The following is a 57,272-nucleotide window of genomic DNA, read 5'->3' on the forward strand; positions in this document are numbered from 1 at the left end:
GCGAGCGAGTTCAACACCCTGCGCGCGATGGTCGGCAGGCCGCTGCCCGCCGAGCCCGGCGCGATCCTCGCCCCCGCCGGTGGCGGGGCGGCGGTCGGTGTCGACGCGCTGCCCGACGCCGCGCAGATCTGTTCCTGCAACGCGGTTTCCAAGGGCGCGATCACGCACGCGATCACCGAAGAGGGCTGCGATTCGGTCGCCAAGATCAAGGGCTGCACCCGCGCCGGGACGGCCTGTGGATCGTGTGTCCCGCTGCTGGGCAAGCTGCTGACGGCTTGCGGTGTCGAGCAGTCGAAGGCGCTGTGCGAGCACTTCCCGCAGTCGCGCGCGGAGCTGTTCCAGATCCTCCAGGCCACGCGGATCACCACGTTCAGCGAGATGATCGACCGCTACGGCACCGGAACCGGCTGCGCCATCTGCAAACCGGCGATCGCGTCCATCCTGGCCACGCTGGGCAACGGGCACATCCTCGCCGGCGAGCAGGCGACGTTGCAGGACACCAACGACAAGTTCCTCGCGAACCTGCAGCGCAACGGGACCTACTCGGTCGTCCCGCGGATCCCCGGCGGCGAGGTCACGCCGGAGAAGCTCATGGTGATCGCGCAGGTGGCGATGGATTTCGGGCTGTACACCAAGATCACCGGCGGACAGCGGATCGACCTGTTCGGTGCCACCGTCGACCAGTTGCCGCTGATCTGGCGGCGGCTCGTCGACGCCGGATTCGAGTCGGGACACGCGTACGGGAAGTCGTTGCGCACGGTGAAGTCGTGCGTCGGTTCGACGTGGTGCCGCTACGGCGTGCAGGACAGTGTGGGGCTGGCGATCGAGCTGGAGCTGCGCTACCGCGGCTTGCGGTCACCGCACAAGCTGAAGTCCGCGGTTTCGGGCTGCGCGCGGGAATGCGCCGAGGCGCGGAGCAAGGACTTCGGCGTCATCGCGACCGACAAGGGCTGGAACCTCTACGTCGGCGGCAACGGCGGCGCGACCCCGCGGCACGCGGATCTGCTCGTGTCCGAAGTGGACACCGAGACACTGATCCGCACGATCGACCGGTTCCTGATGTTCTACGTCCGCACGGCCGACCGCCTGCAGCGCACCGCGCCGTGGGTCGAGGAGATGGAAGGCGGGCTCGACCACCTGCGCGCGGTGATCGTCGACGACAAGCTCGGCATCTGCGAGGACCTCGACGCGGCGATGGCCAAACACGTCGGCGACTACGCCGACGAGTGGCGCGGTGTGCTCGAAGACCCGGAGAAGCTGGCGAAGTTCAGCTCGTTCGTCAACGCGCCGGGCACGCCGGATCCGACGATCTCGTTCCGCACCGAACGCGACCAGAAGGTGCCCGTGCTGCTGGGCATCCCGGAGGTGAAGCAGTGACGACCTCGATCGAGCGCACCTGGACCGCCGTCTGCGCGGCGGGCGCGGTCCCCGAATGGTCCGGTGTCGCCGCCCTGCTCGACGGCGGCGTGCAGGTGGCGATCTTCCGGCTGCCCGGCGACCGGTGGTACGCACTGTCCAATATGGACCCGATCAGCGGCGCGGCGGTGCTTTCGCGGGGGATCGTCGGCGACGCGGGCGGAGTCCCCGTGGTGGCGTCGCCGGTGTACAAGGAACGCTTCGACCTGCGGACCGGCGCATGCCTCGACGCCGAGGGTGTCTCGGTCGAGGCGTACCGGGTGCGGGTCTCCGGGGGAGTGGTGGAGGTGGAATTCTCACCGTGACAGAAGTCCTTCCCCTGGCGGGATTCGTCATCGGGATCACGGCGGCGCGACGGGCTGACGAGCTCGGCGCGCTGTTCGTGCGTAAGGGTGCGACCGTGCGCTACGGTCCGGCCATCCGGATCGTGCCGCTCGCCGACGACACCGAACTGCGGTCGGCGACCATGCGGTTGCTGGAAGACCGCGTCGACGTCGTCGTCGCGACGACCGGGATCGGCTTCCGCGGCTGGGTCGAGGCGGCCGAAGGCTGGGGGCTGGGGGAGGAGTTGCTGGACAGCCTGGGGAATTCGGCGCTGCTCGCACGCGGTCCGAAGGCCAAAGGAGCGATCCGCGCGGCCGGGCTTTCGGAGGACTACTCGCCCAGTTCGGAGAGCAACGCCGAGGTGCTGCGGCACCTGCTCGATTCCGGTGTGGACGGTCAGCGGATCGCGGTGCAGCTGCACGGCGAGCCGCTTCCGTACTTTGTGGACAGTCTACGCGCGGCGGGTGCCGAGGTGATCGAGGTCCCGGTGTATCGCTGGGTCGGCCCGGCCGACCGCGGGCCGCTGGACCGGTTGCTGGACGCCGTCCTCGACGGCTCAGTGGACGCGTTGCCGTTCACCAGCGCGCCCGCCGCCGCGTCACTGCTGGCGGTGGCGAAGCGGACCGGGAAACTGCCGGGAGTCGTGCGGGCACTGGAAAAACGCGTCGTGGTCGCCTGTGTCGGACCGATCACCGCGGCGCCGCTGGCCGCCCTCGGGATCCCGACGGTCCAGCCCGCGCGGTCGCGGATCGGGGCGTTGGCGCGGACGGTGTCCGACGCGCTCGAAGCCCGTTCACCGCGGTTGCGTGCGGGCGGGCGGAGTATCGAACTGCGCGGTCAGGCGGCACTCGTCGACGGGCAGTGGTGCGACATCGCGCCCGCGCCGATGGCGATGCTGCGGGCGCTGGCGGAGTCACCGGGGCGGGTGTTCTCCCGGCGGGAGCTGGTCGCCGCGTTGCCCGACGGCGGCGAGGAGCACGCCGTCGAGACCGCCATCGGCCGCCTGCGGAGCTCTCTGGGGTCACCGAAACTCGTCCAGACGGTGGTGAAACGGGGCTACCGCCTGGCCGTCGACACGTGAGACCCGCGTTTCGTCCTCTGAATGCGGTCCTTGCGCGCGCAACTACCGCATTCAGAGGACGAAACGCGGGAGGTCGGTCAGGCGAAGGTGACGCGGAAGTCGGGGAACTCCCGGGCGGCGGCGACGCGGGCCGCCTCCTCCTCGGCGGCCTTCCGCACGGCCGGACGGAGGGCGTCGAACGGGGTGACGGTGAAGTCGAGCCGTTTCTTGCCGCTCGCCTTGGCCCGCCATACGCCGGCGATCTCGCCGTCGGCCAGCAGCGCGCCGGGACTGCCGAGGATCTTCCAGACTTCTTTCTGCCGCGCCTTGTCCGGCACCAGCACGGCACGGTCGCGCGCCTGGACGAACGGGTCCAGCGGCGGCAGCAGGCGCACCACGTCCGGCTCCGGCGGCTTTTCCAGCAGCGGCACACAGTCTTCCGGCAGGAACGCTTTCTTGCCGCCGACTCGGACCTCGACGAGACCGTCCGGCCACATCGCGTCGACGCCGGTGCGGGTCGTTCCGACGTAGGCGGCGGCGTCACCGGGGGCGGCGGGACCGTTGATCCGCAGATAGCCCTCGACCACGCGTTTGGCCGCCTCGACGTCCGGCGACGTCTTGAGCCGACCCCGCTTTTCCAGTGGTGCCAACGTCGCCGGGGTCGCGCCCGCCTCCAGCCGGACTCCGGCGTGGATCGACGCGACCCGCATCAACTGCTCGTAGATGTGCACGACACCGCAGCCGCGGCAGGCGTACGAAAGGCCTTCGGGGATCAGTTTCGTGACAGCGCCGCTCACCGTGCCCTTGGTCTGCGTACCGGTGACGACCTCGCGGATCGCTTTCGCGGCGGTGAACAGCGCGTCCGTCGCGGACATGGCCGCGTCCTCGACCTGCTTGCGCTGCCAGAGGATCCGCGCCATCGCGTCCTTCTCGTCGAGTGGCACGAGCGCGGCCCGGATCGCGTCGAGCTCCGCGCGACGGTGGAAATGCGGCGCGCCGCGATGCGTCCACGCGAGCACGAAGCGCTCGTCGTCCCAGACCGCGGGCGTGATGTCGCCGTCGATCCGGGCGGCAAGGCCCAGCAGAGCGGTGTCCCGCACGGAATCCTGCAGCCCGAGGTCGAACACGGCCGCCGCGGCCGGATCCCTCTCGTCACGGTGCAGTCCGTGCGCCGCGATCCGGTACGCCAGCACCTGCTCGCGATCGACCTCGAGCACTGGTCCTCCCTAGAGCGCGTATTCGAACGTGTACGACATCGTCGGCTCACCGAGTGCGCCGGTCGTGGTGCCGGTGCCGGTGATCCCGGCGAGTTCACCCGTTCCGGAGCCTTCGACGACCGTGAACGCCGACGAGATGCCCTTCGCGTCGAACCCGGTGTCGTGCTTGATCACGAAGCTTCCCTTGCGCCCGTCCACACTGCCTTCGATCCTTTCGAGACCGGGGGACGTCGTTCCGCCGCCGTCGAAGCCCTCGCCCGCGTAGTACAGCAGGTAGTCGATGACCGCCTCGCCTTCGATCAGCCCGCTGTAGGCGAAGGTGGCGTGCGCGTGTGCCACGCGCGGCCCGCCCTCCGTGCCGCTGACGAGGGCTTCTTCCCAGTTCTTCATGGCGAACGTGTTCATGGGTTCACCCTGTCAGCCATACCTGTCAGATCATGTCAGGTTTTCGGGGATACTGGGGTCATGCGCGCGAGCAGACTCCTGTCGGTCCTCCTCCTGCTGCAGAACCGCGGCCGGATGACGGCCGAGGAGCTGGCGACCGAGCTGGAGGTCTCGGTCCGGACGGTCTACCGCGATGTCGAGGCGCTGTCCGCGGCCGGCGTGCCGGTGTACGCCGATCGCGGGCGCACCGGCGGATATCAGCTCATCGACGGCTATCGCACGCGGCTGACCGGACTGACCGAAGAGGAGGCGCAATCGCTTTCGCTGGCGGGCCTGCCGGGCGCGGCCGCCGAACTGGGGCTGGGCACGGTCCTCGCCGCCGCGCAGCTCAAACTGCACGCGGCCATGCCCGCGGAACTGCGCGCCGGGGCGAGCAAGGTCTCCGACCGGTTCTACCTGGACGTTCCCGGCTGGCATCGCGGGATCGAGAGCCTGCCGCGACTGTCCGAACTGGCCGACGCGGTCTGGCACGCGCGGCGGATCAAGGTCCGGTACGAACGCTGGGGGCAGCGGAAGGTCGATCGCGTCCTCGACCCGCTCGGCCTGATCCTCAAGGCGGGCAACTGGTATCTCGCGGCGCGATGCGACGGGACCGACCGGACCTATCGGGTCTCCCGCATCGAAGAGCTCGACGATCTCGGTGAGACCTTCGAGCGGCCGTCCGACTTCGACCTCGCGCGCTACTGGCAGGAGTGGTCGGAGCAGTTCGAAAAGCGGATGTACTCGCGAGTGGCGGTGGTCCGGCTGAACGAGTTCGCCCGCATACTGGTGCCGTTCTATCTCGGAGCCGTCGGCGCGCGGGCGTTGCGGGAAGCGGACGCCGAGCCGGACGAAAACGGCTGGCTCACGATGGAACTGCCCGTGGAGCCGGGAGAACCGGCCGTCGGTGAACTGCTGCGGTTCGGCGGGAACCTCGAAGTGCTCGAACCGCCGGAGCTGCGCGAGCGGCTGGCGGAGGAGATCAGGAAGATGGGCGCGCGTTATGGCTGACCTGGACGGAATCACGATCGGGATCACCGCCGAGCGGCGGGCCGACGACTTCATCGGCGCGTTGGTGCGGCACGGCGCGACCGTCCTGCACGCGCCCACCATCCGCATCGTCCCGCTGCCCGACGACACCGAACTCCGGGCGGCGACGGACGCCGTGCTGGCCGGACCGGTCGGGTTCACCGCGGTCACCACCGGCGCCGGGTTCCGCGGCTGGCTTTCGGCGGCCGAAGGCTGGGGGCTGCGCGAACCGTTGCTGGAGCGGCTGGCGGCGTCACGGATCTTCGTGCGCGGACCGAAAGCGGCAGGCGCCGTGCGCGGCGAGGGGCTGCGCGAGGAATTCTCCGCGCCAGAGGAGAGCAACGCGGAACTGTTCGAAGGCTTGCGCGACGCCGGGGTCGGCGGCGCACGGGTCGCCGTCCAGCTGCACGGAACCCTGCTGCCCGAACTCACCGGTTCACTGCGGGACGCGGGCGCGGACGTCGTCCAGGCGCAGCCGTACCGCTGGCTTTCGCCCGCCGACGTCGGACCTGTGCACGAACTCGTCGAAAGTGTGCTGTCCGGACGCGTGCACGCGTTGGCCTTCACCTCCGCTCCGGCGGCCACGAACCTGCTCACGCTGGCGGGTTCGCGTCGCGAGGAACTCCTTGCTGCACTGCGAGGTCCGGTGTTGTGCGCATGCGTCGGACCGGTGACCGCGGCGCCGCTGGAAGCCGCCGGGGTGCCGACCGTCCAGCCCGAACGTCAGCGACTCGGCGCGCTCGTCAAACTTCTCGTCGCGGAACTGCGCATTCGGCCGTCTTGACGCGGCTAGCCCGCTTTGCCAGGCTCGACACATCGGACGCGGGGAGGGCGGCGGATGTCCGAGTCTCAATCGGTCACGTTCGTGCGCGCGATGTTGCGAAAGGGCTCCTCGGTCTTGGGCGCGAGCCCCGCCGACGAAGCACCCGACCCCGATTCCGTTCCCGACTGGCGCTACCGGGAAGACTCCGCGGACTCGCTGCTGATGCGCGCCATGCGCTACTCCGCCCTCGGCCCGATCTTCTACCGTGTGGCCGCGTTTCCCAAGGTATACATCGGTTTCCTGGTCGCGAACGGTTCGGCGGGGATCGTCCCGGTGTTGAGCACGACGCTACTGGCGGTGCTGCTCAACGTCTTCGCGGTCTGGTGGGTCGTGAAGGGCCGCGGGATCCGGGCGAAGACGTCCGGACGGCTGATGTACGCGGATCTCGCCGTGGGCGTGGTGCTCACGACGATCGTGGCCGTGGCCGCGCCCACCGAGATCCAGCCGTTCGCCATCGACGTCGCGTGGACGTGGATGGTCGGGACGGTGGCGTTGTGGACGCTGTCGTTCGGGCTGCCCGCCGCTTGCCTGCTGCTGATCGGGGCCCTGCCGTTCCGCGCGTTCCTGACCTGGATCGGCGGACTCCCGATCGACCATCCGCTCGCGGTGAGCCGATCGGTCGGCTGCATGGTCGCGCTCGTCGTGGCGATGGTGACCACGGCCGGGATCCTGATCCTGCTCGGCGTCGGCACCCGGTTCGCGCTGGGCATCGGGATGCGCCGCGGGCAGCGCGCCGAACGCCTGCGGACCCAGCGGGTCATGCACGACTCCGTGCTCCAAACGCTGGAAGCGATGGGCATGGAGGCGCCCGACGACGACTCCGCCGCCGCGCAACGGCTCGCCGAGATGCGTGCCGCGGCCCGGGCGCAGGCCGCCGAACTGCGCCGCGAACTGGCCGGTCCCGACGCGCCGTCGGCACGCGGCCTCGCCGCGGACCTCGCCGAGGTCGCCACCGAAATGGCGCGCGACGGCCTCCGCACCCAACTCGTCGCCGCCGAGACCGAAGAGAACTACCGCCTCTCGCACGCCCGCCGGACCGCCATCCGCGACGCCGTCCGCGAAGCGCTTCGAAACACCGTGAAGCACGCCGGAACGAACCAGGTCGTGCTTCGCGTCGAGGAGTCCGAAGGCGGCGTCGCGGTCATCGCGCGGGATCAGGGGACCGGCTTCAGCATGCTGGACCGGCCGCCGGGGTTCGGGATCAGCCAGTCGATCATGGCGCGGCTGGCGGAGGTCGGCGGGCGGGGGACGATCGATTCGCATCCGGGGCGGGGGACGCGGGTGACACTCTGGGTGCCGCACTGAGCTGTGGCTTGGGCGTGGGGTGCCTGGGGTGACCGGGCCGGTCCGTGAAGGACTCCTTGAGGGACCCAGAGTCCGTGAGGGCCTCCTTCACTACCTTCAGGGTAGGCAAGGAGGCCCTCGCGGCACGTTTCCAGCGACACTGAGGTGGGCCAAAGTGATAGCAAGGGACCCTTGCTATCACTTACGTAGGCAGGCTAAGCAAGCGGTAGCAAAGGTCCCTTGCTCTCTTTCCGCAGGTCAGCGGGTGCGCCCAAGGTGGCATTGGGGACATCCAACGTCCCCAATGCCACATTGGGCGCACCCCCGCCCCGCACTCGAGAGCGCTTAGTCCTCTTCGGTGGCTGGAGTCTCCCCGGCTTCCGCCTGCCGCATCGCTTCCCGCCCGGCGGCCTCTTCGCTCACGCCCTGCCGCCAGTATCCCGTGAAGCAGATCGCCCGCTTGTCCATTCCGCGCTCCCGCACGAGGTGCCGCCGCGTCAGCTTCACCATGTTCGCTTCGCCCGAGATCCACGCGTAAGGCGTCCCGCCCGGCAGTTCGGCCTTCCGCACGGCTTCGAGCACCGCGTCGCCGACAGGGCCGGAGCCCCGCACCACCCAGTGCAGCTCCACCGCCCCCTGCGTTTCGAAGACCTGCCGATCCTCGCGATCACCGATCTCGACGTAGACCACTGCTCGCGTCCCGGCGGGCAGCGCTTCGACGATCGCGCCGATCGCCGGGATCGCGGTCTCGTCGCCGATCAGTAGCTGCCAGGTCGTGTCCGGGGGCACGTCGTAGAGCCCGTGCGGCCCCAGGAAGGCGACTCGGTCACCCTCTGAAGCACGCGACGCCCAAGCCGAGGCGGGGCCTTCGTCGCCGTGCAGCACGAAGTCGATGTCGACCTCCTGCACCGACGGTCGCAGCGCGCGCACGGTGTAGGTGCGCATCGACGGCCGGACGTCGTCGGGCATCGCGAGGTAGGTCCGGTACCAGGACAGCACTTCGTCGCCGCTCAGCGGAGCGGGCAGCACGGGTTCCGCCTGGCCGGGCTGCGGGAAGAACACCTTCAGGTACTGGTCGGGAGCGTGGTCCACCAGCGACGCCCCCGAAAAGGTCACCCTGCTCATATGCGGGGTCAGCCTCCGGACTCCGGTCACCTTCGCCTCGATGTAACTCACTAGGCGAGGCTAACCTAAAAGAGAGCGCCGGGACCAGCGTCGTCGCCGGGATCACGCTGCCACCGGTATTTTCGCAGGTCGACGCGCTGTCCGTCGGCCAGCACGCCCTCCGCGCGCAGCTTCTCCAGCTGCTCGTGGACCAGATGCGGGGCAGGCGTCCCGTCGGCGCGCAGAATGCGGTGCCAAGGCAGGTCCTGGCCGTCCTCGCCGAGGATCCGCCCGACCAGCCGTGGGGACGGGGCCCCCGAAACCGACGCTATATCCCCATAAGTCGCAACCGAGCCGGCGGGCACGCTCGCGATGACCTCGCGCACCCGCTCGTGCAGTTCGTCATCCATGGGACCACTTTGCCGTGCCGCTGCGAGGTTGTGTCGGCGGGGCGTGGTTCCATCGTGGGCGTGAACGGGCGGCGAACAGCGGTAGGAACCGACGCGCGGCTGGTCCGCACGCCGGTCACCGGCACGCCCTCGTTCCAGTGGGATTCCGGCGCCCGGCGCCTGCTGGCCGCCCCGGACGGCTTCCGCCGGGTCCTCGGCGGCCCTGGCACGGGCAAGACGGCCCTGCTGGCGTCGGCGGCTTCGCGGCGTATCGCGGAGGGCGCGGACCCGGAGAGCGTGCTCATCCTGACCACTTCTCGCAAGGCGGCCGAGGTCCTGCGCGCCGACATCACCCATCGGCTCACCACCGATCCGGAAGAGGATCCGCTGCCGCGCACGATCCGTGAGCCGCTCGTGCGCACGGTGCACTCGTACGCGTACGCGCTGTTGCGGATGGAGGCGCAGGCCGACGAACTCCCGCCGCCTCGCCTGCTGGCCGGAGCGGAGCAGGACGTCGTCGTCCGCGATCTGCTCGCCGGCGACATCGAGGCGGGCGCGCTCGACTGGCCAGAGCAGCTGCGGCCCGCGCTGAACGTGCCCGGTTTCGCCGAGGAACTGCGAGACCTCCTGCTCCGCGCCGCCGAACGCGGGCTCGGCCCGGAGGACCTGGTCGAACTCGGCAGGCGGCGCGGCCGCGACGAGTGGATCGCGGCCGGGCGCTTCTGGAGCCAATACGAAGAGGTCACGCTGCTGCAGGGCGCGGGCGGCAACGCACTCGGCGTCGCGAGCGCGCCCGCGCTGGACGCGGCGGAGCTCGTCACTTCCGCGCTGCTCGCGCTGGAGGACGACCCCGAACTGCGCGAACGCGAGCAGCGCCGCGTCCGGCACCTGTTCGTCGACGACGCCCAGCATCTCGACCCGTTGCAGACCCAGCTCATCCGGCTCATCGGGCACGCGGCCGACGAATTCGTCGTCGCGGGTGACCCCGATCAGTCCGTGTTCTCCTTCCGCGGCGCGGATCCCCGGCTGTTCGCCGACGCGGATGAGGACGGCGAACGCACCGTCCTGCTGACCACGGCGCACCGGCTCGCCCCGGTGATCCGCACGGCCGTCACGAAACTCGGTTCCGTGCTGCCCGGCTCGTCGCCGCAGCGCAAACTCGTCGACGCGCCGGACGCCGAGGGTGGCGCGGTCCGCGTCCGGCTGATGCCGACCCCGGCCGCCGAGGCGAGCTGGATCGCCGATCAGCTCCGCCGCGCGCATCTCGTGGACGGCGTGCCGTGGTCGGAGATGGCGGTGCTCGTCCGGTCGCCCGCCCGTACTTTCCTTGTCCTGCAACGCGCTTTGCGGGCGGCCGGGGTGCCGATCGGTTCGGCCACCGAGGAACTGCCGCTCGCGAAACAGCCCGCGGTCCGTCCTCTGCTGGCGATGCTGCGGCTCGCCGCGGATCCGGACCTGCTCGACGTCGACCTCGCCGAGATGCTGTTGTCGTCGCCGCTGGGCGGCGCGGATCCGCTCGCCCTGCGGCGGCTGCGTCGAGGCTTGCGCAGGCTGGAACTCGCCGGCGGCGGGCAACGATCGAGCGACGAGCTGCTGGTGGAAGCCTTACGTACCAACGATGTCCTCACCGGTCTCGCCGATGCCGAGTCGCTGCCGATGCGCCGGGTCGGCGGTTTGCTGCACGCCGCACACCAGGCCGTGGTGCGCGGCGACGGTGTCGAGCAGGTGCTGTGGGATCTGTGGCAGGCCGCCGGTTTGGAGCAGCGCTTACTGCGCTTGGTCGATCGCGGTGGTTCTCTCGGCTCGCAGGCGGATCGGGATCTCGACGCGATCGTCGCCCTCTTCGACGCGGCCGGTCGCTATGTCGACAGATTGCCGAAGGCGAGTGTCGCTTCGTTCGCGGATTATCTGTCCTCGCAGAACATCGCGGGTGACACGCTGGCGCCCGCGGCCATGAAGAGCGACGGCGTCTCGCTGCTGACGGCGCACGCGGCCGCCGGTCGCGAGTGGACGGTCGTGTCCGTCGCCGGTGTGCAGGAGGGCAGCTGGCCGGATCTGCGGCTGCGCGGTTCCGTGCTCGGCGTGGAACGGCTGGTCGACCTCATGTCCGGCGTCGACGACGAAAAGGTGTCCGCCACCGCGCCGATCCTCGCCGAAGAGCGGCGGCTGTTCTACCTCGCCGCGAGCCGCGCGAAGAAGACGTTGCTGGTCAGCGCGGTCGCGGGGGAGGACGAGCAGCCCTCGCGGTTCATCGACGACCTCGAAGAGAACGGCGCGGACGACGGCGGCCTCGATTCGCGGATGAAGCCTGCCGGACGTTCGCTGGTGCTCGCCGAACTCGTCGGTGATCTGCGCGAGGTGGTCTGCGACGAATCGAGCGAGCCCGAAAGGCGGCAGCGGGCGGCGCGTCAGCTCGCCAAATTGGCCGCCGCCGGGGTGCCGGGCGCACATCCGGGCACCTGGTACGGCCTGCTGGAACCCTCCACCGGCGAACCCGTGCACGGGCCGGGCGACCTCATCCGCATCTCACCGTCCACTGTGGAGGTTCTGGTCAAATGCCCGCTGCGGTGGCTGATCGAACGCCACGGCGGTAGCGACCCGGCGCAACTCGCGGCCGTCACGGGAACCCTGGTGCACGGCCTCGCGCAGGCGGTCGCGGGCGGCAGCAGCGACGAGCAGATCCGCGCCGCCCTCGACGAAGCGTGGGTGCGGGTCGACGCGGGAGCGCCGTGGTTCTCGCGCCGCGAGCGGTCGCGGGTCGAGCAGATGCTGCGGAACTTCATCTCCTGGCTGGAATCCAGCCGCAGGGAGCTGATCGAAGCCGGGGTCGAGCAGGACATCGAGGTCGAGCTTCCGGTCGGAGATGACGATGTCCGCGTGCTCCTGCGCGGCCGCGTCGACCGCGTCGAGATGGACAAGGACGGCCGTCCGGTCGTCATCGACATCAAGACCGGCAAGGTCCCGATCTCCGCCGCCGACGCCGAACAGCATCCGCAGCTCGCCGCGTACCAGCTCGCCGTGCTGCTCGGCGCGGTCGAAGGCGGTTCGAAACCCGGTGGCGCGCGGCTGGTCTATGTCGCGAAGTCCAACAACAAGACCGGCTCCACCCAGCGCGAGCAGGCGCCGCTGGATGAGGACGGCGGCAAGCAGTGGCTTGAACTGGTGCGTTCGGCCGCCGGATCCGCTGCGGGCCCGGAGTACGGGGTCACCGAAAACCCGGACTGTGATCGTTGCCCGGCAAGGGGTTGCTGTCCGCTGCGGCCCGAGGGCAGGCAGGTGACCGGGCCATGATCTCCGCACTCCAGCGCCGTCAGGTCGAACCGGGCGAGATCGCTCGCGCGCTCGGCCTGCACAGTCCGACCGACGAGCAGGCCGAGGTCATCGCCGCGCCCATCGAGCCGTCGCTGGTGGTCGCTGGCGCGGGTGCGGGCAAGACCGAGACGATGGCCGCGCGCGTGGTGTGGCTGGTGGCCAACAGCATCGTGCCGCCGGAACGCGTCCTCGGCCTGACCTTCACCCGCAAGGCCGCCCGCCAGCTCGGCGAACGCGTCCGCACCCGGCTGCGCCGCCTCGTCGGATCGGGGCTGCTCGACCGGATCGACCCGACCGGCGACCTGCGCATGACGGTGACGGCAGGCGAGCCGACGGTGCTCACCTATCACGCGTACGCCGGGCGGCTGCTGTCCGAACACGGCCTGCGGCTGCCCGTCCAGCCCGGGGTCCGGCTGCTTTCGGAGACGTCTTCGTGGCAGTTCTCGCATCGCGTGGTGTCCACTTGGGACAATGACCTCGACACCGATCGCGTGCCCGCCACGGTGACGGCGCAGTTGCTGGCACTGGCCGGGGAACTCGGCGAGCATCTGGTCGAGCCCGAACGGCTGGCGCAGTACACGTCCTGGCTGTGCGAGGTCATCGAGAACGCGCCGCGGGCAAAGGGGCAGCGTGCGGCGCTGCCACAGAAACTGGCCGAAGTCATGACTGCGCAACGGTTCCGGCTCGCGCTGCTGCCGCTGGTCGAGGCGTATCACGCGCGGAAGCGAGCCGAGGGCGCGCTCGACTTCGCCGACCAGATGTCCTTGGCCGCGCAGCTCGCCAGCAGCTATCCGGCGGTGGTCGCGGGGGAGCGGGAGCGCTACGGCGCCGTCCTGCTCGACGAGTACCAGGACACCGGGCACGCCCAGCGGATCCTGCTGCGGTCGTTGTTCGGCGGCGTCGAGCATCCCCCGATGCCGGTGACCGCGGTGGGCGACCCGGCGCAGGCCATCTACGGCTGGCGCGGGGCGAGCGCGGCGAACCTGCCCCGGTTCACCACGGACTTCCCGCGCGACAACGGCGAACGGCTCGTCCCGGCGCTGGATTTCGGGCTGCTGACCAGTTTCCGCAACCCACCCGAGGTGCTCGAACTCGCGAACGCGATCTCGGAACCGTTGCGAGAGCGCGGGCTCGGTGTCGCACGGCTGCGTGCGCTGGAGGGCGCGGGGACGGCCGACATCGCCACCGCGCTGCTGCCGGACGTCCGCGCCGAACGCGAGTGGGTGGCCGACGCGGTGGCGAAACGCTGGTTCGAAACCGTGGAGGAGACCGGAAAGCCGCCGACCGCGGCGGTTCTGGTGCGCCGCCGCGCCGACATGGCGCCGATCGCGGCGGAGATGCGGGCACGCGGGCTTCCGGTGGAGGTCGTCGGCCTCGGCGGCCTCCTCGACGAACCCGAGGTCGCGGACCTGGTCAGCACGTTGCGGGTGCTCGCCGATCCGCTCGCGGGCAGTGCCGCCGCCCGGTTGCTGACCGGGGCGCGCTGGCGGATCGCGGCGGCCGACCTCGCGGCGTTGTGGCGCCGCGCGGGCGAACTGTCGTCTCCGGTGCCGCCTTCGGGAAAGTCCGATGTGGACGAACCGGTACTGGTGACCGAACGGGTCGAGCAGGCGGGCCTCGCCGACGCGATCGACGATCCCGGGACGCCGGACCGGTATTCGTCCGAGGGTTACCGGCGGATCCGGAAGATCGGCGCCGAGCTTTCGGCGTTGCGGCGACGGCTCGACCAGTCGCTGCCGGAACTGGTCGCCGACGTGGAACGCACCATGCTGCTCGACGTCGAATCACTGGCCCGCCCGGGGCCGGCCGGACGCGCGCATCTGGACGCTTTCGCCGACGTCGTCACGGATTTCGCCGAGACGTCGCCGACGGCCACTCTTTTGTCCTTTGTGGACTATCTGAACACGGCCGCGCACGCGGAGGACGGGCTCACCCCCGGTGAGGTGGAGGTCGTTCCGGATCGGGTCCAGGTGCTGACCGTGCATTCGGCCAAGGGGCTGGAATGGCGCATCGTCGCGATCCCGCATCTGGTCAAGGAGGTCTTCCCTGGACGGCGGCGTTCGTCGTCGTGGCTGCGGACGTCGACTTCGCTGCCCGCCGCGCTGCGTGGGGACTCGGAGGACCTGCCGGAGCTGCGGATCCCCGAGGGCTCGGACCGCAAGGAAGTGCAGGAAGCGCTGGAGCTGCACGAAGAAGGCTTCATCGCGCGGGAAGCGGACGAGGAGCGGCGGCTCTGCTACGTCGCGCTGACCCGCTCCGAACACACGATGCTGATCTCCGGCCATTGGTGGAACGAGAGCAGCGCGCGGCCGAAGGGGCCTTCGGAGTTCCTGCTCGAAATCGGCGAGGTGATGCGCGGGAGCTCGGTCGGCCGGATCGAGCACTGGGCCGACGAGCCGGAAGCCGACGGGGAGAACCCGCTGGTCGCCGACTCCCGCCGGTCGCGGTGGCCGGTCGACCCGCTGTGGCCGCGGCGCGAAGGCGTCACCAACGGCGTCGATCTGGTCGTCGGCGCGATGGAAGACGCGGAAGAGGAAGAGGAAGAGGACGATCCGGACGGCTGGATCTCCGACACCAAGGTGCTGCTGGAGGAGCGCGCGCGGGCGCAGAACCGCGTTCAGCAGGTCGTCCTGCCGGCGCATCTCTCGGTGAGTCAGCTGGTCGAGCTGTCGGCCGACCCCGCCGCGCTGGCGAAACGGCTGCGGCGACCGCTTCCCGTGCGCCCCAACACTTACGCGCGCCGAGGGACGGCGTTCCACGGCTGGCTGGAGCAGCGGTTCGGCGGCGAGCAACTGCTGGAGATCGACGACCTGCCGGGCGCGGCGGACGTCGACGAAGCGCCAGACTCCGAGCTGGAGGCGTTGCAGACGGCGTTCGAGAAGAGCGAGTGGTCGCACCGGGTGCCGCACGCCGTCGAGGTCCCGTTTTCGGCGGACGTCGTGGGCGTGACACTGCGCGGGCGGATGGACGCCGTATTCGCCGACGCCGACGGCGGATGGACCGTCGTCGACTGGAAGACCGGCGCCGTGCCGGAGAAAGACCGGCTCGCGCCGCTGGCCGTGCAGCTGGCGGCGTACCGGCTGGCGTGGGCGGCACTCAAGAAGGTGCCGGTCGAGAAGGTGCGAGCGGCGTTCCACTACGTGAAACACGACAAGACCGTCCGTCCGGCGGACCTGCTGGACGCCGAAGGCCTGCGGCAACTACTGCGGAGCGTCCCGACGATCTAGCGATTCGTCACCTACTTGCGGTCCTTGCGCGCGCAACTACCGCAAGTAGGTGACGAATTGCGGGGGTCACACGGTGCCCGCACCACCGGCCCGGTCACGACCGAGAGGTGACCGACGTGAGGGGTGTGGATATAGGGACACTCAACGTCCCTATATCCACACACCTCACCTGCAAGCCGCGCATTCAGAGGACGAAATGCGGGACATCGAGCGTCGGCCCGCCGCCGTGACCGTGACTGTGACTGTGTGGATTTCTGGTCATCTAACGCACCAAAATCCACACGGTGCCCGCATCATCGGCCCGCCGCGCAATTCGTCACCTACTTGCGGTCCTTGCGCGTGCAACTACCGCAAGTAGGTGACGAATTGCGGGAGGGGGTCAGGCGCGGTCGCGCACCTTCAGCGCCCAAGTCACCAGCGGGATCTGGAGCGGGACGCGGGCCCAGAACGCCGCCCGCCAGTGCTTCGGCGCCTTTCGGCGGTCGGCGTCGACGGCCATCTTCACGTTCCCCGGCAGGACCACGACGAACAGCAGCGCGGCCGCGAGCCCGCCGAGCCGCCGGGTCTTCGGCGCGGCGATCGCGGCGGCGACGCCCAGCTCGGCCACGCCGGAGCCGTAGGTCCATGCCCGGGGGGAGCCGGGAAGCTGCTTCGGGATGATGGCGTCGAAGGGCTTCGGCTGGGCGAAGTGCAGCACACCGGCCGCGCCGAGCAGGCCGGCGAGGAAATACGCGGGCCGCTGAGACGGCTTGGAATCCGAAGACATGCCCTGAGCTTCGCATACCGCGCTCAACGTGAGGATCTTCGGCTATCCTCCCGACCGTGAGTGACGCGGACCAGGCCGGAGCCTGTGCATGAAGGTTCTCAAGCGCTTCCCGGTCCGGCTGAGCGACCGTCCGGACCACGAGCTCGTCGGCGTGATCCGCATGCCGGAACTGACGGTCAGCCCGCTGCGGTCGATCCTCAAACGGATCATCGGCGCGATGCTCGCCCTGCTCGCGACCGTCCTGATCGTCTACTTCGACCGGGACGGCTACCGCGACGCCAACGGCGACGGGCTCAGCCTGCTCGACAGCCTCTATTACGCGACAGTGTCGCTGTCGACCACGGGGTACGGTGACATCGCGCCCGCGACGTCGTCCGCGCGGCTGGTGAACGTCCTGGTGATCACCCCGCTGCGGGTGCTCTTCCTCATCGTCCTGGTCGGTACCACTCTCGAAGTGCTCACCGAGCGCTCCCGTCAGGCTTTCAAGATCCAAAAGTGGAGGACGAAGGTGCGTGACCACACGGTCGTCGTCGGATTCGGCACGAAGGGCCGGTCGGCGGTCAACGCGCTGCTCGGGGACGAGAACGTCGAACCCGACCACATCGTCGTCGTCGACACCGACCAGCAAGCCCTCGAAGCGGCCACCGCGCTCGGCCTGGTGGTCGTGCACGGTTCGGCCACCCGCGCCGACGTGCTGCGCGTCGCCGGGGTGCAGCGGGCCAAGGCCGTGGTCGTCGCCCCGAACCGGGACGACACCGCGGTGCTGGTCACGCTGACCGCGCGCGAGCTGGCACCGAAGGCGCACATCGTGGCTTCGGTGCGTGAAACGGAGAACGTCCACCTGCTCAAGCAGTCGGGCGCGAACCAGGTCGTGGTGTCGAGCGAGACCGCCGGGCGACTGCTCGGCATGGCGACGTCGACGCCGCTGGTGGTCGACATGGTCGAGGACCTCCTCACCCCCGAGTCCGGTCTCGCGATCGCCGAACGCCCGGTGGAGCCGTCCGAAGAGGGCGGTTCGCCGCGGCATCTGTCGGACATCGTGCTGGGTCTCGTCCGCGACGGCGTCCTCTACCGCGTGGACGCTCCGCAGGCCGACGCCATCGAGCCGGGCGACAAGCTGCTCTACGTCCGGAAGGTGACCTCCGCGGAGACGATCGAGCGGTAGCGGGGGACCTTTGCTATCACGCTGTCAGGACAAAGAGGGCTCCTCCGTCCTACCGCTGGTATCGCGTCCCCCGGCTCCTGTGTTTTGCCGCCGGGTTCTGGAAGCATGGCGTTCGTGCGCAAGCGATCGGACCCCGCCAGAGGGCTCACCCCGGGGTGGAACTCCCTGGCCGTGGCGGCCGGTGCCGGCCTGCTGGTGATCTTTCTGGCCTGGTTCGCCGGGCCGGGGCTGTTCGGCATCACGAACGAGCCCCGGGGGACGACCGTGCGGGCGGAGGTCGTCGAGCCCGCGCCCTGCACGGGCGGCGGCGCGACCGAGAAGGTCAAGTTCGAATTCGGCGGCAAGCCGATGGAGGGTTCGCTCAACGGCTGCGGGCACGGCAAGGGCGAGCGCCTCGAGGTCGTCGTCCCGGACGGGGCTTCGGGCGACGGCGTCTCGGTGCACGCGGCCGACGCGACAGCGGGAGCCAGCGACGCGCGGCGGCCGCTCGGGATGGCGCTGCTGGTGTTCAGCTGCTTCGCCGGCGGGATGTACGTCTACCTGGTGCTACGCGGGCCGCGGAGGCTCGCGACGGCCTGATCCCGCGATCACGCGTGATTGAAGGGCGATCACGCGTGATTGAAGGCGGAACTCACGTGAAGTCAGGAAACGGCGCTTCCCGGGGCCGAGAAGGTGTTGCAGTCGGCGATCCGGTTGTTGCTCGCGCCCGCCCGCCACCAGGACGCGTAATGCGCGTTCGTCCCGTGGTCCTGGCTGCGCGAGGTGTTGTCGCCCCGGGTCTCCTGGTCGTTCCATGCCTTGTTGTACATGTCCCGGCTGACCGTGCCGCCCTGGTCGACGTGCGCGCCGAGGAACATCCCGGAGAAGCACTGCGCCTGGAGTTCCTTGCGCCGTGACATCTCCAGCCCGGCGGGGCTGTTCTGGCCCGCGTCGTAGATCTTCTGCCAGGCGGCGTCCATCAGCCCGGCGACCTCCTGCACGTGATGCCCGTACTCGTGCGCGAAAAGGGCGAGGTAGACGCCGGGGTTGTTGCCGTACTGGTCGGTCTGGAGACCACGGAACGGCACGTAGAGGTTGTTCTCGCAGTAGTACGCCGCCGTCGCGATGCCCACCTGGATCGTGCCGCATTCGGTTTCGAAGCTGGCCCCGGTCGGGAAGTGCAGCGCGGGCGGGGTGAACGGCAGGTCGTAGGCGTCGAGGAACGGTCCCCACGCGTTGTCGAGGCATTTGCCCGCCGCGGTGAAGAACGCCTCGGCGGCCTGCTGGCTGCTCTGCCACTGCGGCAGCGTGCAGACCCGGTTCTGCAGGCCCGCGTTGGGGTCCTGGAGGATCGGGTGGTCGCCGAGTTTGAGGATCTTCTGCGGCCCGCTCGACGACGACGGCGCCCTGGACGGCGACGACGGGAACGGGTTCGTCGAGGACGACGGCGAGGAAGACCCGCTCGGCGGCAACGCGGCCGGGGAAGTCGGGTTCGGCAGGGTCGAATAGCCCGCGTTCGCTACGTGATCGGTGCCGTCACGATTGAGTGAAATGATCGCGACGAGGCCGAGGACCAGTACGGCGACCGCGCCCAGGCAGATGCCGACGATCGCGCCCACGGACCGCCGTCGTGGTGGCGGCGGTGGAAACTGGTGCGGCGCGCCGTGCCACTGGGCAGGAGGCTGGCCGTGCACCGGCGGTGGCTGGACGGCGCCGCGTGGCGGCCACTGGCCGTGGGGCGGTTGCGTCATCAAGTCGGTCCCGGTGGTTCTAGGGGCGAACCGGGGGTACCCGGCCCGATGTTCAGCATAACGAGCTAACGGTGTCCCTTCCCACAGCTCGGCTGCAGAGGGTATCCAGCATGAGGCGAGTGGTCACCCATCAGTGTCGTCACCCCAGCTCTGGCCGGGTGTCGGACCCTCTGGAAGAGTGGGCGTAAGCAACGTGAACGGGTAAGGGGCTGTCGCATGACGGAGACCGGCGGACCGTCCGGGCCGGAAGGTACCGAAACTCCGGGCGAACCGGCACAGCCGAAGGCGGTCGAACCAGCACAGCCGAAGGCGGGCGAACCGGCACAGTCGCAGGCGGACCTGCCGACACCGCCGCGGGGGGAAGTGCCGCCGTCGGCGCCTGAGCAGCAGCAGTGGCAGTCCCCGTCCGGGGCCACGCCGCCGCCGCTGCCGTCCTACCAGGCGCCGCAGCAACAGCAGCAGTATCCGAACTGGAAGGTCGGTCTCGGCAGGCCAGGGGTCATCCCGCTGCGCCCGCTGAACCTCACCGACATCCTCGACGGCGCGGTCACGACCATGCGCCGGTACTGGCGGATGGTCTTCGGCGCCGCCGCCGTGACCGCCGTGCTGACCGCGGCCATCGATCTGATCGGGTACTTCCTGGTCGACACGACCGAGGACCTCGAGCGGCTCCGCGACCTCGGTCCGGCGGCCACCGATCAGGAACTGCTGAACCAGACGCTGGACATGCTCGGCGGATCGTTGGCGGCGAGCTTCGTCAGCCTGATCGCCACGATGATCGGGACCACGCTGCTCACCGGGTTCCTGACCGTCTTGATGGGCAAGGCCGCACTGGGCAAACCGATCGTCTTCAAGGAGGCGGTGAAGGAGGCGGCGGGACGGCTGCTGCCGCTGCTCGGGCTGACCGTGCTCTACACGCTGGCGATCATGGTCGCGGCGATCTTCTGTTTCGTGCCCGCGATCATCCCCTTCACCTTCTGGGCGCTGGCCAGCCCGGCGCTGCTACTGGAACGCGGCACCGTGCGGGAGGCGTTCCGCCGGTCGGCGAAGCTGGTCTCGGGGATGTTCTGGCGGATCTTCGGGATCTTGCTGCTGGCCGCCGTGATCTCGGCGTTCCTGGCGATGATCATCACGATGCCGTTCAGCTTCGGTGCGTTCATGACCCTGTTCACCGATCCCGAGCAGGTGTACATCCCCTCGACCGGTGACCTGATCCTGCAGTCGGTGGGCACGGTGATCGCGCAGACGATCGTCGGCCCGTTCTCCGCGCTGGTGACCGTGATCCTCTACATCGATCAGCGGATGCGCCGTGAGGGCATGGACATCGAACTGGCCCGCGCGGCCGGGATCGCGACGCCGCCTCCGCCGCAGGCATGGTGACGCGTTTCCTCTCCGAGGTCCCGGTCGACATCGACCGGGACACCGCCCGGCTGCGTGCCGCCGAGGAGCTCGCGGGTCAGCCTTATCAGGCCGCGAAGCCGAGCTGGCTGTCCCAGGCGTTCAGCTGGGTGCTCGAAAAGCTGTTCGGCGTCCTCGAAACCGTCGACAGCGCCGTGCCAGGCGGGATCTTCGCCGTGGTGCTGCTGGTCGTCGTGCTGATCGTGGTGGTCGTGGTGATCCGGCTGAAATCCGGTCCCTTGGCGGCGTCGGCCAAGAGCGGCCGTGCCGTGTTCGCCGGGCAGCGCAAGGCTTCCGGCGAACATCGCAAGGCGGCCGAGGAGGCCGCGTCGCGGGGTGACTTCGACGACGCCGTCCGTGAGCTCTTCCGTGCCGTGGTGCGGTCTTTGGAGGAACGGGCGTTGCTGGACGAGAAGTCCGGCCGGACCGCCGACGAGGCCGCCATCGAAGCCGGACGGCTGCTCCCCGACGTCGCCGTGGCCCTGCGCGCCGGCGCCCGGCTGTTCGACGACGTCCACTACGGCGACATCCCGGCCACCGAGGCCGGCTACCGGTCACTGTCCGAATTGGACGAACGTTGCCGTCGCGCGAGGCCCGTCGCCTTGGCGGCCGGATGACCTCGGTTTCGCCCGACGCCCGCCGGATCTGGCGCGGGGTGCGGTTGCCGCTCGCGGTCGTCCTCATGCTCGTGCTGACCGGGACGCTGCTCGTCCTCGTCCAGGGTGAGCAGACCACCGGCGCGCTCGAACCGGGGTCCTACGAGCCCGGTGGCAGCCGTGCGCTGGCGACCTTGCTGGAACGGGAAGGTGTCAAGATCCCGGTCGTGCGCACCGCCGCCGCGGCCAAGGGTGTCGCGCGGGAAGCGACCGTCTTGATCACCCAGCCCGCGTACCTGCCCAAGAACACCTTCGCCGAAATCCGGCGGAGCGCCAAGCATGTCGTGCTGGTGCAGCCGAGTCCTGCCACGGTCGAGGAAATCCTCCCCGGCGTGCGGTCGACCGGTCGGCTCGAAACCGAGACCCGTTCCCCGGACTGCCAGGCCGCGGATCCCGTCGCGGCGGGCAGCGCGACGATGGGCGGCTTGAAGTACACGGCCACGCAGCCGCGAGCGCAGGAATGCTACGGCGGCTCGTATCTCGAAGTGCCCGGTCCGGAAGGGACGGTCACCGTACTCGGCACCCCCGAGCCGCTGACCAACGAATGGCTCGCGAACGAGGGCAACGCGGCGCTCGCGATGCGGTTGCTCGGGAAGCACGAACGGCTGGTCTGGTACCTGCCGACACCGGCGGATCCGTCGCTCGAAGCGGAGAAGAAGCCGCTGTCCGAACTGATCCCGGCGGGCTGGTCGTACGCGGCGTTGCAGGCTGGCATCGCGGTGGTGCTGCTGGCGTTGTGGCGCTCGCGGCGGCTGGGCCAGGTGGTGACCGAACCGATCCCCGTCGTGGTGCGCGCGGCCGAGGCCACCGAGGGACGGGCGAGGTTGTATCGCAAGGCGAAGGCCGCCGCGCACGCCGGGGAGACCCTGCGTGAGGCGGCCCGCGCGCGGCTCCGGCCGTTGCTGGGGCTCACCCGTGACGCGGAACCCGCGGCGCTGGTGGAGTCCGTCGCCGTGCGGACCGGCCGCGCGCCGGCCGAGATCGGCGCGCTGTTGTACGGGGACCCGCCCGCGGATGACGCCGCCCTGGTGCGGCTGGCGGACGGACTCGATGTCGTGGAACGAGAGGTGGAGCGGTCTTGAGTACCGAACAGTCCGAGCAGGGCACTGTGGATGGTGCGGCCGAAGCACGGGCGGCGCTGATCGCCCTGCGGGCCGAGGTCGGGAAGGCCGTGGTGGGCAACGACGCGGCCGTCACCGGGCTCATCATCGCGTTGCTGTGCCGGGGACATGTGCTGCTCGAAGGCGTTCCCGGCGTGGCCAAGACGTTGCTGGTGCGGGCTTTGGCCGCGGCGCTGGAGCTGGAGATGACCCGGGTGCAGTTCACGCCGGACCTCATGCCGGGCGACATCACCGGCTCGATCGTCTACGACGCGCACAGCGGCGAGTTCTCGTTCCGCGAGGGCCCGGTGTTCACGAACCTGTTGCTGGCCGACGAAATCAACCGCACCCCGCCGAAAACGCAGTCTTCGCTGCTGGAGGCGATGGAGGAACGTCAGGTCTCCAGCGACGGCAAGACGCGGCCGCTGCCCGATCCGTTCATCGTCATCGCGACGCAGAACCCGGTCGAATACGAAGGCACGTACCCGTTGCCCGAGGCGCAACTCGACCGCTTCCTCTTGAAGCTGACCATGCCGATGCCGTCCCGTGAGGACGAATTCGGCATCCTTTCCCGGCACGCGCAGGGTTTCGACCCGCGAAACCTCGGCGCGGCGGGGATCACCCCGGTCGCCGGGGTCGCCCAGCTCGACGCCGCCCGCCGCGCGGTCGCCGGGGTCACCGTGCGCCCCGAGGTGCTCGCCTACATCGTGGACGTCTGCCGGGCGACGCGGTCGCTGCCGTCCGTGCGGCTCGGCGTTTCGCCGCGTGGCGCGACCGCGCTGCTCGCCGCGACCAAGGCGTGGGCGTGGCTCGCCGGCCGCGACTACGCCACCCCGGACGACGTCAAAGCCTTGGCACGGCCGTCTTTGCGGCACCGGCTCGATCTGCGGCCGGAGGCCGAACTCGAAGGTGCGACCGCCGACGGTGTGCTGGACCGCGTCCTCGCGTCCGTGCCCGTTCCGCGCTGATGGCCGTCACCGGGCGGCTCGGGCTGCTGGCGCTCCTCGCGGCGCCGGTGGTCGGTTTCCTGCTGCCCTCCTGGGCTGGGATCGGGCTGGCCGCGGCGGTGCTGTTCCTGGTGGTGGCGCTGGATCTCGTGCTCGCCGGAAGTGTGCGGCGGCTGGAATTCGCGCGGTCCGGGGCGACGTCCGTGCGGCTGGGGGAGGCGTGCGAGGTCACGCTGACCGTGGCCAATCCCGGCGGCCGTCCGGTGCGCGCTTGGCTCCGGGACGCCTGGCCGCCCAGCGCCGGCGCGGAAGACAGGCACCGTTTGACTCTGCCGGCGGGCGAACGCCGCGTCGTGACCACCCAGCTCCTGCCCACCAGGCGCGGCGACCGGACGGCGGCCAGGGTCACCGTCCGATCGACAGGCCCGCTGGGGCTCGCCGCACGGCAGGGTTCGCACGACGTGCCGTGGACCGTGCGGGTGCTGCCGCCGTTCCACAGCCGCAAGCATCTGCCGTCGAGGCTGGCGCGGCTGCAACAGCTCGACGGCCGCAACGCGGTGCTGATCCGGGGCCAGGGCACGGAATTCGACTCCCTGCGCGAGTACGTGATCGGCGACGACGTCCGGTCGATCGACTGGCGGGCTTCGGCGCGCGCGTCCGACGTCATGGTGCGGACCTGGCGCCCCGAACGCGACCGGCACGTGGTGCTGGTGCTCGACACCGGCCGCGTTTCGGCGGGCCGGGTCGGGGACGCGCCGCGGCTGGACGCGGCGATGGACGCGGCCCTGCTGCTGGCCGTGCTCGCCGCGCGGGCGGGTGACCGCGTCGACCTCCTCGCCTACGACCGGCAGGTCCACGCCGCGGTCCAGGGTTCGAGCGACTTGTTGCCCGCCTTGGTGAACGCGATGGCCCCGCTCGAATCGTCGCTCGTCGAGACCGACGCGCGCGGGATGATCGCGGAGGTCCTGCGGCGGACGCGGCGGCGCGCGCTGGTCGTCCTGCTGACCGGGCTCGACGCGGCGCCGCTGGAAGAAGGCCTGTTCCCGGTGCTGTCCAAACTGACCTCGCGACACCAGCTGATGATCGCTTCGGTGGCGGATCCGCGGGTCGCCGAGATGGCGGCGGGCCGCGGCGACGCGGAAGCCGTCTACGACGCGGCCGCGGCCGAGCGGGTGCTGGCCGAACGCCGCCAGGTCACCGCGCGGCTGGCACGGCACGGTGTCGAGGTCGTCGACGCCGTCCCGGAGGACCTGCCGCCGCGGCTGGCCGACCGCTATCTCGCGCTGAAGGCGGCCGGACGGCTCTGATGCCGTCCAGGTGCGGTCCGCGACATGAGCACCCGGGGCCGGCCTGAGAAGAGGGCGTCGGGCTGAACCCGATGGAGTGGTGCCGGTTGGCGACGGGTGTCCCGGGCGGTTAGCTCGGAGGGAGATCCGGATCGACACGATTGGGGCACAGGCTTGCGCAGGTTCGTGCTGTTCTTCGCGGTGGTTTCGGTGCTGCTGTCCGGGGTGCCCGCTTCCGCACAACCCGCCGGGACACCGGTCCACCTCGCCGACGGAGGCGGGAACCTCTCCCTGGCCGCGGCCGACGGCAAGCTCGCCCTCGCCGACGCGAAGGACGCCAACGCGCAATGGGTGTACGACAAGGCGGCGCTCTCGTACAAGCATGTCGCGAGTGGACAGTGCCTGGCGGCGATCAGTCCCGTCGACGGCGTCGGCGTCAAACTCGTGGCGTGCGACGGCAAGGACCGTCACCAGCAGTGGCGCCGCAACGCCGGGCTGCCCGGATTGGTGCTCCTGGCGAACGTGGCGACCGCGCGCTGCCTCACCGCGGAGGCGCCGATCGCCGGATCGCGGCTGTATCAGGAAGTCTGTTCACTGCCAGGACTGTCCAACACTTGGGCGGCCGGGGTGCGGACCCTCGCGATCCTGTCGGGGAACGGGCAACGACTGTCCACGAAGACACCCGGTCAGCCGTTCGTGGTGCGCGTGATCGGGGAGAGCGGGCAGCCCGCGGCCGACGTGCCGGTGAACTTCTTCGTCCGCGCCGCGCGGGCGAAGAACGTGCTGGTCTTCGAAGGCGGCGCCGAGACGGCGACGGCGAAGACCGGCGCCGACGGGTCGGCCGCGAGCCCGAAGATCGTCCTGACCGAACCGGGCGAATTCGAGATCCGGTTCGCGGGCAGCGCGAGCCTGGAGGACGGGAACAGCATCACCTTCGAGGGCAGCTGCACCTGCTGAGCGTGGCGCGACGGCCCCTCTTCGCTACCGAACCCTGCTCCCGACGTTGCGACGGGCAGGAAGGTCGTGAGTGGTAAGTGTCGTTCTAACGGCACTTACCACTCACGACCCGGATCCTTCGGCACCACGCCGAACTGCCCCCTTTGCCTTACTAGGCCACCAGAGCGAAACTCGAGTAGTACTCGCCAGACGGATCCCGCGAACCACTCCGGTCGGGGCTGACCTCGGCACCGACCCAGCCCTGGAACGCCCCCGCGTCGTCGATCACCTGCAGCAGCGGGCGAACGTGACTGTTGCCGAGGTAGCAACCGTTGTAGGACAGGCATTCGCACCAGAACTCGTAACTGTTGCGCCGTCCGCCGAAGGCATCGCTCAGGTAGTAGAACCGCCTGTCGCCGGTGTCGATGATCTTCTGCGCGCATGCCTCGTATCCGGCGCCTGGGAGGCAGCAGGAGGTCGGGGCGCAACCGGAGTCGTACTGCACGAAGCCGAGGCACGAGCCGTCGTCGCATTTGTTCCAGCCAGGACCGACACCGAGGGCGCCACTACCGCCTCTGGTCCAGTTGGTGATCGCACGGCGGTTCACCCCTTGCCCTTCGAGCAGGTACGACCGCTGGGTCGCGCGGACCGAACTCATCGGGGCCTTGCTCGTCTGCGCGAGGGAGGCGTTGCTGCCGTAGGCGATGCCGCTGGTGATGGAGTAGTCGTCACTCACCAGTTGCATGCGGCCGAGACCCGGCCGGGGTTCCGAAACCGACCACGTCTCCGCGAGGTTCACGGTCGTCGTGGTGCCGTTGACGGTGCTCTTCGTCCAGGTGATGGCCACCTGCCCGGAGTTCTCGGCATAGGTGCCGGTGAAGTGGCCGTTCGGTTCACCGGTGAAGCCCGGCGCGGTCTTGATCGGGCAGTTGTTGCGGGGATTGGACCCCGGCGCCCAGTCGCCGCAGTAGTAGACGTCGCCGCTGTTGACCGGGGCGGGGAAATCCGCCTGGTTCCAGGTCCAGAAGTTGTGCGCGACGGTGTTGTCGGCCGGGTTGAACACGAGGTAGCCGAGGCGGATGTAGTTGCGGTCGGCGTCGGTGCGGAATCCGCCGACGCTCACCACCCAGTTCTGTTTGCCCGACGGCGCGGATCCGGTCCGGGCCTGGGACGCGCCGACGAGGAGCGTCGAGGCGAGCACGGACAAAACGACGATCGCCAGAACGCGTAACCGTTTTCTCGCCATGGGAGAAGCTAACCAGTTCAGCCGGCTTCAGGTCGAGAATCTCCAGCGTATCGCCAGTCGACGTCACCCACTTCGCCCGCTTTCGCGGCCCGGCGCCCGACCACGAACACGTACAGTAAGAACGCGACCTCGGCGACCACTCCGATGCCGATGCGGGCCCAGGTCGGCAGGCCCGACGGCGTCACGAAACCCTCGATCACGCCGGAGATCAGCAGGACCACGGTCAGCCCCAGCGCCATCACCACGACCGACCGCCCCTGCTCGCCGAGCGCCGCCGTCCGGGACCGGCGCCCCGGGTCGATGACCGTCCAGCCGAGCTTCAGCCCCGTCCCTGCCGCGACGAACACCGCGGTCAGCTCCAGCAGGCCGTGCGGCAGGATCAGGCCGAAGAACACGTCGAGCCGTCCGGCCGAGGACATCAGCGCCGCGCCGATCGCGAGGTTCAGCGAGTTCGCCCAGAGCGCGTAGATCACCGGGAGCCCCAGCACCACGCCGAGGAACAGGCAGGTCGCGGCCACCCACGCGTTGTTCGTCCAGACGCGCGCGGCGAAGGAACCCGCGGGGTCGGACGAGTAATACGTCTCGTACTTCCCGCCCGGCGCCGTCAGGTCCTTGAACTCCTCGGGCGAGGCCAGCGACGCGAGCACCTGCGGATCGCCCGCGATCCATACCGCCGCGATCGCCATCACCGCGATCGACGCCGCCGCCGACGCCAGCCACCAACGCCTGCTCAGGTACAGCGCCGCCGGGAACCGCTGGGTGAAGAACAGCCCGACCTCACGCCAGGCGGGACTGTGCGAGCCGGTGACGGCCGAACGGGCCTTCGCGACCAGACCGGACAGGTGCGCGACGAGCACCGGATCGGGCGCGACCGAGCGGATGATCGAAAGATGCGTCGCGACGCGCTGGTACAGCGTCACCAGCTCGTCGGCGTCCGGGCCGCTGAGTTTCCCGGCGCGGCCGACGAGGTCACGCAGCCGGTTCCATTCGGCCTCATGCGCGGCGACGAACACGTCCACGTCCAACTCGGAGCCCTCCCGGCGATCGTCCTTGGTCGCCCAGCCTATTCGTCACTACGCTTGCCAGGTGGAACAAGAGTCCGAACTCGTCACCGGCGAGGCCGTCGTCCTGGACGTGCGCGCGGCGAAACTGGCCAGCCGCGGGCTCGCCATGATGCTCGACGTCGCCGTCCAGCTGATCGCGCTGGTCGTCGCGATGCTGGTCCTGAGCCAGGTCGCCGCGTTCGGGGACGAGGCGCTGGCACTGACCCTGTTCCTGGTGACCCTCGTGCTGATCATGGTCGGCTACCCGGTGATCTCCGAGACACTGACCCGCGGCCGCACCCTCGGGAAGATGGCGCTCGGCCTGCGGGTGGTCCGCACCGACGGCGGCCCGGTCCGGTTCCGGCACGCGCTGGTCCGCGGGCTCGCCGGCTTCTTCGTCGACTTCTGGGCGCTGGGCATGCTCGGCGTCGTGGCCGTGGTCACGTCGCTGCTGTCACCCAACGGCCGCCGCGTCGGCGACTACCTCGCCGGCACCCTCGTGATCCGGGAACGCATGCCCGCCTCCCGCACGCCGTACGTCGGGATGCCGCCGCAGCTGGCGCACTGGGCTTCGCAGCTGGACCTGACCCGGCTGCCGAACGACCTCGCGCTGGCCGTCCGGCAGTACTTGAGCCGCACGAGCGAGCTTCGCCCCGAAGCGGTCGAAGCCCTCGGGTACGGGCTCGCGCAGCAGGTCGCTTCGGTGATCGGAGCGCCGGTGCCGCCGGGGGTGCCGTCGTGGGCGTACCTGTCGGCGGTGCTGGCGGAGCGGCGGCAGCGGGATCAGGCGAAGCTGCAACCGGCGGTTCAGTACGGGCCGCCGGTGGCGCAGCCCTTCGCGGCGGGACAGTCCTTCGCGCCTGTTGCGCAGCCGGTCGCCCAACCGCAGCCTCCCTCGGAGCCGGTACCGGAGAACCCCTTCACGCCGCCCAGCTGACCTACGCCGAAGTCCGTGAGGGCCTCCTTCCCTACCCTGAGAGTAGGGAAGGAGGCCCTCACGGACTTGCGCCGACTTACCCTGCCGGGCCCCTGCGCCCCCAAGTACATGAAGGCCCCCTTCCTTGCGCTAGACGCAAGGAAGGGGGCCTTCATGTACTACGAAGCCTTTACACGCTGCCGACGGTGCCACAGCGCCAAAAGGTCGCGTTGCAGAAGTCCGTGAAGGCCTCCTTGAGGGACTCTGGGTCCCTCAAGGAGGCCTTCACGGACCGAGCCGGGCGAAACCCGAGCGGGTCAGGAGACGTCGGCCGGCTTGGCAGACCACGTGTTGCACTGGAACAGCCGGTTCTTCTGCGCGCCGTGCTGCCACCACGAGACGGCGTGCGCGTCGGAGCCGTGATCGCGCGGGCCGCCGTTGTGGTCGCCGCGGTCCTGGGTCTGCCAGGCGTCGCGGTACATCGCCTGGTCGACCGAGCCGCCGCGGCCGACGGTCGAGCCCAGGAACGTCCCGGACAGACACTGCGCCGAAAGCTCGTTGCGCCGCGACATCTCCAGGCCCGCCGCCGAGTCGGTGCCCGCTTCGTACCGCGCGTCCCAATAGGCTTTCGAGATACCGGAGAGCGCCTGGATGTGGTGCGCGTACTCGTGGGCGTAGAGGGCCAGATAGACCCCGGGCCGGTTGCCGTACTGAGGGACCTGAAGGCCTTCGTACGGCATGTAAAGCGTCTCGTTCTGCGAGCAGTAGAACGCCGCCACCGAGCCGTTGCTGGCGTCGCCGCAGGGGCTCGACCAGTTCTTGCCGGACGGGTACTTCACGGTCGGGACGCGGAACGGCAGTTTCGTGTAGTTCATGACCTGCTGCCAGACGCTGTCCAGGCAGGGCCGCGCGCTTTCGAAGAACGCCGCGGCCGCTTCCGGGTTGTTCGCCCAGCGCGAGAGGTTGCACGGCTGGTTCGGGAGACCGACTTGGGAATCGAGCCACAGCGGGTTGTCCGCCAGCTTGTAGTGCGGTTGCGGGCCGGACGGGGCACGGCTGGCCGAGGTCTCCCGGGTCGAGCCCGCCGACGTTTCGCGCGAGGCGGTCGAATCGCGGGAACGGGTGCTCGTCGTCGACGTGTCGCTGGACGTGGTCGTCGTGTAGTCCGAAGAGGACGTCGTCGAATAACTGGAGTATCCGACATCCGCGGTGTGCCGCGAGTCGCCGTTCGCGATGGTGACGACCATCAGCAGCCCGCCCATGACCGCCATCACGGCGACGATCGCGACCGCCGCGATCACCCCGCCGTTGGACTTCTTGGCGTGATATCCGCCGTACGGGGTGAACGCGGGCTGAGCGAAACGCGGGCCGTACGGAAGCTGCGGCGGGCCGGCCGCGCCGGGCCGGAACGGGACCGGTGCGCCGATCCGCGGCGGCGGCAGCGGGGCCGCGCCCGGCGGGGGCAGCGGCATCCCGCCGCTCGGCGGACCTTGCCGGAACGGCGGCGGGACCGGAGTCGGCCGGGAGACCGGCGGTTGCCCGGGGCGGCCGGGCGGGACGGGGCCCGGACCACCGCGCGGCGGCAGTGGCCGCGCTCCGGGTGGCGGGAGCGGGCGACCACCTTGCGGTGGCAGCGGACGCGCGCCCGGCGGCGGGAGCGGGCGGCCACCTTGCGGCGGAAGCGGACGCGCTCCGGGTGGTGGCAGCGGGCGGCCACCGTGCGGTGGCGGAGTCGGCCGGCGCCGCGGATCAGGCGCGCCGGGCGGCTGCTGGTTCATCGAGTGGATCCCCCATGCGGTTCGGCAACGCCGTTCGCCCAGGTGGCGGATTCGGCGTTTCGGCGGTCAGCATAGATCGGCTGCCCTAAGGTGTGTGGCTGTGTTGACGAAATGGGGGACGGCGGTCGTGGCCGTCGCGGCGAGCTCGGCCTTGATGGCCCCGCCGTCGGATACGAACGTTCCGGAGGCGCCCGAAGCGGGCCCTTCGCTGACGAACGCGCCGCAGTTGCCGAAGCCGCCGCCGATCGGCGCACGCGGCCAGCTCGGGCTGCTCCAGCCGCCGAGCGGCACGGCCGCGAACGTCTCGGTGAAGGTGGAACGCGACGGTTCGGTGTCGATCACCGAGCAGGTGACCGTCCCGGGTGGACAGCATCTGGTACGCCGGATTCCGTTGAAGGTTCCCGCCGGTGAGGATCAGGACCGCGTCTACGGCGTCCGTGACGTCTCGGTGGAGGGCGCGGGGAAGGCCGAGTCGAACGGCGAGCAGCTGGTCGCCACCTTCGACGGCGGCGCGGCCACCCTCAAGTACAAAGTGGACGGAGCGGTCGCGGACGTCAACGGTGCGCAGCAGGTGCGCTGGCAGGTGGCGAGCGGCTGGGACGGCGAACTGTCCCGCGTGTCCGCGTCGTTCAGCGCGCCGACGCGCGAAACGCCCACAGTGGACTGTTTCGCCGGGCCGCTCGGTTCGGACAGGCAGTGTTCGCTCGCGGAGATCGACCACAGCGGCGTCGTCCGCGTCGAGCAGGACAAACTCGCGGCAGGCGAACGGGTCGACCTCGCCGTCGGACTCCCGGCGGGCACGGTGCCCGCGAACGCGCGGTTCGAACAGATCGCCTCGGTCGGCGGAGCGTTCGCCCTCACCACCGTCGCCGGTCTCGGTTTCGGGGCCCTGGCGCTGTTGCTGATCCTCGGCGCGCTCGCCGTCTGGTTGCTGCGCCGTCGCGACAAGGGCGCGCACACCGCGGGTACCGGTCCGGTCGACGTCCTCATGCGAGACGGTGATCGGGTCTCCTTCGCCTCGCCCGACGGTGTCCTGCCCGGCCAGGTCGGCACGGTCGTCGACGAGACGGTCGACGTCGTGGACGTCAGCGGAACGGTGGTCGACCTCGCGGTCCGCAACTACCTGTGGATCGCCGAGGTGCGCGGCGCGGGCACGGTCGACTGGCAGCTCACCCGCCGCAACGCGCCCGACGAGCACCTCGTCGCCTTCGAACGCGAGATCTACACCGCGCTCCTTCCCGAGGGCACCGATTCCGTGCTGCTGTCGGAACTCCGCGGCCGCGGCACCGTCGACCTCCGCGTCGCCGGCGAGGCGATGTACGCCGACGTCGTGCGCAAGGGCTGGTTCTCCCGCCGTCCGGACAAGGGCAGGAGCAAGCTCACTTGGGCGGGTATCGGCCTGGTCGCGCTCGGTCTCGTGGGCACCGTCGTCCTGACCTTCACGGCGGGGCACGCGCTGCTCGGCGTGGCGGTCTTGCTCGCCGGGATCGCCGCGTTGCTGGGTGCCTCGTGGGTCCCGCCGCGGACCTCGCGCGGCAGGCGGCTGGTCGGCCAGGTGCGCGGCCTGCTCGAGTACCTGCACACCGTCAAGGTCGCCGATATCCCCGTGGCGGACAGGGAATTGGTGTTCTCCCGGTCGCTGCCGTACGCGATCGTGCTCGGCGACACCGAGCACTGGCTCCGCACGTTCGAGGGGCTCGACCCGTCGGCGGACGGTTCGGCCGGGCTGTACTGGTTCGGTGGCCTCGAAGGCGATCGGGATCTGCGCCGGTTCGCCGCGCACCTTCCGTCGTTCCTGTCCGCTTTGGACGGTCTGCTCGCCGAATCCGGGCACCTGCGCTCGCTTCGCCCGGAACCGGTCCCCGCCTGACGTGAAGACTCGCGATTCGTCCTCTGAATGCGGTCCTTGCGCGCGCAACTACCGCATTCAGAGGACTAAATGCGTGGTGTTGGCGCTCGTTCTGCTGGTGCTGAGCGCGGCACCGGCGGGAGCGCAAGGCGAACCGCAGCTGCCTTCGCTGCCCAACAGCGCGGAGATCTCGCTCAAGGTGGAACGCGACGGCGCCCTCTCGGTCGTGGAGGCGGTGTCCGTGCCGAGCGAGGCGACGATGACCCGCCGGATCCCGCTCCGCACGGCGGCCCCGCACAACCGCGACCGGATCATCGGCATCCGCGACGTCGTCATCGAGGGCGCGGGCAACTCCGAGCTGACCGAGGACGAGTTCACCGTCAAGCTCAGGGGCGGCACCTCGATCGTCCGGTACACAGTGGACGGTGCGGTCACCGAAGCGGACGGTCTGGTGCGCGTCGGCTGGCAGGTCGCGGGCGGCTGGGACGCCCGGCTCGAACTCGTGCGGGCGAGCTTCGCCGCGCCGTCCATCCCGAACGCGGTCACCTGCTACGCCGGGCCCGAGGGTTCGCGCGCGCACTGCGGGACCGCCCAGATCGCGCATTCCGGGCTGACCCGGTTCAACCAGCAGAATCTCGCGGCCGGACAGCGGATGGAGATCTCGGTCGAGTTGCCCGGCGGCACCGTCCCGGCGAACGCGCGGCTGGAGCCGTCGAAGACCTTCGCCGGAGCGTTCGTGCTCACCTCTCCGGTCGGCTGGGCTTGGGGCGGCTTCGCGCTCGCGCTGGTCGTGGCCGCCGTGGCGCTGGGCCTGCTGCGAAGGCGCGACAAGCACCCGGGCGACGCGCTCCCGGTCCGGCTGCTCACCGGGAAGGATGACCAGGCCGCGTTCTCGTCACCCGACGGCGTGCTGCCCGGACAGGTCGGGACCGTGCTCACGGGGCGTGCCGACGCCGTCGACCTGGCCGCGACGGTCGTCGACCTCGCGGTCCGGAACTACCTCTGGGTGACCGAGGAGCCCGGCGAGCTGACCGGCTGGCGACTCGTCCGCCGCAATCCGCCGGACGAGCAGCTGACCGCTTACGAACGCGCGGTGTTCGACGTCCTGCTGCCGGACGGACGGGAGTCGGTGTTGCTGTCGGAGCTCCAGTCCGCGCGGGTCGGGATCGAAACGGTGCGGGACTCGTTGGACGACAGCGTCGTCGAACGCCGCTGGTACTCCCGGCTGCCCGGCAGGCTCACCGGCGTCGGCCTGCGCGTCTGCTTCTACGGGCTGTTCCTCACCGTCCTGCCGGCCTTGACCGTCGGCTACGCCCAGCTCGGACTGATCGTCATCGCCGCGGGCGCGGTCCTCGCCGTCGCCGCCCGGTGGCTCCCGGCTCGCACCGGGGCCGGCGTTACACTGCACCGGCGGCTGCTCGGCGTCCGTGACGCGCTGCTGGAGACCAAGGCGGCCGCCGTCCCGAAGCTCGAACGCGAGGTGCTCCTCTCGCGGGCGCTGCCGTACGCGCTCGCTCTCGGCGAACAAGAAAACTGGGTCGCCGGATTCGCCGCACTGAAGGGTCCGCCCAAGATCTACTGGTGTGGCAGGGAAGGCGACGGCGAGACGGACGTCGCGCGGGTGAGCGACTTCACCGCCGCACTCGTGGGAACCTTCGCCGCGACCCGCCAGGGTCGTCGCCTGGAGGCCTGAGTAGCCCGTAGGGTGGTGCGCATGGCCGATCCCGAGCTTGTCCGATTCACCCTCGACAACGGTCTGCGCGTGGTGCTCGCGCCCGACGAGACCGCTCCGGTGGTGGGTGTCAGCGTCCACTACGACGTGGGCTTCCGTTCCGAGCCCGAAGGGCGCACCGGTTTCGCGCACCTCTTCGAGCATTTGATGTTCCAGGGGAGCGAGAGCCTGGAGAAGCTCGCGCATTTCCGGCACGTCCAGTCGAGTGGTGGCAGCTTCAACGGCTCCACCCATCCGGACTACACGGACTACTTCGAGGTCCTCCCCGCCGCGGCTCTCGAGCGCGCCCTGTTCCTCGAAGCGGACAGGATGCGGGCGCCGAAGCTGACGCAGGAGAACCTGGCCAACCAGATCGACGTGGTCAAGGAGGAGATCCGCCTCAACGTGCTGAACCGGCCGTACGGCGGGTTCCCGTGGATCACCCTCCCGCCGGTGCTGTACTCCACGTTCCCCAACGCGCACAACGGTTACGGCGGTTTCGAGGATCTCGAACAGGCCACCCTGGACGACTGCGCGGCGTTCTTCGACACCTACTACTCGCCCGCGAACGCAGTGCTGACCGTCGCCGGTGACTTCACCGTCGAGCAGGCCCGCGAGCTGATCGAGAAGCACTTCGGCGACGTGCCGCACCGGCCCGCGCCCGAGCGTCCCTCGTTCGCCGAGCCCGCCCCCGAGGGCGAGCTGCGCGGCGAGCAGGTGGACCCGCACGCCCCGCTGCCCGCGGTCGGCGTCGGCTACCGCATGCCGGATCCGATCAACGACCTCGACGGCTACCTGGCGAACCTCGTGCTCGCCGGCGTGCTGACCGACGGCGACGGTTCCCGGCTCCAGCAGCGCCTGGTGCACCGCGAGCCGCTGGTCGTCGACATCGGCGCGGGCGCCGGGCTGTTCGGCCCGTTCGAAGCCCGTGACCCGGACACCTTCACCATCACCGCGATCCACCCGCCGGACGTGAGCACCGACCAGGTCCTCACCGCGCTGGACGAGGAACTGGAGAAGCTGGCGGCCACGCCGCCGGGAGACCAGGAGATCAAGAAGGTCACCGCGCGCTGGGCCGCGAGCCTGCACTCCGAGCACGACAAGCTGGTGTCCCGGACGCTCGCGCTCGGCTCTTTCGAGCTGCTGTACGGCGACGCGTCGCTGGTGTACCGGCTCGCCGAGAAGATCTCGGCGGTCACCGGGGAGGCCGTTTCGGCGGCGGCGAAGGCGCTGCGGCCGGACTCGCGCGCCGTGCTCGTCGTCCGCCCGGGTAGTGGATCTTCAAACCAGGAAGGTACCGAGCAGTGAGCGCACCGCACCGCACCGCCGAGGAGATCGGCCGCACGGCCGCCGGGCCGCGGCCGGTCCCGCCGCTGGGGACGCAGCGCGCCGCCGCCGATCTGTCCCATGTGGACACCACGCTGAGCAACGGGCTGCGGGTGCTCGCCGTCCGCAAGCCCACCGTGCCGCTGGTCGAACTGCGGGTGTGGATCCCGTTCGCCGGTGAGGACAAACTGCACCCGGCCACCGCCGAAGTGCTGGCCGAGACCCTGCTGACCGGCACCGCCCGTCGCGACCGCATCGAGATCGACGCCGATCTGGCGCTGATCGGCGGTGACCTGTCCGCAGGTGTCGACCCGGAGCGCTTGGTCCTCATGGGTACCTCGCTGGCCGACGGCCTGCCGACGATGCTCGACGTCCTCGCCGACGCGCTCACCGGTGCCTCGTACGCCGACGCCGAGGTCGAGCGGGAACGCGAGCGGCTCATCGAGCGGATCGCCGTCTCCCGCACGCAGCCCAGGACGATCGCCCGCGAGGCGCTGCAGAAGCACCGCTACGGCGACCACCCCGCGGTGCGGGAGGTCCCGCAGGCCGAAGATGTCGCTGTCGTGACGCCGGAACAGGTTCGCGCGCTGCACCGGGCTTCGGTGCTGCCGCGGGGATCCGTGCTGGTGATCGTCGGCGACATCGACCCCGAGACCGTCATCGGCGACCTGGAGAAGGCGTTCGGCGGCTGGGCCTCGGACCGCTCCGCCGTCCGCCTGCCGCCGCTGCCCGAGCTCACCGGGGGCAACGTCCTGCTGGTGCCGCGGGCCGGTGCCGTGCAGTCGCAGATCCGGCTGTCGGCGCAGACCGTGTCGCGCACGGACCCGCGGTATCCGGCACTGCAGCTGGCGAACCTCGTGTACGGCGGGTACTTCTCGTCGCGGCTGGTCGAGAACATCCGTGAGGACAAGGGTTACACCTACAGCGCGCATTCCGGATTCGAGTTCACGGACCAGACCGCCGTGGTGAACATCGACGCGGACACCGCGACCGACGCCACCGCGGCCGCGCTCATGGAGACCCGGTACGAGCTGGCCAGGCTCGGTCTCGTGCCGCCGACCGCCGACGAGGTCGAGTCGGTGCGGCAGTACGCGATCGGCTCGCTGGTCACCTCCGCGTCGTCGCAGGGCGGGCTCGCCGCACAGCTGGCCGCGCTCGCCGCGACCGGACTGGGCGTCGAGTGGCTCGGCGAGCACCCGGCACGGCTCGCCGCGGTCACCGCCGAAGACGTCGCGAACGCCGCTCTGGAGTTCTTCGCACCCAAGCGGTTCACCGGGGTCGTCGTCGGTGACGCCGACGTCCTCGCGCCGAAGCTGGAGGCGTTGGGCGACGTGACGGTCGGGGAGCCCTCCTGATGGAGACACCGTTCGAGTTGGGTGCGCTCCCGACGCTTTCGCGCTCCACGGCGGACCGTCAGGAATCCTTGCGCACCAACCCGGACAGGCTCGCCGAGCGCTGGCCGAACGCCCGGGTCGTGCTGCTCGACGAGCACGCGCGCACGCCGGTGATCGAGGCTTCCGGCACGCTCGCGACCCGCAAGACGCAGGACGTCGGCACCGAGCCGCCCGTCGACGCGGTGTTCCTCGGGGAGTGGCAGGGCACCGACTACTGGTCGCTGCCCGGCCGCCCCGCCGGGGAGACCGACACCGTCGAAATGGCGGGCAGCTGGGGTGTCGTCGAAGAAGTCCCGCGGCACGAGGGCGAGATCTGGGTCGACCTACGCGGTTACGGCGACCTGCTCGACGACGCGTCGGCAGGGCTGTTCACCACCGCGCAGGCGTTGCAGGCCTGGCGACGGCAGGCGAAGTTCTGCACGCGCTGCGGGAGCCCGACCGAGATCGTCCAGCTGGGCTGGGCGAGCAAGTGCACCGGCTGCGGCCGCGAGGAGTACCCGCGCACCGACCCGGCGGTGATCTGCCTCGTGCACGACGACGCCGGCGTCAACGGCGAGCACGTCCTCCTGGCACGGCAGCCGATCTGGCCGCCGGACCGCTACTCGATCCTCGCCGGTTTCGTCGAGGCGGGAGAGTCGCTCGAAGGCTGTGTCGAGCGGGAGATCCGCGAAGAGGTCGGCGTCGACGTGCGCGATGTGCGTTACCTCGGCAGCCAGCCGTGGCCGTTCCCACGGTCGATCATGCTCGGCTTCACCGCACGGGCCGACATCTCCGCTCCGCTGGTGCCCGCGGAGGACGAGATCGAAGAGGCGTTCTGGGTTTCGCGCGCGGAGGTGCGGGCCGCCTTCGCGAACAGCCAACTGCGGAACGCCGGTGCCGTGCCGACCCCGATCGCCGGTGGTACGCGGCAGCTCGTGCTGCCGGGGAACTCGTCGATCGCGCGCGTGATGCTGGCGGCCTGGGCCGGCGTCTGACCCTGGCGCACGCCGCTCGGCTGGCTTGAGCTCGATCAAGCGGTGGGCCTTCGCGACGATGGAGGATTTGGGACACTGAACGTCCCAAATCCTCCATCGTCAGCCCGCCGGGGCGTCGTGAGCGGCGCCTTCACGTGTCTGGATGGACGACTCCCGCGTGCCGTCCACCTGGTCACGAGTGTCGTCCGTCGGATCACGCGTGTCGTCCACCTGATCACGCGAAACCGCCCGTTGAGGCGTCGCGAGCGGCCATCCGTAGGGCATTACCACTCACGAAGCAGGTCCACCCGCCTGTCCCGAATCGGACACCCTCCGCACCGGTGCGTATACCCGCTGTGCGGAACACCCCAAGCGTTACCTCCCCGTTTCATCGCGCCGTTGACGGCTGTGGTTCGGCTCACTACAGTCCCCGGAAACCGTCTGTAAAGTTTCCTAACGAAGTCGGGAGCGAGCCCAAGTGCGAGCCGGCAGTCCGCGAATGCTGCGCGAGATCAACGATCGCGCGGCCATCGAGGTCCTCCTGAGGGACGGCCCGCTGACGCGCTCGGAGCTCGAAGTCGCGATCGGCCTGTCGAAACCCGCGACGGCGCAGCTGCTCACGCGCCTCGAGCAGGACGACGTCGTCGCCAAGGCGGGCGTGCGCGGTGGGGGCCGCGGGCCGAGGGCGCAGCTCTGGCAGGTCAACGGTGGCGTCGCCTACGTCGCGGCCGTGGACCTGACGCCGCAGCAGGCCGATTTCGTGGTCGCCGACGTCACGGGCGCGGTGCTCGCCGAGTACCAGGTCCCGCTGCCGGTCCACGAGGGCGCGGACGTCGTCGGCACCTTCGGCGCGGCGCTCACCAGCGTCGCGAACAGTGCCGGTCTCGCCGCCACCGATCTCCGCCACGTCGTCATCGGCGCGCAGGGCGCGTTCGACCCGCGCACCGGCCTGCTCTCCTCGGCGCCGCACATCCCCGGCTGGCTCGGTTTCGACGTGCCGAGCAGGCTCAGCCGTGAACTGGGCGTCGAGGTCACCATCGAGAACGACGTCAACCTCGTCGCGATCGTGGAGATGACCGCCGGCCAGGCCGTCGGGCTCGACGACTTCGTGATGATCTGGCTCAGCGACGGCGTCGGTGGCGCGGTGGTGGTCGGCCGCAGGCTGTTGCGCGGCGCGACCGGCGGTGGCGGCGAGATCGACTGGATGCGGGTGCCCGATCCGGTTTCCGTCGCCACGCCGAACGAAAAGCCGCGCGCCGGAGATCGCTTCGGTGACCTCGCCGCCTCCCCGGCCGTCGTCGAGCTGGCCGCCGCGCACGGTATCGAAGCCGAGGACGGCGCGGACGCGGTCACCAAGGCCCGCGAGAACCACAACGAACCCTTCCTCGACGACCTGGCCCGACGCGTCGCGGGTGGCGCGGCCGGTCTCATCGCGGTCGTCGACCCCGAACTCGTCCTCCTTTCCGGTGACACGAGCCGTGCCGGTGGCGACGAATTCGCCGCGCTGGTCGCGAAAAGGCTGCACGAACTGGTCCTGCCCCGCACCCCGGTCGGGGTGGCTTCGGTGCAGGGCAACGCGGTCCGCGCGGGCGCGCTCCAATCGGCGCTCGCCACCGTCCGCAGGGACGTCTTCGGCGTCAACACCCCTTCGCTCCTCGGGCCGAGACGGTCCGGGGCGGGAGAGCCAAATCCGATCGTGGCGATCCCGGATTCACGAACAGAACCACCGTCTCCCGCCCCAACCAACTAGGAGGAGGGTCATGAGTTCCACGACCCAGGTTCGGAGAAGTGGCCGCCGTTGGCGCGGCTCGATAGTGCTCGGCGCGGTCACCGTCGCCGCGCTGGTGTCCGCGTGTTCGGGCGCCGCAAGCGGCCCGAGCGGCGGGTCGGGCGACGCGGCGGCCGCCCCGGCCGCGGACGCGAAGCTCACGCTGACCGTCTACAGCAAGTTCACCGACCGCGAGTACAACGTGGTGACCGCCGGGCTCAACAAGCTCAAGGCGAAGTTCCCGAACATCGAGATCAAGCACGAAGGCCAGCAGGACGACGACAAGATCACCCAGTCCATCCGCGGCGGCAACCCGCCGGACGTGGCGATCTCGTTCTTCACCGACAACCTCGGCGCGTGGTGCTCCACGGGCAGCTTCCAGGATCTGAAGCCCTACATCGACCGCGACAAGATCGATCTGACGCAGATCCCCGACGCGGTCCGCAGCTACACCGAGTACCAGGGCAAGCGGTGCGCCATGCCGCTGCTCGCCGACGTCTACGGCTTCTATTACAACAAGGACATGTTCGCGGCGAAGGGCATCACGTCGCCGCCGAAGACGACCTCGGAACTGTTCGAGGCCACCAAGAAGCTGACCGAGTTCAACCCGGACGGCTCGATCAAGGTCGCCGGGTTCATGCCGTCGATGCCGTTCTACGCCAACTTCGCGCAGTACTGGGCCCCGAACTTCGGTGCCACCTACCTCGGCGCGGACGGCCAGTCGCATCTCGCCGACAGCCCCGAGTGGAAGGCGATGTTCGACTTCCAGAAGCAGCTCGTCGACTTCTACGGCGGTCACGCCAAGGTCGAGCAGTTCAAGGCCGGTCTCGGCGAGGAGTACTCGGCGGACCACGGTTTCCAGCGCGGCAAGCTCGCGATGATGATCGACGGCGAATACCGCACCGCGTTCATCAAGGACCAGACGCCGGACCTGAAGTTCGGCACCGCGGCCCCGCCGGTGCTCGACAGCAAGCCGGATCGCTACGGCGGCGCGTTCACCACGGGCACGATCATCGCGATCCCCAAGGGTGCCAAGAACCCCGGCGCGGCTTGGGAACTGATCAAGCAGGTCACCCTCGACACGGCGACGCTGGTCGAGCTGTCGAACGGGCTGAAGAACGTGCCGAGCACCAAGGCCGCGCTGACCGACCCGAAGCTCGAGGTCACGCCGGAGTTCAAGACGTTCCTCGACCTGTACAACGGCGGAAAGCTGCTGCCGAACCCGTCGACGCCGATCGGCGACGCGCACCTCAAGGCCGTCAACGACTTCGCCGAGAAGTGGCAGGCGGGCAACATCCCCGACATGACCGCGGGGCTCAAACAGGTCGACGCTCAGATCAACGACGAGCTGGCCCAGAAACGCGCCGGCGGCTGATCGCATGACCTCGACCATGGACTCGCACGTGGTCGCTTCCCCTTCCGCGTCCAGCCGGACGCGGAAGGGGAACGCAGCGCGCCGCCGTCGCACAGTCTTCTATTTCATCGCACCGGCGATGCTCGGGTTCCTGATCTTCTTCGGCTACCCGCTGATCGCCACGGTGTACTACTCGCTCACCCGCTACGACCTGATCAACCCGCCGGAATTCGTCGGCTTCGACAACTACATCCGGATGTTCACCAGCGAGCCGCTGGTCGGCACCGCCGCGTACAACACGCTGTGGCTGGTGATCGTCCTGACGTTCTGCCGCGTGGTGTTCGCCCTCGGCACGGCGTCGATCATCTCCCGGCTCAAGTCGGGCGTCGGCCTGGTGCGGACGCTCTGCTACCTGCCGTCGCTGGCCCCGCCCGCCGCGGCGACCCTGGCGTTCGTGTTCCTGTTCAACCCGGAATACGGCCCGGTCAACGCGTTCCTGCGGGCGGTCGGCGTCGACGGCGGCCTGTGGTTCAACGACCCGGCGATGTCGAAGCCCGCGCTGACCCTGCTGGTGATGTGGGGTTCGGGCGAGCTGATGATCATCATCCTGGCCGCGTTGCTCGACGTGCCGCAGGAACAGTACGAAGCCGCCCAGCTCGACGGCGCCGGTCCGGTCCGCCGGTTCTGGCACGTCACACTGCCGTCGATCTCGCCGGTGCTGCTGTTCGGTGTCGTCAACTCGATGATCTTCGCGTTGCAGTTCTTCACACAGGCGATCGTCGCGGGTTCGGCGGCCGCCGGCGCGGCGGACGTCGCGGGTAACACGAGATTCATCGGCGCACCACAGAACTCGACGCTGACCTATCCGGTTTGGCTGTACGTCCAGGGTTTCCGGTATTTCAACATGGGTTACGCGGCGGCGATGGCGGTCCTGCTGTTCATCGTCTCGGCCGGGTTCACCTGGATTCTCGTGCGGCAGCTCCGTAAGTCCCAGCATCAGGAGGAGGGCGGATGACCACACTGGCCGAACCCCGGCACGCCGCCCCGGCGTCCGAACCGCCGAAGGTACGGATGCGGCGTCAATGGGACAAGAAGCTGTACTGGATCGCCACGCACAGCCTGGGGATCGCGATGGGCGTGATCTTCATGTTGCCCATCCTGTTCGTTTTCCTCACCGCGGTGATGTCGAGCGAACAGGCGCTTTCGTCGAACTTCTGGCCGAAGGAATGGCACTTCGAGAACTTCATCGAGGTGTTCGAAAAGGCGCCGCTGTTGCAGTACTTCGGCAACAGCATGCTCTATTCGACGCTGGCCACCTTCGGGGCGCTTGTTTCGGCCATTCCGGCGGCGTACGCGCTTTCGAAGCTGAAGTTCCGCGGGCAGAACCTGTTCTTCATGCTCACCGTGGCCGCGATGATGCTTCCCCCGCAGGTCACCGTCGTGCCGCTGTACGACCTGTGGGTGCGGCTCGGGTTCACCGGGACGCTGGTCCCGCTGATCGTGCCGTACTTCTTCTTCGACGCGTTCTCGATCTTCCTGCTGCGGCAGTTCTTCCTCACCATTCCGAAGGACTACCTGGAAGCGGCGAAGATCGACGGCTGCAACGAGTTCCAGACGATGCTCAAGGTGCTGATCCCGATGGCGAAGCCGGGGATCGCGGCCACCGCGATGTTCTGCTTCCTGTTCACCTGGAACGACTATTTCGGTCCGCTGCTCTACACCGGTGAGACCCGCGACAGCTGGCCGCTTTCGCTGGCGATCGCGTCGTTCCGCGGGATGCACCACGTGGAATGGAACCTCACCATGGCGGCCACCGCGCTGATCATGCTTCCGGTGATCGTGCTGTTCGTATTCGCGCAGAAGTCCTTCGTCAAGGGCGTCACATTCACAGGGGTCAAGGGATGAAACTGGCAGTCGTCGGTGGTGGGTCCACGTACACGCCCGAGCTGATCGACGGGATCGCCGGTCGGCGGTCCACTTTGGACGTCGACGAGATCGTGCTGATCGATCCGGACGCGTACCGGGTGGAGGCGGTCGCTGACTTCAGCAACCGGTTGCTCGACCACGCCGGGCATCCGGCGCGGGTCCGCACCACCGCGAGTCTCGAAGAGGGTGTCGACGGTGCGTCGGCGGTGCTGATCCAGCTGCGGGTCGGCGGGCAGCGCGCGCGGCGCGGGGACGAGACGTTCCCGCACGCCTGCGGCTGTGTCGGGCAGGAGACCACGGGCGCGGGCGGCCTCGCGAAGGCGCTGCGCACCGTGCCGGTCGTGCTCGACATCGCCGACCGGGTGCGGAAGATCGCCGGTGACGACACGTGGATCGTGAACTTCACGAACCCGGTCGGCATCGTCACCCGCGCGCTGCTGAACGAGGGCCACCGCGCCGTCGGGCTGTGCAACGTCGCGATCCACCTCCAGCGCACGTTCGCGCATCTGCTCGGTGCCGGCGTCGACGAGGTCAAACTCGTCCACACCGGACTGAACCACTTGAGCTGGGAACGGAAGGTGCTCGTCAACGGCGAGGACCGGCTGCCGGAACTGCTGGCGGAGCACGCGGAATTCCTCGGCGAGCACGTCACCGCGCCGGTCGAGTGGATGCGGCGGATGAACGTCGTGCCGTCGTATTACCTGAAGTACTACTACGGGCACGACGAGCAGGTCATGAAGCAGCGCACCGAGCGGCCGCGCGCGGACGTCGTCAGCGACGTCGAAGAGGAACTGCTCAAGGTGTACCTCGACCCGGAGGTGGTGACCAAACCGGAGCAGCTGGAAAAGCGGGGCGGCGCCTACTATTCCGAGGCCGCGGTGCAGCTCGTGCACGCGCTCACCTCGGGCGGGCCCGCGGAGGAGCACGTCGTCAACGTCCGCAACGAAGGCACTTTCGACTTCCTGCCGGACGACGCCGTCATCGAGGTTCCGTCCCTTGTGGACGGAAACGGTCCTCGTCCGATCGCGCAACCGCGGGTGGAACAGCGGTTCGCCGGGCTCATCGCCGGGGTCACCGCGTACGAGCACCTCGCGCTGGACGCGGCGATCAAGGGCGGCCGGGACCGGGTGGCCGACGCGTTGCTCGCGCATCCGCTCGTCGGCCAGTACGCCAAGGCCGATCAGCTCGCCGACACGCTGGTGCAGGTCAACCGTGAGTTCCTGCCGTGGGCGGGGGCATGACGGCCGGCTCACGAGACGTCGTCGTCGCGATCGACGGCGGCAACAGCAAGACCGACGTCCTGATCGTCTCGCGGGACGGACGGGTGCTCGGACAGTCGCGAGGGCCGGGCGCCTCCCCGCAGAACATCGGGGTCGACGGCAGCGTCCGCGCGCTGGAGAAGCTGGTACTGGAAGCCCTTCGCGGGGCGGGGCTTCCCGACGAACGTCCTTTCGCGACACATACGTCGGCCTACCTCGCGGGGCTGGATTTCCCGCGGGAGGAGAAGATCCTGCACGCCGCATTGGCCGCACGCGGCTGGAGCGACACGCTGATCGTCGGCAACGACACGCTCGCACTGCTGCGCGCGGGCAGTTCCGACGGGACGGGGGTGGCGGTGGTGTGCGGCGCCGGGATCAACGGCGCCGGTGTCAGCGCCGACGGCCGCGAGCACCGGTTTCCCGCGCTGGGCAAGATCTCCGGCGACTGGGGCGGCGGCTACCGGCTGGGCGAGGAAGCACTGTGGTGGGCCGTCCGCGCCGAGGACGGCCGTGGTCCGGGTACGGCTTTGCAAGCCGCCGTCACCGCGCACTTCGAGACGTCTTCGGTGCTGGAAGTGGTGCAGCGACTGCACTTCGAGGAGCTGCACTCCGACGCGATCCACGGCCTGTGCCCGCTGCTGTTCGCCGTCGCGGCGGACGGCGACGAGGTGGCGCAGGACGTGGTCGACCGGTTCGTCGAAGAGGTCGCCCTGCTGGTCGGGGTCATCCTCCGGCGGCTCGAACTGACCGGGGAAGCACCCGAAGTCATCCTCGGCGGGGGAGTGCTGACCGGGGTCGGCACGCAGGTGATCGCGGAAATCGAGCGGCGGTGCCTGAAGGTGGCGCCGCAGGCTTCGATCCAGGTCGTCGACGTGGCCCCCGTGGTCGGCGCGGCGTTGTTCGCACTGGACACCATCGGTGCCGCGGACTCGGCGAAGGTCGCGCTCAAGGTGGCCACGAAGCGGGTCTGAAGGAAGTAGCGCGTGTCATGAAAGGGTCGTTCAGGACGAATTTTGTCCTGAACGACCCTTTCATGACACTTCCGGACTATCGGCTCAGGAAGCGGCCGGGACGAGCGGCTCGTCCGTCTCCAGCAGCGTCTTGAGGTCCGACAGGATCCACGCCCAGCCGCCACCGGCGTTCTCGCCCGGTCCGGCGTTGACGTCCTCCTGCGAGCCGTCGACCAGCGCGGCCGTCGTCGGCGCGTCGGTGACGTCGTGGGTGACGGTCAGCCGGGTGCCCGCGGTCTTCGTCTCTTCGATCTCATAGGTGAGCTTGGTGTACGGCTCCTTTTCGAAGGACGGGTCCATCAGCAGCTTCCAGGTGATGACCAGTTTGCGCGGTGGGTCGACCTCGAGGACCTCGCCGTCGACCAGGTCGTTCGTGAACCCGGCGTCGATGAAGCCCTTCGTCGGGTGGGTGGCGTGCTTGCCACCCGGCCGCAGGTCGAAGTCGACGAGGCCGGTGTAGCCGTACTTCTGCGACCACTCGGGCTTCGTGATCGCGTCCCAGATCTTCTCCGGGGTGGCCTTGATGTAGACGCGGTAGACCTGGGTCGTGGCGACGGTGGTGTCGGTCATGGGGGTGGCTCCTCGGTTTCGAGTTCGGCTTTGAGGTCGAGCAACACGGTCACGTTGTGTTCCGTGAACTTGTCGATCCACCGGTCGTGGATCTGCCGGATCGGAACCGGGTTGAGGAAATGCCGCTTCTCCCGGCCCTCCTTGCGCGTGACGACAAGTCCGGCTTCTTCCAGCAGTTTCAAGTGCTTCATCACGCCGAACCGGCTCATGTCCACTTCGGACTCGAGTTCGGTCAGCGTGCGGCCGTCACGCGCGAACAGCTGGTCGAGCAGGAACCGGCGAGTCGGATCCGCCAGGGCCTTGAAAACCAGGTCGTCGTCGGGCACGTCAGAAGAATAGGTGACCAAAAGGTCACGTGTCAACCGGTGGTCGCTACAAGAGTGCGCCGAGGGGGAGGATCAGGGCGATCGCGACCACGGAGATGACCGTCTCCATGATCGACCAGCTCTTCAGTGTCTGCCCGACCGAAAGCCCGAAGTACTCCTTGACCAGCCAGAACCCGGCGTCGTTGACGTGGGAGAAGAACAGCGAACCGGCGCCGATCGCCAGCACCAGCAGCGCGCTGTGCGACGGGTCCATCGTCGCCGCGAGCGGGGCCACGATGCCGGCGGCGGACACCGTCGCGACCGTCGCGGAGCCCGTGGCGAGCCTGATCGCGACCGCGACCAGCCAGCCGAGCAGCAGCGGTGACAGGTTCGCACCGGTGGCCAGGCTGGTGATGACGTTGCCGACCCCGGCGTCCACGAGGGTCTGCTTGAACCCGCCGCCCGCGCCGACGATGAGCAGGATGCCCGCGATCGGCGGGAGCGAATCGGCCACCGTGGACGACAGCTTGTCCCGGGTGAAGCCCGCGGACTTGCCGAGGGTGAGCATGCCGAGCAGGACCGCGGCGAGCAGCGCCACCAGCGGGTCGCCGATGAAGTCCAGCACGCGGCGGAGGTGGTTTTCCTTCTCCAGCAGGATGTCCGCGAGTGCTTTGCCCATCATCAGCACGACCGGCAGCAGCACCGTGGACAGCGTCGCGAGGAAGCCGGGCCGCCGTCCGTCCGAAGAGGACGATTCCGGGACGAGCCGGTCCGGCGCGACGGCGTCCGGGACCATCTTCGCGGCCAGCCTGCCGAACAGCGGTCCGGCGATGATCACCGTCGGGATCGCGACGAGCAGGCCGAAGGCCAGAGTGAGGCCGACGTTCGCGTTCAGCGCGCCCGCGGCGGCGAGCGGGCCGGGGTGCGGCGGGACAAGGCCGTGCAGCACCGAAAGCCCGGCGAGCGCGGGGATTCCCAGCAGCAGCAACGGTTTCCCGGTGCGCTTGGCGACCAGCAGGATCACCGGGATCAGCATGACCAGGCCGATCTCGAAGAACATCGGCAGGCCGATCAGTGCGGCGACCAGCGCCATCGCCCACGGCAGCGTGCGATCGCCCGCGCGGCGCAGGATGGTGTCGACGATCTGATCGGCGCCACCGGAATCGGCGAGCAGCTTGCCGAGCATCGCGCCGAGCGCGATCAGCACGCCGACCGAGGCGACGGTGGAACCGACGCCGGAACTGAAGCTCTTGATCAGCTTGTCCACCGGCATGCCCCCGACGAGCCCGAGCACGCCGGAGCCGAGGATGAGGGCCAGGAATGGATGCTGCTTCGCCTTGGTGATCAGGACGACGATCACGGCGATGGCGAGCACCGTCGCGCCGATGAGACGGGTGTCGTGGCCGGTCCAGGCGGCCGCGAGGGTGGTGGTCATGAGCGGTCCTCGAAAGCGGAGAGGGCGGTTTCGACGATTTCTTCCGGCTTTTTCGCGATGTCGGCGACGAGGCCGCGCTCCTCCGGGCGCAGCGGCTCGAGGTCGGCGAGCTGGGAGTCCAAAAGGGACACCGGCATGAAATGGCCGGAGCGGGTCTTCATCCGGTCGGCGAGCAGGTCGCGGTCGCCGTGCAGGTGCAGGAACCAGACGTCGCCGCCGCCGCGCAGGATGTCGCGGTAGCGGAACTTGAGTGCGGAAGACGTCACGACGCCGCCGGAGGACTGGTGGTCGGAGATCCAGGCGGCGATGGCTTCGAGCCAGGGTTGCCGGTCTTCGTCGTTCAGCGGGTGGCCGGAGCTCATCTTGTCGATGTTCGCCTTCGGATGGAACGTGTCCGCTTCGGCGTAGTCGACGCCGAGGCGTTCGGCGAGTGCCGTGCCCACGGTCGTCTTGCCCGAGCCGGAAACGCCCATCACCACGATGACGGTCATCCGTACCTCCCACGTCGTTGTAGCCGGGACGAGTACAGCTCAAAAGTACTACGTAAGCAAGATGAAGTACTACTTAATCGAGTCAGAACGTTAGGGTCGCCTGGTGGGCAACGACAGGCATGCCGAAGTGCTCGACGCGCTCGGCTCCGCGATCGCGAACGGGCGGCTTCCGCCAGGCTCCGTGCTGCGTTCCGAGGAGCTCCAAGAACGGTTCGGCGCGTCCCGAACGGTGGCGCGCGAGGTGGTACGCGTCCTCGAAACGATGTGCCTGACCAGCAGCAAGCGCCGGGTCGGGATGATCGTGCGCGAGCCGCGTGACTGGAACCATTACGACCCGAGACTGCTTCGCTGGCAACTCGACGGATCCGAGCGGAAGACCGCGCTGCGAACCCTCACCGAACTGCGCTCCGGCGTCGAACCGTGCGCCGCCCGGTACGCCGCACTGCGGGCGACACCGGAAGAGGGCGGCCGTCTCCGGGCCTTGGCGAAGCGGCTGGAGGAAACGGCGCACCAGCGGGACCTCGAGACCTTCCTGGGGCACGACGTCGCCTTCCACGATCTGCTGCTTTCCTCGTCGCGGAACCCGATGTTCGCGCAGCTTTCGGCGGTCGTCGCCGAAGTGCTCGCCGGGCGTACCGGCCACGGGCTGATGCCGGAGGAGCCGCAGCCCGAGGCCGTCGCGCTGCACGTCGAGGTCGCGGCGGCCGTCGACGCCGGTGACCCTGACCGGGCCGAACGCGCGATGCGGGACATCGTCATCCAGGCGCGTGACGAGATGGCCGTCCTCCTGGACGGATGATCTTCGAGTAATCTCTGCAGGTCTTCGAGGGATACTGCATGCGGGGGGGCGACGGTGAGCGCGGCGCGCGCGATCGGCTTGGTGTTGGGGGTGGCCGCCGACGGGGCGATCGGGGATCCCCGGTCACGGCGTCCGGTGACGGCGTTCGCCAGGGCGGCTTCGGCGGTGGACGCGAAAGTCCGGTCGAAGCATCCGGCGGTCGGAGTACTTTGGACCGGCGGCCTCGCGGGTTCCGCCGTGCTGGCGGGCGTGCTCGCCGAACGCGCCGGACGGCGCAGCCCCGTCCTGCAGGCGACCACGACCGCGGTGACCACCTGGGCCGTCCTCGGCGCCGCCGGCCTGGCCGCGCACGGCACTTCGCTGGCGCGGGACCTCGAAGAAGGCGAACTCGAAACCGCACGCGGCACACTGTCCACACTGGACCCCCGCGTCGCCGACGACCTCGGCGTCATCGGCCTCTCACGCGCCTCGGTGGAAACGCTCGCCGAGAACACCGCGGACGTCGTCATCGCGCCGCTGGTGTGGGGAGCGCTCGCCGGCGTCCCCGGCCTCCTCGGCTCGCGCGCGATCAGCCTGCTGCGCGGCCTCGGCCGGGGACGACCCGAGCGCTACCGCTGGTTCGTCGCGCGGCTGGACGAAATCGTCCATCTCGTCCCCACCCGGGTCGCGGCCGGGCTGACCGTCCTCGCGGCCCCGGTCGTCGGCGGCTCGGCGGGCGGCGCGTGGCGCGCTTGGCGCCGGGACACGACCGCTCACCCCAGCCCGAACGCGGGCCGCGTCGAGGCCGCCTTCGCCGGGGCGCTCGAGATCCGCGTCGGCGGGCGGACCGTGTACCCGCACGGCGTCGAGGAACTGCCGGTGCTCGGCATCGGCCGCAACCCGGACGCCGGACACGTGACGCGCGCGGTGGAGCTCTCGCGGGTGGTCGGCTGGCTGGGCGCGATCAGCTCGGTGGTGCTGGCCGGTCTCGTCGGGCTTCGGCGACGGCGGCGCTGACCTGCGGTTACGGCGGCCGGGGGAGCAAGGGACCTTTGCTATCGCGCTGCCGCTGACCTGCGGAAAGGGAGCAAGGGACCTTTGCTATCGCGGGGTGACCGTGTGGATTTTGGGACGTCAGATGTCCCGAAATCCACACAGTCACGGTGAGCCGGTCCGGCTTCGTCGCGCCGCGGCGAGCAAGGGACCTTTGCTATCGCTCTCGCCGCGCCAGCTGCGCCCGCGCCCGCGCGTCCATCGGGCCGTCGCGCCGCGCCAGCTCCGCGTCGATCCGCGACCGGTCGGCCGGCTGCTTGTTGCCGCCGAACTTGAACTTCGCCCGAACGCCGGTCACGGTCAGCTCGACCCCGCGGATGCCGGGGAGCAGCCGCTTGTCCGGCGCCTCGGTGGCGCTCACCGCGACCCGCTCCCCTGATGGCTCGAAGTGCGCGAGCTGCCGGTCCAGCAGCGCGGCCTTCTCCGCCGCGTCGTCGATCAGCCGGACGTCGCATTCGAGCTGGACGGACGCGTAATACGACGTCGGCACGCCGTGCGGCGGGTCGGTGGGGGTGTTCCAGCCGGAGCGGATGTAGGTGTGGTCGTCGATCACCGACAGCAGCGCGCGCGGGTGTTCCTCCAGCAGCGGCCAGACCGGGTTCGGCCGCGCGAGGTGCAGCAGGACCGTCCGGTCGCCGTCGAAGACGAAGTGAACCGGGTTGGCGATCGGCAGGTCACGGCCCGCGCCTCCGGCGATCAGCTGGCCGAAGTCGTGTGCGGAGAGCCAGGCCTGCCATTCGGCGTCGTCGTGGGCGGCGTCCCACGGGTGAATCAGCATGATCGCATCCGAACACGCTAAATGGACCGGTAAAAGGGCCATTTTCGCGTCAGATCAGGTGGCCACTTCGGAGCGTTCGTCCTCGGCCAGCATCTCCGCGACACTCTTGCGCCGCTGCGGCCGGTCCGTGGCCAGTACGCCACCCGGCTTCAGCTCGCGGACGGTGAAGTACAGCCAGCCCATCAACGCCATGGCCCCGAAAGCAATCCACTGGAGCGCGTAGGAGAAGAACGGTCCGGCGTCGGTCTGCGGCAGCGGCAGGGCGCCCAGCACGCCGGGCTGGTTCACGTCGAGCTGGAAGTACCCCGGCCGGATGTCCAGCTTCGCGGCCCTCGCGACGACCTGGGAATCGACGACGTAGCTCTGCAGCTTCCCGCCCGTCGACTCGTCGGCGAACGCGTCGCGGTTCTTGCCGTCCCTCTCGTCATGACGTGCCCGCGTGACGATGTCGACCGTGCCGGTGGGAGGCGGGGAGAAGGGGAGCGCGCGCGATTTGTCGTCGAGCCGGACGTACCCGCGGTCCACCAGCACGATCGTGCCCTCGACAGTGCGGAACGGCGTCAGGACCTCGTAGGCCGCTTCGCCCTGTACGGAGCGCAGACGGGCCACGACCTCGCCCTCGGGAAGGTACGTGCCCTTCATCGCGACCAGATGCCATTCGGTGCGCTGATCAGGGGCCGCGCCGTGGGGAAGCAGCTGGTCCAGCGACCGCGGCTGCCCGGAGAACGACTCCCGCAGCGCCGCGTTCTGGTGCTCGCGTTCGGTGTTGCGGGAGAACTGCCACGGCGCGAGCAGGGTGAAGCAGGTGATGGCGAAGGTGAACACCACCAACGTCAACGCCAGCCACCCAGGCTTCAGCAGGAACTTCAACCGCACCCCACCACGGTAAGCGGTCCGCCTCAGGCGTGTGCGCGCACCCAGTCGAGCAGGCCGGGAACGGACCGCTCGATCATGCCGAGGACGTCCTCGAAACCGTCGTCCTCGCCGTAGTACGGGTCCGGGACCTCGGCGCCTTCGGGCGCGGACGGATCGAATTCGCGCAGCAGGCGGACCTTCTCCTGGTCCGCGACCTTGCGCCGGAGGAACGACAGGTGACTCTCGTCCGCCGCGAGCAGCAGATCGGCGGCAAGATGCCCGCGGTCGACCTCGGCCGCGACGTGACCGGTCGGGTAACCGTGTTCGGCCAGCTTCGCGCGCGCCCGCTTGTCCGCGGCCTCGCCCACATGCCAGCCACCGGTGCCCGCGCTGGACACCTGCACGAGGTGATCGAGACCGGCTTCTTCGGCCTTCGCGCGGAAGACGAGCTCGGCCATCGGGGAACGGCAGATGTTGCCGGAACAGACGAAGACGATGTGCAGCACCCGATCAGTGTGAAGGCCGACGGAGATCGACCGCTCACCGGCTCCGAACGGCTACCGGGCGCGCGAAGCTGGAAAGCCGGGACGAAGCGGGAGTAGACCTCCTGGAGAGAAACACGCAGGAAGGTCGCGTATGAGCGCACCAACACCCATCGTCGAGTCCGCGGCAACCGGGCTCCGCTGGTATCGCATCACCGTCACGCATCCGCACCCCTACGAGGTCGGGCGGATCCTGTCGGAGCACCACTTCGTCCAGGCGAGATCGCCGAAAGAAGCGATGACCAGGATGCCGTTGCACCTCCGGTCGAGCGCGTCCGTCGCGCCGTACCAGGTCGGCCACACCGAAGTCCCCGATCACCCGACGAAGGCCTACCGGGCGATGCTGTGGACGGGCCGAGTGATGCGCGCGGCCGGGCGCTGGGCGATCAACAAGGACGCGAAGGCGCTGGACTGACCCGGAGGCGATAGCAAAGGTCCTTTGCTTCGTCGGCGGCCGCGGCACCCCGCTGTGACGTCGCCTTCTGTCGGCAAGGCAACTGGCCGCACGAAGTCAGGCGGGGTCATCAGGCCCGCTTCGCGAGCGGGGAAGATTTGGGACACTCAACGTCCCAAATCTTCCCCGCTCGCCCGGCCGTAGACGTCAGGCGCTCTCTTTCCGCAGGTCAGCAGCCAGGCGATAGCAAAGGTCCCTTGCTCTCTTGCGCGGTGACCGTGTGGATTTTGGGTCATCCAACGCACCAAAATCCACACGGTCGGTCAGCACCATTACGCGGAGTACAGGGTGTGTGGAAATAGGGACACTCAACGTCCCTATTTCCACACACCCAGCCCGCCGGGAACGCGACACCAAAGGTCCCTCGCTCCCTTTCCGCAGGTCAGCGGCAGCGCGATAGCAAAGGTCCCCTGCTCCCGCCGCGACGAAGGGCGCGACCAAGGCCGCGACGAAGGACGCGATCAAGCGCGCGAGCAGGCCGACCGCACCGACTCCCCGAGCGCGACCGAGTGCAGCCGGTCCAGGCCGCGCCGCGCGTCGACCAGCCGCACCGTGACCGCGAGCCGCAGGTCGCACGACCGCCGCGTCCGCGCGTCCCGGGTCGAGCCGAGTTCGGTGAGCAGGCCCGCGTTGAGCCGGTCGATCACCGGCCGCACCTCGGTCGCCAGGTCGGGTCGTCCGGGCGGCCGCGTGCCGGGGTGTTCGGTCCACCGCGCGTACAGGCCGCGCTGCACGACCTTGTTCGCCTCGATCTGGTCGCGGAAGAACCGCACCACGCCGTCCGCGTCGAGACCGAGGCCGGGCGCCTTCGCGGCCATCGAGTCGAGGATCTGCTGTTCGCGCACCGGATCGTCGATCGGCGACGGCGTGCCGAACTTCGCGGCGGCGACCTTGTCGGCGATCTGCACGCGCTGAGCGGCGAGGTCGGTCAGCTTCCAGAGTCCCGGAGACGCCGACGCCGGCGCGGGTATCACCACGAGAAGCAACAAAGCGGCACAGAGCACCCGAAGTCGCATGCCCGGAAACGCTACATGCGAAAATCGCCGGGTGCCCGCGCTAGCCGAAGTCATCGCCGCCCTCGAGCAGGCGTACCCGCCCGAACTCGCCGAATCGTGGGACGCCGTCGGTCTCGTCTGCGGTGACCCTGCCGAGAACGTGGACAAGGTGCTGTTCTGCGTCGACCCGGTCGACGAGACCGTCGAAGAGGCCATCGAAGGCGGCGCGCAGCTGATCGTCGCGCATCACCCGCTGCTGTTGCGCGGCGTCCACGGCGTCCCGGCCGACAGCACCAAGGGGCGCCTCGTGCACCGTCTCATCCGTGCGGGTGTCGCGCTCTACTGCGCGCACACCAACGCCGATTCCGCGTCACCCGGCGTCTCCGACGCGCTCGCCGACGCCATCGGCCTGACCGTCCTCGGCCCGCTCGACCCCCGCGAGGACGGTGTCACCGGCATCGGCCGCATCGGTGAACTGCCCGCGCCCGAACCGTTTTCCGTCTTCGTCGAACGCGTCGCGAACGCCTTGCCGCGCACGGAACCCGGCGTCTACGGCGCGGGCGACCCGGCTCGCCCGATCCGCCGCGTCGCCGTTTCCGGCGGTTCCGGCGACAGCTATCTCAAGCGAGCCACCGCCGCCGGTGTCGACGCGTACGTCACCGCGGATCTCCGGCATCATCCCGCCGGCGAGCACCTCGCCGAGATCGCCGACGTCCCCGCCCTGGTCGGCGTCACACACTGGGCGAGCGAGTGGCCGTGGTGCGAGCAAGCCTCGGCCGTCGTCCGGGCCGCCTTAGCGGGTAACGTCGATGTTCACGTCTCCACGAGGTGCACCGACCCGTGGACGCTACGGGCCACCCGAACCGCGCACTAAGAATCCAAGGAGCACTGTGAAGGCCGACCCCGCCGTCCAGCGAAAGCTGCTCGAACTCGCGAAGGTGGACGCCGAACTCTCGCGTACCGCCCACCGCCGCCGCACCCTGCCGGAGATCGCCGAGATCGACGCGGGTGAGAAGACGGTGCGCGAACGACGTGACGCGCTGGTCTCGGTCCAGACCGCGGCGTCCGACCTCGACCGCGAGATCGCCCGGCAGGAGAAGGAGATCGAGTCGGTGCGCGCTCGCGGCGACCGCGACCGCAAGCTCCTCGAATCCGGTTCCGTCGCGGCGAAGCAGATGACCGACATCGAGCACGAGCTGAACAGCCTCAACCGGCGCCAGTCCGCGCTCGAGGACGACCTGCTCGAACTGATGGAGCGGCGCGAGGCGCTCGAGCTCGACGCCCAGCGCACCAGCGCGGAGGTCGCGAAGGCCGAGAACGAGGTCGCCGAAGCCATCCGCCGTCGTGACGAGCAGTTCGCCGACTTCGACACCACGACGGCGCGCCGTGACGAGGACCGCGCCAAGCTCCTGCCGCGGTTCCCGGAAGACCTGCTGAAGCTCTACGAGCGGATCCGGGCCCAGAAGGGCATCGGCGCGTCGCTGCTGCGGTCCCGCCGATGCGGTGCCTGCCAGCTCGACATCGACCGCCGCGAGATCGGCGAGATCAAGGCCGCCCCCGAAGACAACGTCATCCAGTGCGAGAACTGCGGCGCCATCCTGGTGCGCACCCTGGAGTCCGGCCTGTGACCGACCACGTACTCGTCGAGGCCGACGGTGGCTCGCGGGGCAACCCCGGCCCCGCCGGATACGGCGCGGTCGTCAAGGACGCGGCCACCGGCGAGGTGCTCGCCGAACGCAAGGCGTACGTCGGCATCGCGACCAACAACGTCGCCGAGTACTCCGGCCTGATCGCCGGGCTCGCCGCGGCCGCCGAGCTCGGAGCGTCCACAGTGGACGTCCGGATGGACTCGAAGCTCGTGGTGGAACAGATGTCCGGGCGCTGGAAGGTCAAGCACCCGTCGATGCAGCCGCTGAACGCCGAGGCCAAGGAGTTGGCCGCCGGGTTTTCCCGCGTGCGTTACGAGTGGATTCCCCGCGCGGAGAACTCCCACGCGGATGGGCTCGCGAACGAAGCCATGGACGCCGGCCGTGAGACCGAGAAGCGGCCGGAAGCACCGAAGACCGTGAAGCAGGACAGGGTCAGCCCGGTCGGCTGGACCGGCGCGACCGGGACGCCGACCAAGCTGCTCCTCGTGCGGCACGGCCAGACGGCGATGTCGGTCGAGAAGCGCTACTCCGGCCGCGGCGACGTGCCCCTCACCGAACACGGCAAACAGCAGGCGGCCGCCGCCGCGAAACGCCTCGGCGCGATGGAGGGCCTGGTCGTCGACGGCGAGGCCGCGCCGATCATCGCCTCGCCGCTGATCCGCACCCAGCAGACCGCGCAGGCGATCGCGGACGCGCTCGGCGGCCGGGTCGAGACCCACCCGGGGCTGATCGAGACCGACTTCGGTGACTGGGAAGGCCTCACCTTCACAGAGGCGATGGAGCGCGACCCCGAGTTCCAGACCAGCTGGCTGTCCGACACCTCGATCGCGGCGCCGGGCGGCGAAAGCTTCGACGGCGTGCACCGGCGGGTCCGCAAGGCTCGCGACGAACTGATCGCGAAGTACGGCGGGCGGACGCTCGTGCTGGTCAGTCATGTCACGCCGATCAAGGCCCTGCTGCGGATGGGCCTGGACGCCGGGCCGTCGCTGCTGTTCCGCCTGCATCTGGACCTGGCGTCGCTCTCGATCGTCGAGTTCTACCCGGACGGCAACGCGTCGGTACGGTTGGTGAACGACATCTCGCATCTTTCCTGATCGGGAAGGTGTGGCGCGGATCACGCCTGGATATGACGTGTCGTAGGCGGCCAATGGGGTATTGGCTACAGTTTCGGCGACGGCACGTGAGCGAAAAGGCAAAGACGGGGACATGACGGCGAGCGCACTCAGCGAAGCTTCCGAACAAGACGTGCCCGACCCGGCGGAGACGCCGGCCCGTCGTGGCCTGGCCGCCCGTATCGCGCCGTACCTGGCGGTGCTCGCCGGTGTCGCGGCCCTGGCCTGGCACGCCACTCTCTACGGCCACTGGATCGTCGACGACGCGGCCATCACCTTCTCCTACGCGCGCAGCTTCGCCGACGGGCTCGGCCCGGTGTTGCAGCAAGGGCAGCCGTCGGTCGAGGGCTGGTCGAACTCGACGTGGCTGGTGGCGCTGGTGCTCGGCAAGCTCGTCGGCGTCTTCGACAGCGGCATGCTGTTCGGCGTTCCCGACTACGTCCTGTTCCCGAAGCTGCTGGGGCTCCTGTTCACCGCCGGGACGCTGGCCGCGTGCCACATCGTGGCGAAGCAGGTCTTCGCGCGCTTCGCTTGGCTGGTGACGCTGGTCGTCGGGCTGACGCTGGCCGCGATCCCGTCGTTCGTCATCTGGACGATCTCCGGGCTGGAGAACTCCCTGTTCGGGATGGCCGTCGCCTGGCTCGCCGCGCTGCTGTTCGTGGCCGTGCGCAAGGACACCGTGCTCACCGCGAAGGTCGCCATCTGGTCCGGGGTGCTGGTCGCGTTCGCCGCGCTGACCCGCCCCGAAGGCCTGATCTACGGCGGTGCGTACCCGCTCGTCGTCCTGTTCCAGCTGCGGAAGCCGCTGCTGGGGCAGAGCGTCAAACTGGTCGTGGTGTCGGTGGTCGCGTTCGCGATCCCGTTCGGGGCGTACCTGGCCTGGCGGATCACGGAATTCGGCAGGCTGCTGGCGAACCCGTCCATCGCGAAGGGCCAGGGCTTGCCCGGGCTTTCGGCGCTGAAGCAGCCCTTCGAACTGGTCGGCTACGCGGGTGTCGCCGGGACGATCCTGCTGGCGCTGACCATCGGATACGCGCTGATCCGCGCGGAGTGGCGGCGCGGCCTGATCGCGCTGCTGGTGCCGCTGGCGCTGGGCATCATCGCGTACGGCGTGATGGTCCCGGACTGGA

The 57,272-nt window shown here is 69.6% G+C and carries 52 protein-coding genes (2 of these 52 cut by a window edge); 35 read left to right on the forward strand and 17 right to left on the reverse strand.

Translation table 11 applies throughout. The features are described from left to right. The 3 genes in view from nirB to DMH03_RS37070 are tightly spaced (each overlapping or abutting the next) and all read left to right on the forward strand, a layout consistent with a single transcriptional unit that may run on beyond the window. On the forward strand, window positions 1-1,377 hold the 3' portion of the coding sequence (nirB, locus tag DMH03_RS37060; RefSeq protein ID WP_125796639.1) for a nitrite reductase large subunit NirB. It extends 1,128 nt beyond the left edge of the window; the window shows 1,377 of its 2,505 coding nt (coding positions 1,129-2,505); its start codon lies off the left edge, out of view; the stop codon is at window positions 1,375-1,377. Continuing rightward, window positions 1,374-1,721: a nitrite reductase small subunit NirD gene (gene nirD, locus DMH03_RS37065; RefSeq protein ID WP_125796640.1), complete on the forward strand. Its 348-nt coding sequence runs from the start codon at window positions 1,374-1,376 to the stop codon at window positions 1,719-1,721. Before nirB ends, nirD begins: the two co-directional genes overlap by 4 nt. Continuing rightward, on the forward strand, window positions 1,718-2,821 hold the full coding sequence (locus tag DMH03_RS37070) for a uroporphyrinogen-III synthase (RefSeq protein ID WP_125796641.1): 1,104 nt from the start codon (window positions 1,718-1,720) through the stop codon (window positions 2,819-2,821). Before nirD ends, DMH03_RS37070 begins: the two co-directional genes overlap by 4 nt. A gap of 77 nt (window positions 2,822-2,898) precedes the next feature. On the opposite strand, the gene DMH03_RS37075 is transcribed toward DMH03_RS37070, so the two are convergent. Next, window positions 2,899-4,017, reverse strand: a complete 1,119-nt coding sequence (locus DMH03_RS37075; RefSeq protein ID WP_125796642.1) for a DNA glycosylase AlkZ-like family protein — start codon at window positions 4,015-4,017, stop codon at window positions 2,899-2,901. Window positions 4,018-4,026: 9 nt separating this feature from the next. Beyond that, on the reverse strand, window positions 4,027-4,422 hold the full coding sequence (locus DMH03_RS37080) for a DUF3224 domain-containing protein (RefSeq protein ID WP_125796643.1): 396 nt from the start codon (window positions 4,420-4,422) through the stop codon (window positions 4,027-4,029). A 60-nt stretch (window positions 4,423-4,482) separates the two neighbouring features. Here DMH03_RS37080 and DMH03_RS37085 point away from each other — a divergent pair, with 60 nt between their 5' ends. Genes DMH03_RS37085 through DMH03_RS37095 form a run of 3 tightly spaced genes read left to right on the forward strand, consistent with a single transcriptional unit; the run spans window position 4,483 to window position 7,597 of the window. Continuing rightward, window positions 4,483-5,451, forward strand: coding sequence for a YafY family protein (locus DMH03_RS37085; protein WP_125796644.1), 969 nt, complete (start codon window positions 4,483-4,485; stop codon window positions 5,449-5,451). Then, window positions 5,444-6,253, forward strand: a complete 810-nt coding sequence (locus DMH03_RS37090; RefSeq protein ID WP_125796645.1) for a uroporphyrinogen-III synthase — start codon at window positions 5,444-5,446, stop codon at window positions 6,251-6,253. Before DMH03_RS37085 ends, DMH03_RS37090 begins: the two co-directional genes overlap by 8 nt. 54 nt (window positions 6,254-6,307) lie before the next feature. Next, the gene (locus DMH03_RS37095) at window positions 6,308-7,597 is read left to right on the forward strand and encodes a sensor histidine kinase (protein ID WP_125796646.1); all 1,290 of its coding nucleotides are present in this window, start codon (window positions 6,308-6,310) and stop codon (window positions 7,595-7,597) included. Window positions 7,598-7,921: 324 nt separating this feature from the next. Here the strand turns inward: DMH03_RS37095 and DMH03_RS37100 are convergent, their stop codons facing one another. Then, the gene (locus DMH03_RS37100) at window positions 7,922-8,752 is read right to left on the reverse strand and encodes a siderophore-interacting protein (protein ID WP_125796647.1); all 831 of its coding nucleotides are present in this window, start codon (window positions 8,750-8,752) and stop codon (window positions 7,922-7,924) included. A 14-nt stretch (window positions 8,753-8,766) separates the two neighbouring features. Beyond that, entirely contained in the window at window positions 8,767-9,090 is a 324-nt protein-coding gene (locus tag DMH03_RS37105) for an MGMT family protein (RefSeq protein WP_125796648.1), read from the reverse strand. Between the two features lie 54 nt (window positions 9,091-9,144). Between DMH03_RS37105 and DMH03_RS37110 the strand changes: the two genes are divergently transcribed. Further along, window positions 9,145-12,360, forward strand: coding sequence for an ATP-dependent DNA helicase (locus DMH03_RS37110; protein ID WP_199749169.1), 3,216 nt, complete (start codon window positions 9,145-9,147; stop codon window positions 12,358-12,360). Continuing rightward, complete coding sequence (locus DMH03_RS37115) at window positions 12,357-15,608, forward strand: ATP-dependent DNA helicase (protein ID WP_125796649.1); 3,252 nt, start codon at window positions 12,357-12,359, stop codon at window positions 15,606-15,608. The genes DMH03_RS37110 and DMH03_RS37115 overlap by 4 nt, the downstream gene beginning before the upstream one ends. Window positions 15,609-15,987: 379 nt before the next feature. Here the strand turns inward: DMH03_RS37115 and DMH03_RS37120 are convergent, their stop codons facing one another. Further along, complete coding sequence (locus DMH03_RS37120; RefSeq protein ID WP_125781025.1) at window positions 15,988-16,374, reverse strand: MauE/DoxX family redox-associated membrane protein; 387 nt, start codon at window positions 16,372-16,374, stop codon at window positions 15,988-15,990. A gap of 88 nt (window positions 16,375-16,462) precedes the next feature. On the opposite strand from DMH03_RS37120, the gene DMH03_RS37125 reads away from it, so the two are divergent. Continuing rightward, the gene (locus tag DMH03_RS37125; protein WP_125796650.1) at window positions 16,463-17,539 is read left to right on the forward strand and encodes a TrkA family potassium uptake protein; all 1,077 of its coding nucleotides are present in this window, start codon (window positions 16,463-16,465) and stop codon (window positions 17,537-17,539) included. 171 nt (window positions 17,540-17,710) lie between these two features. After that, window positions 17,711-18,118 carry a hypothetical protein gene (locus DMH03_RS37130; RefSeq protein WP_125796760.1) on the forward strand — a complete coding sequence of 136 codons (408 nt, stop codon included), beginning with the start codon at window positions 17,711-17,713 and terminating at the stop codon, window positions 18,116-18,118. 62 nt (window positions 18,119-18,180) lie between these two features. On the opposite strand, the gene DMH03_RS37135 is transcribed toward DMH03_RS37130, so the two are convergent. After that, window positions 18,181-19,269 (reverse strand): neutral zinc metallopeptidase, encoded by a 1,089-nt coding sequence (locus DMH03_RS37135; RefSeq protein WP_370311025.1) that lies wholly within the window; start codon window positions 19,267-19,269, stop codon window positions 18,181-18,183. 216 nt (window positions 19,270-19,485) lie between these two features. On the opposite strand from DMH03_RS37135, the gene DMH03_RS37140 reads away from it, so the two are divergent. From DMH03_RS37140 to DMH03_RS37165, 6 genes are all read left to right on the forward strand, one after another. Then, window positions 19,486-20,649, forward strand: coding sequence for a hypothetical protein (locus DMH03_RS37140; RefSeq protein ID WP_125796651.1), 1,164 nt, complete (start codon window positions 19,486-19,488; stop codon window positions 20,647-20,649). Beyond that, window positions 20,643-21,284: a DUF4129 domain-containing protein gene (locus tag DMH03_RS37145; RefSeq protein WP_125796652.1), complete on the forward strand. Its 642-nt coding sequence runs from the start codon at window positions 20,643-20,645 to the stop codon at window positions 21,282-21,284. The genes DMH03_RS37140 and DMH03_RS37145 overlap by 7 nt, the downstream gene beginning before the upstream one ends. Then, window positions 21,281-22,405 (forward strand): DUF4350 domain-containing protein, encoded by a 1,125-nt coding sequence (locus tag DMH03_RS37150; protein WP_125796653.1) that lies wholly within the window; start codon window positions 21,281-21,283, stop codon window positions 22,403-22,405. The genes DMH03_RS37145 and DMH03_RS37150 overlap by 4 nt, the downstream gene beginning before the upstream one ends. Before the next feature lie 26 nt (window positions 22,406-22,431). Continuing rightward, window positions 22,432-23,391: a MoxR family ATPase gene (locus tag DMH03_RS37155; RefSeq protein ID WP_125796762.1), complete on the forward strand. Its 960-nt coding sequence runs from the start codon at window positions 22,432-22,434 to the stop codon at window positions 23,389-23,391. Next, complete coding sequence (locus DMH03_RS37160) at window positions 23,391-24,677, forward strand: DUF58 domain-containing protein (RefSeq protein WP_125796654.1); 1,287 nt, start codon at window positions 23,391-23,393, stop codon at window positions 24,675-24,677. Before DMH03_RS37155 ends, DMH03_RS37160 begins: the two co-directional genes overlap by 1 nt. 153 nt (window positions 24,678-24,830) lie before the next feature. After that, complete coding sequence (locus DMH03_RS37165) at window positions 24,831-25,613, forward strand: RICIN domain-containing protein (protein ID WP_125796655.1); 783 nt, start codon at window positions 24,831-24,833, stop codon at window positions 25,611-25,613. A gap of 151 nt (window positions 25,614-25,764) precedes the next feature. On the opposite strand, the gene DMH03_RS37170 is transcribed toward DMH03_RS37165, so the two are convergent. Beyond that, window positions 25,765-26,838 carry a hypothetical protein gene (locus tag DMH03_RS37170; RefSeq protein ID WP_125796656.1) on the reverse strand — a complete coding sequence of 358 codons (1,074 nt, stop codon included), beginning with the start codon at window positions 26,836-26,838 and terminating at the stop codon, window positions 25,765-25,767. A 17-nt stretch (window positions 26,839-26,855) separates the two neighbouring features. Further along, entirely contained in the window at window positions 26,856-27,863 is a 1,008-nt protein-coding gene (locus DMH03_RS37175) for a stage II sporulation protein M (protein WP_125796657.1), read from the reverse strand. 61 nt (window positions 27,864-27,924) lie between these two features. Here DMH03_RS37175 and DMH03_RS37180 point away from each other — a divergent pair, with 61 nt between their 5' ends. Beyond that, a complete protein-coding gene (locus DMH03_RS37180) occupies window positions 27,925-28,818 on the forward strand; it encodes an RDD family protein (protein WP_125796658.1) in 894 nt (297 codons plus the stop codon). 296 nt (window positions 28,819-29,114) lie between these two features. Here the strand turns inward: DMH03_RS37180 and DMH03_RS42995 are convergent, their stop codons facing one another. Further along, window positions 29,115-30,575, reverse strand: coding sequence for a neutral zinc metallopeptidase (locus tag DMH03_RS42995; protein WP_305021793.1), 1,461 nt, complete (start codon window positions 30,573-30,575; stop codon window positions 29,115-29,117). A gap of 100 nt (window positions 30,576-30,675) precedes the next feature. Between DMH03_RS42995 and DMH03_RS37190 the strand changes: the two genes are divergently transcribed. The 11 genes from DMH03_RS37190 (at window position 30,676) to DMH03_RS37240 (ending at window position 45,086) form a co-directional block, all read left to right on the forward strand. Next, window positions 30,676-32,445 (forward strand): DUF2207 domain-containing protein, encoded by a 1,770-nt coding sequence (locus DMH03_RS37190; protein WP_125796764.1) that lies wholly within the window; start codon window positions 30,676-30,678, stop codon window positions 32,443-32,445. A 73-nt stretch (window positions 32,446-32,518) separates the two neighbouring features. Beyond that, entirely contained in the window at window positions 32,519-34,117 is a 1,599-nt protein-coding gene (locus tag DMH03_RS37195; protein ID WP_125796659.1) for a DUF2207 domain-containing protein, read from the forward strand. A 21-nt stretch (window positions 34,118-34,138) separates the two neighbouring features. Next, window positions 34,139-35,443 (forward strand): pitrilysin family protein, encoded by a 1,305-nt coding sequence (locus DMH03_RS37200; protein ID WP_125796660.1) that lies wholly within the window; start codon window positions 34,139-34,141, stop codon window positions 35,441-35,443. Then, window positions 35,440-36,816 (forward strand): pitrilysin family protein, encoded by a 1,377-nt coding sequence (locus DMH03_RS37205; protein ID WP_125796661.1) that lies wholly within the window; start codon window positions 35,440-35,442, stop codon window positions 36,814-36,816. The genes DMH03_RS37200 and DMH03_RS37205 overlap by 4 nt, the downstream gene beginning before the upstream one ends. Then, window positions 36,816-37,829, forward strand: a complete 1,014-nt coding sequence (gene nudC / locus DMH03_RS37210; protein ID WP_125796662.1) for an NAD(+) diphosphatase — start codon at window positions 36,816-36,818, stop codon at window positions 37,827-37,829. Before DMH03_RS37205 ends, nudC begins: the two co-directional genes overlap by 1 nt. Before the next feature lie 478 nt (window positions 37,830-38,307). After that, a complete protein-coding gene (locus DMH03_RS37215; protein WP_125796765.1) occupies window positions 38,308-39,558 on the forward strand; it encodes an ROK family transcriptional regulator in 1,251 nt (416 codons plus the stop codon). A gap of 10 nt (window positions 39,559-39,568) precedes the next feature. Then, the gene (locus tag DMH03_RS37220; RefSeq protein WP_125796663.1) at window positions 39,569-40,951 is read left to right on the forward strand and encodes an extracellular solute-binding protein; all 1,383 of its coding nucleotides are present in this window, start codon (window positions 39,569-39,571) and stop codon (window positions 40,949-40,951) included. A 4-nt stretch (window positions 40,952-40,955) separates the two neighbouring features. After that, window positions 40,956-41,945, forward strand: a complete 990-nt coding sequence (locus tag DMH03_RS37225; protein ID WP_199749170.1) for a carbohydrate ABC transporter permease — start codon at window positions 40,956-40,958, stop codon at window positions 41,943-41,945. Then, entirely contained in the window at window positions 41,942-42,835 is an 894-nt protein-coding gene (locus DMH03_RS37230) for a carbohydrate ABC transporter permease (protein ID WP_125796664.1), read from the forward strand. The genes DMH03_RS37225 and DMH03_RS37230 overlap by 4 nt, the downstream gene beginning before the upstream one ends. Then, window positions 42,832-44,097: a 6-phospho-beta-glucosidase gene (locus tag DMH03_RS37235; RefSeq protein ID WP_125796665.1), complete on the forward strand. Its 1,266-nt coding sequence runs from the start codon at window positions 42,832-42,834 to the stop codon at window positions 44,095-44,097. The genes DMH03_RS37230 and DMH03_RS37235 overlap by 4 nt, the downstream gene beginning before the upstream one ends. After that, on the forward strand, window positions 44,082-45,086 hold the full coding sequence (locus tag DMH03_RS37240) for an N-acetylglucosamine kinase (RefSeq protein WP_199749171.1): 1,005 nt from the start codon (window positions 44,082-44,084) through the stop codon (window positions 45,084-45,086). The genes DMH03_RS37235 and DMH03_RS37240 overlap by 16 nt, the downstream gene beginning before the upstream one ends. Window positions 45,087-45,170: 84 nt before the next feature. Here the strand turns inward: DMH03_RS37240 and DMH03_RS37245 are convergent, their stop codons facing one another. From DMH03_RS37245 to DMH03_RS37260, 4 genes are read right to left on the reverse strand one after another with little or no spacing between them, the layout of a single operon-like run. Beyond that, a complete protein-coding gene (locus DMH03_RS37245) occupies window positions 45,171-45,695 on the reverse strand; it encodes an SRPBCC domain-containing protein (RefSeq protein WP_125796667.1) in 525 nt (174 codons plus the stop codon). Further along, entirely contained in the window at window positions 45,692-46,021 is a 330-nt protein-coding gene (locus DMH03_RS37250; protein WP_125796668.1) for a helix-turn-helix transcriptional regulator, read from the reverse strand. Before DMH03_RS37250 ends, DMH03_RS37245 begins: the two co-directional genes overlap by 4 nt. Before the next feature lie 46 nt (window positions 46,022-46,067). Further along, window positions 46,068-47,435 (reverse strand): gluconate:H+ symporter, encoded by a 1,368-nt coding sequence (locus DMH03_RS37255; RefSeq protein ID WP_125796669.1) that lies wholly within the window; start codon window positions 47,433-47,435, stop codon window positions 46,068-46,070. Further along, entirely contained in the window at window positions 47,432-47,926 is a 495-nt protein-coding gene (locus tag DMH03_RS37260) for a gluconokinase (RefSeq protein WP_125796670.1), read from the reverse strand. Before DMH03_RS37260 ends, DMH03_RS37255 begins: the two co-directional genes overlap by 4 nt. A 103-nt stretch (window positions 47,927-48,029) precedes the next feature. Here DMH03_RS37260 and DMH03_RS37265 point away from each other — a divergent pair, with 103 nt between their 5' ends. Both DMH03_RS37265 and DMH03_RS37270 read left to right on the forward strand, forming a co-directional pair. Continuing rightward, the gene (locus DMH03_RS37265; RefSeq protein WP_125796671.1) at window positions 48,030-48,725 is read left to right on the forward strand and encodes a FadR/GntR family transcriptional regulator; all 696 of its coding nucleotides are present in this window, start codon (window positions 48,030-48,032) and stop codon (window positions 48,723-48,725) included. A 54-nt stretch (window positions 48,726-48,779) separates the two neighbouring features. Further along, window positions 48,780-49,721, forward strand: a complete 942-nt coding sequence (locus DMH03_RS37270) for a CobD/CbiB family cobalamin biosynthesis protein (RefSeq protein ID WP_125796672.1) — start codon at window positions 48,780-48,782, stop codon at window positions 49,719-49,721. 193 nt (window positions 49,722-49,914) lie between these two features. Here DMH03_RS37270 and DMH03_RS37275 read toward each other — a convergent pair whose 3' ends face one another. From DMH03_RS37275 to DMH03_RS37285, 3 genes are read right to left on the reverse strand one after another with little or no spacing between them, the layout of a single operon-like run. Next, window positions 49,915-50,535: an FMN-binding negative transcriptional regulator gene (locus DMH03_RS37275; protein WP_125796673.1), complete on the reverse strand. Its 621-nt coding sequence runs from the start codon at window positions 50,533-50,535 to the stop codon at window positions 49,915-49,917. A 54-nt stretch (window positions 50,536-50,589) separates the two neighbouring features. Continuing rightward, complete coding sequence (locus tag DMH03_RS37280; RefSeq protein WP_125796674.1) at window positions 50,590-51,411, reverse strand: SURF1 family protein; 822 nt, start codon at window positions 51,409-51,411, stop codon at window positions 50,590-50,592. A 23-nt stretch (window positions 51,412-51,434) separates the two neighbouring features. Next, window positions 51,435-51,896 (reverse strand): low molecular weight protein-tyrosine-phosphatase, encoded by a 462-nt coding sequence (locus DMH03_RS37285; protein WP_125796675.1) that lies wholly within the window; start codon window positions 51,894-51,896, stop codon window positions 51,435-51,437. Window positions 51,897-52,026: 130 nt separating this feature from the next. Here DMH03_RS37285 and DMH03_RS37290 point away from each other — a divergent pair, with 130 nt between their 5' ends. Beyond that, the gene (locus tag DMH03_RS37290) at window positions 52,027-52,347 is read left to right on the forward strand and encodes a hypothetical protein (protein WP_125796676.1); all 321 of its coding nucleotides are present in this window, start codon (window positions 52,027-52,029) and stop codon (window positions 52,345-52,347) included. 500 nt (window positions 52,348-52,847) lie between these two features. Here DMH03_RS37290 and DMH03_RS37295 read toward each other — a convergent pair whose 3' ends face one another. After that, complete coding sequence (locus DMH03_RS37295; RefSeq protein ID WP_125796677.1) at window positions 52,848-53,402, reverse strand: chorismate mutase; 555 nt, start codon at window positions 53,400-53,402, stop codon at window positions 52,848-52,850. Window positions 53,403-53,433: 31 nt separating this feature from the next. On the opposite strand from DMH03_RS37295, the gene DMH03_RS37300 reads away from it, so the two are divergent. The 4 genes from DMH03_RS37300 to DMH03_RS37315 all read left to right on the forward strand — a co-directional run. After that, window positions 53,434-54,255, forward strand: coding sequence for a Nif3-like dinuclear metal center hexameric protein (locus DMH03_RS37300; protein ID WP_125796678.1), 822 nt, complete (start codon window positions 53,434-53,436; stop codon window positions 54,253-54,255). A gap of 16 nt (window positions 54,256-54,271) precedes the next feature. Further along, entirely contained in the window at window positions 54,272-55,009 is a 738-nt protein-coding gene (locus tag DMH03_RS37305; protein ID WP_125796679.1) for a zinc ribbon domain-containing protein, read from the forward strand. Continuing rightward, window positions 55,006-56,124 carry a bifunctional RNase H/acid phosphatase gene (locus DMH03_RS37310; protein WP_125796680.1) on the forward strand — a complete coding sequence of 373 codons (1,119 nt, stop codon included), beginning with the start codon at window positions 55,006-55,008 and terminating at the stop codon, window positions 56,122-56,124. The genes DMH03_RS37305 and DMH03_RS37310 overlap by 4 nt, the downstream gene beginning before the upstream one ends. Before the next feature lie 112 nt (window positions 56,125-56,236). Further along, window positions 56,237-57,272, forward strand: partial view of a hypothetical protein gene (locus DMH03_RS37315; RefSeq protein WP_125796681.1) — the 5' portion only. 701 nt of this gene lie beyond the right edge of the window; 1,036 of the gene's 1,737 nt are visible here — the first part of the coding sequence; the start codon lies at window positions 56,237-56,239; its stop codon lies beyond the right edge, outside the window.

This window comes from Amycolatopsis sp. WAC 01376, from assembly GCF_003947415.1.
Classification (GTDB): domain Bacteria; phylum Actinomycetota; class Actinomycetes; order Mycobacteriales; family Pseudonocardiaceae; genus Amycolatopsis.

Bases quoted from the DNA above. Each gene is read 5' to 3' on its own strand.
- DMH03_RS37080 (WP_125796643.1), bottom strand. From the start codon at position 4,422: ATGAACACGTTCGCCATGAAGAACTGGGAAGAAGCCCTCGTCAGCGGC.
- DMH03_RS37085 (WP_125796644.1), top strand. From the start codon at position 4,483: ATGCGCGCGAGCAGACTCCTGTCGGTCCTCCTCCTGCTGCAGAACCGC.
- DMH03_RS37090 (WP_125796645.1), top strand. From the start codon at position 5,444: ATGGCTGACCTGGACGGAATCACGATCGGGATCACCGCCGAGCGGCGG.
- DMH03_RS37095 (WP_125796646.1), top strand. From the start codon at position 6,308: ATGTCCGAGTCTCAATCGGTCACGTTCGTGCGCGCGATGTTGCGAAAG.
- DMH03_RS37105 (WP_125796648.1), bottom strand. From the start codon at position 9,090: ATGGATGACGAACTGCACGAGCGGGTGCGCGAGGTCATCGCGAGCGTG.
- DMH03_RS37115 (WP_125796649.1), top strand. From the start codon at position 12,357: ATGATCTCCGCACTCCAGCGCCGTCAGGTCGAACCGGGCGAGATCGCT.
- DMH03_RS37120 (WP_125781025.1), bottom strand. From the start codon at position 16,374: ATGTCTTCGGATTCCAAGCCGTCTCAGCGGCCCGCGTATTTCCTCGCC.
- DMH03_RS37125 (WP_125796650.1), top strand. From the start codon at position 16,463: ATGAAGGTTCTCAAGCGCTTCCCGGTCCGGCTGAGCGACCGTCCGGAC.
- DMH03_RS37135 (WP_370311025.1), bottom strand. From the start codon at position 19,269: ATGACGCAACCGCCCCACGGCCAGTGGCCGCCACGCGGCGCCGTCCAG.
- DMH03_RS37140 (WP_125796651.1), top strand. From the start codon at position 19,486: ATGACGGAGACCGGCGGACCGTCCGGGCCGGAAGGTACCGAAACTCCG.
- DMH03_RS37145 (WP_125796652.1), top strand. From the start codon at position 20,643: ATGGTGACGCGTTTCCTCTCCGAGGTCCCGGTCGACATCGACCGGGAC.
- DMH03_RS37150 (WP_125796653.1), top strand. From the start codon at position 21,281: ATGACCTCGGTTTCGCCCGACGCCCGCCGGATCTGGCGCGGGGTGCGG.
- DMH03_RS37160 (WP_125796654.1), top strand. From the start codon at position 23,391: ATGGCCGTCACCGGGCGGCTCGGGCTGCTGGCGCTCCTCGCGGCGCCG.
- DMH03_RS37170 (WP_125796656.1), bottom strand. From the start codon at position 26,838: ATGGCGAGAAAACGGTTACGCGTTCTGGCGATCGTCGTTTTGTCCGTG.
- DMH03_RS42995 (WP_305021793.1), bottom strand. From the start codon at position 30,575: ATGAACCAGCAGCCGCCCGGCGCGCCTGATCCGCGGCGCCGGCCGACT.
- DMH03_RS37200 (WP_125796660.1), top strand. From the start codon at position 34,139: ATGGCCGATCCCGAGCTTGTCCGATTCACCCTCGACAACGGTCTGCGC.
- nudC (WP_125796662.1), top strand. From the start codon at position 36,816: ATGGAGACACCGTTCGAGTTGGGTGCGCTCCCGACGCTTTCGCGCTCC.
- DMH03_RS37215 (WP_125796765.1), top strand. From the start codon at position 38,308: ATGCTGCGCGAGATCAACGATCGCGCGGCCATCGAGGTCCTCCTGAGG.
- DMH03_RS37220 (WP_125796663.1), top strand. From the start codon at position 39,569: ATGAGTTCCACGACCCAGGTTCGGAGAAGTGGCCGCCGTTGGCGCGGC.
- DMH03_RS37225 (WP_199749170.1), top strand. From the start codon at position 40,956: ATGACCTCGACCATGGACTCGCACGTGGTCGCTTCCCCTTCCGCGTCC.
- DMH03_RS37230 (WP_125796664.1), top strand. From the start codon at position 41,942: ATGACCACACTGGCCGAACCCCGGCACGCCGCCCCGGCGTCCGAACCG.
- DMH03_RS37235 (WP_125796665.1), top strand. From the start codon at position 42,832: ATGAAACTGGCAGTCGTCGGTGGTGGGTCCACGTACACGCCCGAGCTG.
- DMH03_RS37245 (WP_125796667.1), bottom strand. From the start codon at position 45,695: ATGACCGACACCACCGTCGCCACGACCCAGGTCTACCGCGTCTACATC.
- DMH03_RS37255 (WP_125796669.1), bottom strand. From the start codon at position 47,435: ATGACCACCACCCTCGCGGCCGCCTGGACCGGCCACGACACCCGTCTC.
- DMH03_RS37260 (WP_125796670.1), bottom strand. From the start codon at position 47,926: ATGACCGTCATCGTGGTGATGGGCGTTTCCGGCTCGGGCAAGACGACC.
- DMH03_RS37275 (WP_125796673.1), bottom strand. From the start codon at position 50,535: ATGCTGATTCACCCGTGGGACGCCGCCCACGACGACGCCGAATGGCAG.
- DMH03_RS37290 (WP_125796676.1), top strand. From the start codon at position 52,027: ATGAGCGCACCAACACCCATCGTCGAGTCCGCGGCAACCGGGCTCCGC.
- DMH03_RS37295 (WP_125796677.1), bottom strand. From the start codon at position 53,402: ATGCGACTTCGGGTGCTCTGTGCCGCTTTGTTGCTTCTCGTGGTGATA.